Source organism: uncultured Thiodictyon sp., from assembly GCA_903837595.1.
In the GTDB taxonomy this organism is placed as follows: Bacteria; Pseudomonadota; Gammaproteobacteria; order Chromatiales; family Chromatiaceae; genus Thiodictyon.
In genome coordinates, this window is the sequence record CAILVI010000556.1 from 56,973 (window position 1) to 102,822 (window position 45,850).

Annotated in this window: 35 protein-coding genes and 1 pseudogene (1 of these 36 running past the window's edge); 10 read left to right on the forward strand and 26 right to left on the reverse strand. The window is 65.7% G+C overall.

The genetic code is table 11. The features are described from left to right. On the reverse strand, positions 1 to 891 hold the 5' portion of the coding sequence (locus tag QZY44_RS33835; RefSeq protein WP_295458227.1) for a diguanylate cyclase. The gene continues 588 nt to the left of window position 1, outside the view; the window shows 891 of its 1,479 coding nt (coding positions 1–891); the start codon lies at positions 889 to 891; the stop codon falls past the left edge of the window. Further along, a complete protein-coding gene (locus QZY44_RS33840; protein ID WP_295458229.1) occupies positions 872 to 1,588 on the reverse strand; it encodes a cobalamin-dependent protein in 717 nt (238 codons plus the stop codon). The genes QZY44_RS33835 and QZY44_RS33840 overlap by 20 nt, the downstream gene beginning before the upstream one ends. A 353-nt stretch (positions 1,589 to 1,941) precedes the next feature. On the opposite strand from QZY44_RS33840, the gene QZY44_RS33845 reads away from it, so the two are divergent. Further along, positions 1,942 to 6,453: a CHASE domain-containing protein gene (locus QZY44_RS33845; protein WP_295458232.1), complete on the forward strand. Its 4,512-nt coding sequence runs from the start codon at positions 1,942 to 1,944 to the stop codon at positions 6,451 to 6,453. 123 nt (positions 6,454 to 6,576) lie between these two features. Here QZY44_RS33845 and QZY44_RS33850 read toward each other — a convergent pair whose 3' ends face one another. The 5 genes from QZY44_RS33850 to QZY44_RS33870 all read right to left on the reverse strand — a co-directional run bounded on the left by QZY44_RS33850 (position 6,577) and on the right by QZY44_RS33870 (position 13,209). Beyond that, entirely contained in the window at positions 6,577 to 8,172 is a 1,596-nt protein-coding gene (locus tag QZY44_RS33850; RefSeq protein WP_295458234.1) for a metallophosphoesterase, read from the reverse strand. A gap of 37 nt (positions 8,173 to 8,209) precedes the next feature. Beyond that, the gene (locus QZY44_RS33855; RefSeq protein ID WP_295458237.1) at positions 8,210 to 9,442 is read right to left on the reverse strand and encodes an ATP-binding protein; all 1,233 of its coding nucleotides are present in this window, start codon (positions 9,440 to 9,442) and stop codon (positions 8,210 to 8,212) included. 9 nt (positions 9,443 to 9,451) lie between these two features. Further along, positions 9,452 to 12,214, reverse strand: a complete 2,763-nt coding sequence (locus QZY44_RS33860) for a TrlF family AAA-like ATPase (protein WP_295458239.1) — start codon at positions 12,212 to 12,214, stop codon at positions 9,452 to 9,454. A gap of 309 nt (positions 12,215 to 12,523) precedes the next feature. Then, positions 12,524 to 12,790 (reverse strand): hypothetical protein, encoded by a 267-nt coding sequence (locus QZY44_RS33865; protein WP_295458241.1) that lies wholly within the window; start codon positions 12,788 to 12,790, stop codon positions 12,524 to 12,526. Then, the gene (locus QZY44_RS33870; protein ID WP_295458244.1) at positions 12,787 to 13,209 is read right to left on the reverse strand and encodes a putative toxin-antitoxin system toxin component, PIN family; all 423 of its coding nucleotides are present in this window, start codon (positions 13,207 to 13,209) and stop codon (positions 12,787 to 12,789) included. The genes QZY44_RS33865 and QZY44_RS33870 overlap by 4 nt, the downstream gene beginning before the upstream one ends. 215 nt (positions 13,210 to 13,424) lie before the next feature. On the opposite strand from QZY44_RS33870, the gene QZY44_RS33875 reads away from it, so the two are divergent. The 4 genes from QZY44_RS33875 (at position 13,425) to QZY44_RS33890 (ending at position 18,378) form a co-directional block, all read left to right on the forward strand. After that, the gene (locus tag QZY44_RS33875; RefSeq protein ID WP_295458247.1) at positions 13,425 to 13,649 is read left to right on the forward strand and encodes a DUF433 domain-containing protein; all 225 of its coding nucleotides are present in this window, start codon (positions 13,425 to 13,427) and stop codon (positions 13,647 to 13,649) included. Then, positions 13,646 to 13,999, forward strand: a complete 354-nt coding sequence (locus QZY44_RS33880; RefSeq protein WP_295458251.1) for a DUF5615 family PIN-like protein — start codon at positions 13,646 to 13,648, stop codon at positions 13,997 to 13,999. Before QZY44_RS33875 ends, QZY44_RS33880 begins: the two co-directional genes overlap by 4 nt. Positions 14,000 to 14,139: 140 nt before the next feature. Continuing rightward, a complete protein-coding gene (smc, locus tag QZY44_RS33885) occupies positions 14,140 to 17,640 on the forward strand; it encodes a chromosome segregation protein SMC (protein WP_295458322.1) in 3,501 nt (1,166 codons plus the stop codon). A gap of 192 nt (positions 17,641 to 17,832) precedes the next feature. Next, the gene (locus tag QZY44_RS33890) at positions 17,833 to 18,378 is read left to right on the forward strand and encodes an AAA family ATPase (RefSeq protein WP_365305852.1); all 546 of its coding nucleotides are present in this window, start codon (positions 17,833 to 17,835) and stop codon (positions 18,376 to 18,378) included. 34 nt (positions 18,379 to 18,412) lie between these two features. Here QZY44_RS33890 and QZY44_RS33895 read toward each other — a convergent pair. Beyond that, positions 18,413 to 18,595, reverse strand: a pseudogene (locus QZY44_RS33895) (nitrous oxide-stimulated promoter family protein); the annotation flags it as partial. A 322-nt stretch (positions 18,596 to 18,917) separates the two neighbouring features. On the opposite strand from QZY44_RS33895, the gene QZY44_RS33900 reads away from it, so the two are divergent. The 3 genes from QZY44_RS33900 to QZY44_RS33910 all read left to right on the forward strand — a co-directional run bounded on the left by QZY44_RS33900 (position 18,918) and on the right by QZY44_RS33910 (position 22,381). Next, positions 18,918 to 19,634 (forward strand): cell division protein ZipA C-terminal FtsZ-binding domain-containing protein, encoded by a 717-nt coding sequence (locus QZY44_RS33900; RefSeq protein ID WP_295458254.1) that lies wholly within the window; start codon positions 18,918 to 18,920, stop codon positions 19,632 to 19,634. Continuing rightward, positions 19,631 to 21,916 carry an NAD-dependent DNA ligase LigA gene (gene ligA, locus QZY44_RS33905; protein WP_295458256.1) on the forward strand — a complete coding sequence of 762 codons (2,286 nt, stop codon included), beginning with the start codon at positions 19,631 to 19,633 and terminating at the stop codon, positions 21,914 to 21,916. Before QZY44_RS33900 ends, ligA begins: the two co-directional genes overlap by 4 nt. Before the next feature lie 126 nt (positions 21,917 to 22,042). Next, positions 22,043 to 22,381 carry a P-II family nitrogen regulator gene (locus QZY44_RS33910; RefSeq protein ID WP_295391802.1) on the forward strand — a complete coding sequence of 113 codons (339 nt, stop codon included), beginning with the start codon at positions 22,043 to 22,045 and terminating at the stop codon, positions 22,379 to 22,381. 4 nt (positions 22,382 to 22,385) lie between these two features. Here the strand turns inward: QZY44_RS33910 and QZY44_RS33915 are convergent, their stop codons facing one another. The 3 genes from QZY44_RS33915 to QZY44_RS33925 are packed head-to-tail and all read right to left on the reverse strand — an operon-like array spanning position 22,386 to position 24,423. Continuing rightward, complete coding sequence (locus tag QZY44_RS33915; RefSeq protein ID WP_295458260.1) at positions 22,386 to 22,967, reverse strand: hypothetical protein; 582 nt, start codon at positions 22,965 to 22,967, stop codon at positions 22,386 to 22,388. An 11-nt stretch (positions 22,968 to 22,978) separates the two neighbouring features. Further along, positions 22,979 to 23,779 carry a hypothetical protein gene (locus QZY44_RS33920; RefSeq protein ID WP_295458263.1) on the reverse strand — a complete coding sequence of 267 codons (801 nt, stop codon included), beginning with the start codon at positions 23,777 to 23,779 and terminating at the stop codon, positions 22,979 to 22,981. 29 nt (positions 23,780 to 23,808) lie between these two features. After that, positions 23,809 to 24,423 carry a hypothetical protein gene (locus QZY44_RS33925; protein ID WP_295458265.1) on the reverse strand — a complete coding sequence of 205 codons (615 nt, stop codon included), beginning with the start codon at positions 24,421 to 24,423 and terminating at the stop codon, positions 23,809 to 23,811. 514 nt (positions 24,424 to 24,937) lie between these two features. Here QZY44_RS33925 and QZY44_RS33930 point away from each other — a divergent pair. Next, on the forward strand, positions 24,938 to 25,744 hold the full coding sequence (locus QZY44_RS33930; protein ID WP_295458268.1) for a TIR domain-containing protein: 807 nt from the start codon (positions 24,938 to 24,940) through the stop codon (positions 25,742 to 25,744). A gap of 6 nt (positions 25,745 to 25,750) precedes the next feature. Here the strand turns inward: QZY44_RS33930 and QZY44_RS33935 are convergent, their stop codons facing one another. The 12 genes from QZY44_RS33935 to QZY44_RS33990 form a co-directional block, all read right to left on the reverse strand. After that, positions 25,751 to 27,433, reverse strand: a complete 1,683-nt coding sequence (locus QZY44_RS33935; RefSeq protein WP_295458271.1) for an SUMF1/EgtB/PvdO family nonheme iron enzyme — start codon at positions 27,431 to 27,433, stop codon at positions 25,751 to 25,753. Between the two features lie 20 nt (positions 27,434 to 27,453). After that, on the reverse strand, positions 27,454 to 28,671 hold the full coding sequence (locus tag QZY44_RS33940) for an FtsX-like permease family protein (RefSeq protein ID WP_295458274.1): 1,218 nt from the start codon (positions 28,669 to 28,671) through the stop codon (positions 27,454 to 27,456). A gap of 186 nt (positions 28,672 to 28,857) precedes the next feature. Then, positions 28,858 to 29,586 carry an ATP-binding cassette domain-containing protein gene (locus QZY44_RS33945; RefSeq protein ID WP_295458279.1) on the reverse strand — a complete coding sequence of 243 codons (729 nt, stop codon included), beginning with the start codon at positions 29,584 to 29,586 and terminating at the stop codon, positions 28,858 to 28,860. Next, positions 29,586 to 31,664, reverse strand: a complete 2,079-nt coding sequence (locus tag QZY44_RS33950) for a vWA domain-containing protein (RefSeq protein WP_295458283.1) — start codon at positions 31,662 to 31,664, stop codon at positions 29,586 to 29,588. The genes QZY44_RS33945 and QZY44_RS33950 overlap by 1 nt, the downstream gene beginning before the upstream one ends. Then, entirely contained in the window at positions 31,661 to 33,010 is a 1,350-nt protein-coding gene (locus QZY44_RS33955) for a tetratricopeptide repeat protein (RefSeq protein ID WP_295458285.1), read from the reverse strand. The genes QZY44_RS33950 and QZY44_RS33955 overlap by 4 nt, the downstream gene beginning before the upstream one ends. 44 nt (positions 33,011 to 33,054) lie before the next feature. Beyond that, a complete protein-coding gene (locus QZY44_RS33960) occupies positions 33,055 to 33,237 on the reverse strand; it encodes a hypothetical protein (RefSeq protein ID WP_295458287.1) in 183 nt (60 codons plus the stop codon). Continuing rightward, entirely contained in the window at positions 33,234 to 34,010 is a 777-nt protein-coding gene (locus tag QZY44_RS33965) for a hypothetical protein (RefSeq protein WP_295458291.1), read from the reverse strand. The genes QZY44_RS33960 and QZY44_RS33965 overlap by 4 nt, the downstream gene beginning before the upstream one ends. A gap of 88 nt (positions 34,011 to 34,098) precedes the next feature. Further along, positions 34,099 to 34,488 carry a DUF4280 domain-containing protein gene (locus tag QZY44_RS33970; protein ID WP_295458293.1) on the reverse strand — a complete coding sequence of 130 codons (390 nt, stop codon included), beginning with the start codon at positions 34,486 to 34,488 and terminating at the stop codon, positions 34,099 to 34,101. Between the two features lie 9 nt (positions 34,489 to 34,497). Continuing rightward, the gene (locus QZY44_RS33975) at positions 34,498 to 35,043 is read right to left on the reverse strand and encodes a DUF4123 domain-containing protein (RefSeq protein WP_295458296.1); all 546 of its coding nucleotides are present in this window, start codon (positions 35,041 to 35,043) and stop codon (positions 34,498 to 34,500) included. Positions 35,044 to 35,119: 76 nt separating this feature from the next. Beyond that, positions 35,120 to 37,177 (reverse strand): type VI secretion system tip protein VgrG, encoded by a 2,058-nt coding sequence (tssI, locus tag QZY44_RS33980; protein ID WP_295458299.1) that lies wholly within the window; start codon positions 37,175 to 37,177, stop codon positions 35,120 to 35,122. Between the two features lie 373 nt (positions 37,178 to 37,550). Then, positions 37,551 to 37,958, reverse strand: a complete 408-nt coding sequence (locus QZY44_RS33985; protein ID WP_295458302.1) for a hypothetical protein — start codon at positions 37,956 to 37,958, stop codon at positions 37,551 to 37,553. Between the two features lies 1 nt (position 37,959). Then, positions 37,960 to 39,363 (reverse strand): DUF6861 domain-containing protein, encoded by a 1,404-nt coding sequence (locus QZY44_RS33990; protein WP_295458305.1) that lies wholly within the window; start codon positions 39,361 to 39,363, stop codon positions 37,960 to 37,962. Between the two features lie 296 nt (positions 39,364 to 39,659). On the opposite strand from QZY44_RS33990, the gene QZY44_RS33995 reads away from it, so the two are divergent. Further along, positions 39,660 to 39,893, forward strand: coding sequence for a hypothetical protein (locus tag QZY44_RS33995; protein WP_295458308.1), 234 nt, complete (start codon positions 39,660 to 39,662; stop codon positions 39,891 to 39,893). Between the two features lie 310 nt (positions 39,894 to 40,203). Here the strand turns inward: QZY44_RS33995 and tssH are convergent, their stop codons facing one another. From tssH to tssF, 3 genes are all read right to left on the reverse strand, one after another. Then, positions 40,204 to 42,972 carry a type VI secretion system ATPase TssH gene (gene tssH, locus QZY44_RS34000; RefSeq protein WP_295458311.1) on the reverse strand — a complete coding sequence of 923 codons (2,769 nt, stop codon included), beginning with the start codon at positions 42,970 to 42,972 and terminating at the stop codon, positions 40,204 to 40,206. Between the two features lie 83 nt (positions 42,973 to 43,055). Beyond that, on the reverse strand, positions 43,056 to 44,171 hold the full coding sequence (tssG, locus tag QZY44_RS34005) for a type VI secretion system baseplate subunit TssG (protein WP_295458314.1): 1,116 nt from the start codon (positions 44,169 to 44,171) through the stop codon (positions 43,056 to 43,058). Next, a partial coding sequence (tssF, locus tag QZY44_RS34010; RefSeq protein WP_295458317.1) for a type VI secretion system baseplate subunit TssF occupies positions 44,135 to 45,850 on the reverse strand: 1,716 nt, incomplete at its 5' end. The genes tssF and tssG, both read right to left, overlap by 37 nt.

Consider the following 45,850-nt stretch of genomic DNA (forward strand, 5'->3'; position numbering starts at 1 on the left):
ATCCGCGCCGATATCGTTATAGACGGCGATATAAAGCCCCGCGTCGGCACTGTCGCGCAGGCTGGAGATGGACAGGCGTTGCACATAGATCTCGCCGTTCTTGCGCCGGTTCCAGATGTTCCCGTGCCAGCGCCCGTCGGTGGCCAACCGGCGGCGCAGGTCGGCGTAGATTTCCGGCGGGTGGTGGCCGGAGGTCAGCAGCTTGGGGGTGCGGCCCAGGACCTCTGCGGGGTCGTAGCCGGTGACCTGGCTGAAGGCGGGATTGACCGCGCGGATGTGGGCGGTGAGATCGGTCACCATCACCGGGTCGGCGATATGTTCGACGATGCGCCGAAAGCGCTGCTCGCTATCGCGCAGGGTCTTGACCTGCGTTTCCAGTTCAATCAGCGTCTGCGCCAGGCGGGCATTCTTGTGGATCAGGCCCCGCTGCAGGTTGTTGATTTCCTGATTGGCGCTCGACATCTCGCGCTCGAGCCGGTCGAGTTCGACCACGTCATATTCACCGACGATCAGGACCTCGGCGCCCTTGCGGTAGGCTTGGCCGCGCAGGGTGCGGCTCATCCGATACCCATCGCCTACCGTCAGCCAGCCACTGAAGACCTGCCCCTGCGTGTGGGGTACGAGCAGGTCGGCGAAGCTGGGGTTGACCAGATAATCGCGTCGCGGGCGCTGCGGTGTATCGCCACCCAGCACCGCGCGCATGCCGCGGTTGAGGTAGATGGGCTCACCCTCGAGGGTGAAGCGGCCGACCGCGAGCGCGGTACTCGCCTCGTGCGCCTCACGCAGTTCGGCGCGCCAGGTATCCCCGGGGGGCTCGGTGGACCCATCGGGTGAGGCGTCGGCGGTGGATGAGTGGACCATCGCGTTGGGTTCAGGCGCGGATCTGGCCATGCGCCGCCGACCCTTCGGGCGGGGGATCGGTCACGGGCAGACGCTTGACGAGGCGTTCGAGCGCGTCGAGATCGGCCGCGTAATGGACCTTGCGATCGTCGCTCAGGGTCGGGCCGATCTGGCGCAATCCCTGGCCGCCGATCAGTATCGGTAGCTCGGGGTGGGCACCGCGCAGCCGCGCGAGCGCGGTGAGCAGTGCGCCCAGATGGAAGTAGACGCTCAGCGATAGACCGACCGCGTCCGGCCGCAGGTCCAGCACCGTGCGCAGCAGTTCGGTGGTCGGGGTATCCGCGCCCAGATAGATCGCCTCCCAGCCATGCATCTCGAAGACATCGCAGACCATCTTGGCGCCGACCTGGTGCAGTTCACCTTCCACTGACCCGACAATGATCCGCCGCCCGCTGCGCTGCGGCGTGATGACCCGCGGATAGAGCCGATTGAGCAGGCCCTCGACGATGGCCGTGGCCAGCCGCTCGCGGCCGACCGAGATCCGGTTGTACTGCCACTCCTCGCCCACTTGGTAAAGTGCGCGCTGGAACAGTTGCTGGTAGAGCGCCAGAATCGGTACCTGCGCGCCCAGGCACTGGTCGGTCAGGGCCTCGCAACGGCGCCGGTCCCCGGCCAGCAGGGCGGCGAGAAATTCGGGATAGAGGTCCGCCAGCGTCTGGTCGGGTGCGCGCGGCGTTTCGGTGGCCATTGAGAGACACCAGGCAAGCGTAAAGTTCGGTGGTGGCTGGATCGCCGATCACGACCGGGTGGCGAGCGTTGCCATCGGCCGTCCGGCAGTCTATCGTTAGCCATCGGTCACTGTAAATTTATCGTGAAGGGCTGTGCCGGGCCGGGCGCAGACCTGGCAGCGGCGCGACCTGCATACCCCGCGGTGTAGCGGACTCCGCATAATCGTCAGTATAAGGCCCAGGCCCGGGTGACGATAGCGCGATGCAGCCGGGACGGGTCGCGGTGGGTGCGACTGCTGAACCCGGTTCTTCGGCGTCGCCAAGACGATACAGACTGATTGATGGCGCACATCATGAGGCCGCGGAGCAAACCATGTCTCTAACCCCCGCCGAGTCCCGTCGCCAGACCTGGCCGGCCTGGCCGGCCGGGGCGGTCCTCGCGTTCGCCCTGGTGTTGACCCTGGCGGCGACCCTCTTCACCCGGGCCGAGGTGCAGTCCCAGGAGCGCCGCGACCTGGCCGCGATCGGTGCCGAGATCGCGACCAAGATCGATGCGCGCCTACACGCCCACGCCCAGGTCCTGCGCAGCGGGGCGGCCTATTTTGCGGTCGCCGGTGAGGTCAGCCGGGCGCAGTGGCAGGCGTATGTTGAGCGCAGCCGGGTCCATCTCAACTTGCCGGGGATCCAGGGTATCGGCTTTGCGCTCCTGATCGTGCCCGACCAACTGTCCCAACACGAGGCGGATGTCCGCGCCCAGGGCTTCCCCGACTACCGGGTGTGGCCCGCGGGTCGCCGCGACCCCTATTCAGCGATCGTCTACCTGGAACCCTTCACCGGGCGCAATCTGCGCGCCTTCGGCTATGACATGCTGTCCGAGCCCGTGCGCCGCGCCGCCATGGAGCGCGCGCGCGACGAGGACCTGGCGGTGCTCTCCGGCAAGGTTCAGCTGGTGCAGGAGACCGACCAGGACGTCCAGGCCGGGACCCTGATGTATGTCCCGGTCTACCGCCTGGGGCAGCCGACCGGCACAGTGGCGGAGCGCCGCGCCGCCCTGCTCGGCTGGGTCTACAGCCCCTATCGGATGACCGACTTGATGTTCGGGATCCTGGCGGATTGGGAGCAGGATGAGGCCCAGCGTGTGCGCCTGGCGGTCTATGAGGGCGATCGGCCCTCCCGCGACACCCTGCTGTTCGACAGTCAGCCGGGGGCCGTCGCGCCGGCGGCCGACATGCTACCGCTGCCGATCGACTTCAATGGGTCGCGCTGGACCCTGAGTCTCGCGCGCTCCGGCCCGCCGGCGGGCGCGGACCCGCGGGTGTGGCTCGTCGGGGGCGGTGGGAGCCTCATCGGCGTACTGCTCGCGGCCCTGGTCCTGGCGCTGTTGAACACGCGCCACCAGTCCGCCCGGTTGGCGGCGGAGTTGGCGGCGCGGCGGCGGGCGGAGGAGGCGTTGCGCGGGGCCGAGCGCCAATACCGCGAGATCTTCGAGTCCTCGCCGGTGGGGCTCTTTCAGACCACCCCGCAGGGGCGCTGCATCGGTGCCAATCCGGTCTGTGTGCGGATGTTCGGTTTCGACAGCCTCGAGGAGTTCTTGGCCGGCGGTGCGGACATCGGCCCCCGGTTCTATGCCGATGCGCGGGACCGGGCGCAGCTGGTCCGTCTGGTGGCCGATCAGGGCCAGGTGCAGGGTTACGAGACCCGGTTGCGCCGCCGCGATGGGCAGGTCTTCTGGGCCATCATCGACCTCTCGGTGGTGCCTGCCGCGGCCGGTGGCGAGCTCCACTATCAGGGGGCGGTGAGCGACATCGACGAGCGCAAACAGGCGCAGTTGTCACTCGCGATCGCCCTGACCAAGTACCAGACGCTGTTTGAGAACCTGCCGCTCGGCCTCACGGTGACCGATGCCGCCGGTGAGATCCTGGAGGCGAACCCGCTCGCCGAGACCCTGCTCGGTCTCCCCAGCGCGCAGCAGCGCCAACGCCAGATCGACAGCCCCGCCTGGCGCATCGTGCGCCTCGACGGTACGCCCATGCCGAGCGTTGAATACCCCAGCGTGCGGGCGCTCCAGACCGGTCAGGGGGTGCATCGTGCGGAGATGGGGGTGGTCCGCCCGGACGGCGGTGTGACCTGGATCGATGTCACCGCCGCCCTCCTGCCGTTGCCGGGCTATGGCGTGGTCGTCGCCTATGGCGACATCAGCGAGCGCCTGGCGGCCCAGGCGGCGCTGCGCGAGAGCGAGCGCGACTACCGCGGTCTGGTCGACAACCTGGACGCCGGGGTGGTCGTGCATGGACCGGACACCGCTATCCGCCTGGCCAATGCCATGGCCGCGCGCCTGCTGGGCCTGAGCCTGGAGCAGCTCTATGGCAAGGCGGCGATCGATCCCGCCTGGTGTTTTATCCGCGAGGACGGTACGCCGATGCCGCTGGCTGAGTATCCGGTCAATCGCGCCCTGGCGGCCGGGGCCGCGGTGCAGAATCTGAACCTGGGCATCCTGCGGCCCGATCGCCAGGCCCCGATCTGGGTCCAGTACGAGGCCCACCCGTTGCGCGACGACCGGGGTGCGATCCAGCAGGTCGTCGTGACCTTCTTCGATATTACCGCCCGCGTCCAGGCGGAGACCCAGTTGCAGGCGCGCGAATCGCTGCTGCGGGCGGTCGTCGACAACGTGCCGTTCGAGTTCTGGGCGCGCGACCGCGATGGGCGTTGCTTCATGGAGAACGCCCGCCTGGTCGCGCACTGGGGCAGCATCCTGGGCCGCCGCCCGGAAGATACCGGGGTGAGCCCGGCGGAGTTGGCGATCTGGCAGGCCAATAATGCCCGCGCCTTGGCCGGGGAGGTGGTGGACGAGGAGGTGACCTATGCCGTCAACGATGAGCCGCACACCTTCCAGAACATCATCGCCCCGATCCGTAGCGGCGATAGTATCCGGGGCATCCTAGGGATCAACATCGACATCACCGAGCGCAAGCGGGCGGTGGATACCCTGATGAAGAGTCAGGCGTTGCTCAATGAGATGGGGCGGATCGCCGGTATCGGTGGTTGGGAATTGGACCTGGCCACCGGTCGCCAGACCTGGACGGAGACGGTGTATCGCATTCACGAAGTGCCGATGACCTTCAGTCCCACCCTCGATAACGCCATTGAATTCTATGCCCCGGCGTCCCGCCCTCTGATTGAAAGCGCCGTGCAGGCGGCGATCACGGCCGGGCAGCCCTTTGACCTGGAGGTCGAGTTCATGACCGCCCAGGGCCATCATCGCTGGGTCCACAGCATTGGCCGCCCCATTGCGGAGTGCGGCAAGGTCGTGGCGCTCTCCGGTGTGTTCCAGGACATCAGCACCCGCAAGGAGGCGGAGCTGGAGTTGGACCGCTACCGCCATCACCTGGAGTCGGTAGTGGACTCGCGCACCCAGGAACTGCGCGAGGCGCGCGACGCGGCCGAGGCGGCCAATCGGGCCAAGAGCGCCTTCCTCGCCAATATGAGCCACGAGATCCGCACGCCCATGAACGCGATCATCGGGCTCAACCACCTGCTGCGCCGCGAGCTCCCCAACCTGAAGGCGCAGGATCGGCTGGCCAAGGTGGGTGAGGCCGCGCGGCACCTGCTCGCTATACTCAACAATGTGCTCGACCTGTCCAAGATCGAGGCCGGCCGGGTGTCGTTGGAGGCGATCGACTTCGCCCTGAACCAGGTCCTGGACGGCACCCAGAGCCTGTTCGCCGAGCGGGCGGCGGCGCAGGGCCTGGAACTCACCGTCACGGTGGACCCGGCGGTGCCGTCGCGCCTGCACGGCGATCCGCTGCGTCTGGGGCAGATGGTGGCCAACTATGTGGCCAATGCGATCAAATTTTCTCCGCGCGGTGAGATCCGGGTGCGGGCAGCCGTGGCGGCGGCGGATGCGACCGCGGTGCTGCTGCGCGTTGAGGTGACGGACCAGGGCATAGGGCTTACGGTGGATCAGCAGGAGCGGCTGTTCCAACCCTTCGTCCAGGCGGACGACTCGACCACCCGCGAGTACGGCGGCACCGGTCTGGGTCTGGTCATCGTGGCGCGTCTGGCGGTCCTCATGGGTGGTTCGGCGGGGGTGGTCAGCACCCCCGGGGAGGGCAGCACCTTCTGGTTCACCGCGCGTCTGGGTCGCGTGCCCGGTGCGACTGAGGCGGCCGGGTCGGCGAGTGAGACGGGTGAGTGCGCCGAACAGGCCTTGGCACCTTATCGCGGCAGCCGTCTGCTGTTGGTCGAGGACGAGCCGGTCAATCAGGCGGTCACCTGCGACCTGCTGGGCGACCTGGGCCTGCTGGTCGACGTGGTCGACAACGGGCGCGATGCCGTGGCGCGGGTGCGCGACGGCGATTATGCCCTGGTGCTGATGGACGTGCAGATGCCGATCATGGATGGCCTGGCGGCCACGCGTGCGATCCGTGCGTTGCCCGGCAAGGCGTCTTTGCCGATCCTGGCGATGACCGCGAGCGCCTTTGCGGACGACCGCCAGCGGTGCCTGGAGGCCGGGATGAGTGACCACATCGGCAAGCCGGTGGAGCCCGAACGGCTGTATGAGTCACTGGTGCGCTGGCTGCCGCCGCCCGCCCCCGTCCTGTCGGGCACGTCGCCCGCGCCCGCGCCCGCGCCCGACCCGGCGCCGACCCCGACGTCGGCCGCCCCGGATTGGGACCACGTGTGGCCGGTCCTGGGCGAGTTGGAGGCGCTGCTGGCGCAGGACGACACCCGGGCCGCGGCCATCTGGTTCGAGCATGCGCCCCTGCTTGCCGGCGCGCTGGGTCCGCTCGCGTCCCAACTGGGCCGCGAGATCGAGCGCTTCGATTACGACGAGGCGCTCACGACCTTGCGGGGGTATCTGGCGGCCCATGAGGGTCAGGGCTGAGGCGCCAAACCCGGCGCCGCAGCTGCGGCTGCGGTACGCGCGTGTATGACCCTCGCCTACCGCTCAACCCGGCTAGCGCAGTTCTCACGCCAAGGCGCCAAGCTCGCCAAGGTTTTCAGCACCCTATCTGCCTTGGACCATTCGCCCGGCGGGTGATCTGGTGACTTTGCCTACCCGATTGTATTTCTTGGCGGGCTTGGTGCCTGGGCGTGAGCAACTGCCGGATTTAGGCTTACCGCAGGGAGCGCTGGGAAAGTCCTTGGTACACCTGCGGAACGAGCCGATGTCAATACTCTGCAATGCGCAGACATAGGTCGGCCAGTTCTGTTCACTGAGATCCCCGGAAATCGCGCTGCCGTCATGGTAGGTGATGAATTTCCGGCGGATAGCTTCGTCGTTGAAGATTCTATCAGCCAATTTATCAAGATTCGCAGCTGTCATCGATCCGAGACCATAGCTGGACTCGAAATCATATTCTTGGATCCAGGCCGGCGCGGATTTGTCATGCCCTTCTTGGTAGATGAACGTTATGACGTCGACCGGGGCGCCGGAGTCCCGATTATAGCGGTAGACCTGATAGCTGGGATTATTATTGACGATCGGGCTGAGGGCCGGGGCGATGCGCTGAAAAGCGAATGGTTTATCATCGTCGCCGCGCAGGACGCGAAATTCGTCCCGGTGGGTATGTCCGCTAAACAGCGCTGTTATCTGCTGTGGGTAGCGTTTGAGGATCTTCAGGACGCCGTTCTCGCCGGTGCTGGTGAGGTAACTCTTCGGCAGGCGCGATGTGGCGGTTTGGTAGGTATCGATTCCAAATGGGACATGCATGATCAAGGTGACGCCGGCACCCTCCCGTTGCATGCGATAGAGGGTCGCTTCGAGCCAGATCATCAGGGCCTGGGAGGGGTCGGTGAATGCCAGGCCGCACCTGTTTGCATAGCGGGTTGAGAGATAGAGATTGTCGAGTACGACGAAATAGTGATGGCGCGCACGGGGATGGGGGAGGGTGTAGGCGCCAAGCTCGGGGTACGAGGAAAATCCTTGTCCCTGCGGGTCTTCGGCCAGTCTTGATATGAGCCCGGCGGTGTCATAGAGAAACTTCCCGGCCGGCTCGATCTGATAATTTCCGCAGTACGTGTCGTGGTTGCCCAAGGTGGCGATGACCGGAATATCTGGCAAACGTTGCTTGATCGAGTGTGCCATGTAGGTCATGGTCTTAATGACGAAAGCCTGGTAAGCGGAATCCGAATGTTCCGGGGCGTAGTTAAAGAAATCCCGCTTGAACGTGTGACTGAAAAAATCTCCTCCAATAATCAAATAATCGAGCGACGGGCGATGATTGGCAATGGCGTTGAGTGCCGACGTGAGGAGCGCAGCGTTGGTTTCGGTGCCGGCGCCACTCGGGCTGTTATTAGTTGATTGCGCGAAAATCTCGTCCCACTGCGAGGCGTCGGCCGCGACCAGCTGCGTGACCAGTGACGGATCGTGAAGCGGATTGAAATGGATGTCCGAGAGCATGCCGAACCATCCCTCGTCTTGCCGCGCCGTCGGGATAGGCAAGGTGGCCGGCGCAGTATTTCTTGTAACCTGCTCCGCGGCCGGAGTCGTGGTCACCTGCACGGTGGCCCCGTCCTGCGCGTGGACGGGTACGCCCAACAGCCCGCCCAGGAATACGACAAGCATCCAAACAGCGGGTGCGCTTGAGTTGCGATGGATCATAATTGACTAGCCGCACCTATCTGGCGGTCCGTGAGGGTCAGGGCTGATGCGCCCGCGAGTCGGCCGGCGCTGGCTCGGCCGCGGTGGCTGCGATACGCCAGAGCGTGACCCTCACCCACCGCTCATCCTTGTCCTGCTCCAGCCAGGGGAGGGTCCCGTTGAAGGCGCGCATCGCCCGGATGATGCGCGGGTAGCCGCTGCCGCGCTGTTCCATCAGGCGCAGGTCCCACAGAAAGTTGGCCATGGCCTCATTACGCGAGCGCGGGGTCCCGCCGGCCAGGACCGATTCCGGTCGCTTGTGATTGGGCAGGGCGCCCGGGCTGGTCACCACAATCCGGTCGTCGAAGACCTCGACCAGGACCTTGGAGCCCAGGATGCTGTAATCGCGGTGTGCGACCGCATTGACCACACACTCCCGAAACGCCGGCAGCGGCACCGGCCAGGTGTCCGTGCGCTCCATACCGGCATACCGCTCGCCGCGCCCGAGCGCCCGCAGCCAGCCCTCGGCGCGCTGCACCTGCTCGTCGAGCCGGCCGCGCGCCTCCCCGGCCAGCAGCACGTCGGCGCCGCGATCGGTCCCTGCATAGGCGACCAGATCCACCCACAGATTGCGGGTGGGCGGATAGCCCTGGGGGTCCTTGCCGAAACACAGCAGTCCAAACAGCGTTGCCCGCAGCACGCCGTCGAAGTCCCGATCCAGGACTTCGCGGTTGAACAGGTCGGTGGCGAGCGGCAGCGCCGGCTCGGCGTCCAGGTCCACACCCTTGCGTTGCATATAGTCGCGAAAGGCAGTTGGTTCGATATCGTCTGCGCCGGTACCGGGTACGACCCGCTCCTCGGTAAAGATCAGGCCGAACGTGTTGTACAACTCTTGCAGTTCTGAAGGCGTGGGCTCGCGATTGCTGCGCAGCCTCCGAACGAGCACTTGGCCGCGATAGCGAAGGGGCTCTGAACCGCGCATTCGGGCAACTTCGATCCAGTGGACCCAGCCCTTCGGGTCGCGATGACGGCCGGCCCTTGCCTGTACCGGTGCGCTGAGTGCATCGTGAATATGGTCGGTGAGTCGTTCCTGGACCTCATCGGCATCCATCGGGACCCCGTCGATAGAGCCGTCATCGGCGACGCCGAGTACTAACAAGCCTCCTTCGGTATTGGCTATCGCACAAACCGCCTTTAGCCAGTCCTTCTCGCCCCAAGACCGAAAGCGGCCCAACTCGGTGCGTTCGTCCTCGCCGGCCTGAATACGCTGTAAGACTTCGATCCACTCCATGCCGCCCTCCTAAAAGCCGTATTTTGCCCTGCGCAGTCGAAAGGCATCGTCCCCGCCGTCCAGTGTGCGGATGATCGCGTTGCGGACTTCATGCTCTTCGATTGCGCCGCATGCGTATACTCGGCCGTGTTGTGCGTCTGCTTCCAGTGCAATGACCTGATCCGCATCGCCGTTGACCACCAGATTGGCGTTGTGAGTTGCGAAGACGACTTGGCGCTTGCCTTTTAAACGGTGCAGTGCAGGGATGATGGTCTCGTTAAGGAAGCGATTATCCAGCTCGTCTTCTGGCTGGTCCACGAATAAGGGCGTCGGATCGTCGCTCTCCAGCAAAAGTGCAAGTAGTACGGCGACTCGTCGGCCGCCGGAAAGTGCTTCCAAATCCTTGCTCTCGCCACCTTCGATCCAGCGAATCCGGTAACGATCAGGGTTCCGCAATGCCCAGATCTCGAGTTGACGCTGCCACGGTGCGATCTGCTCGAGGAAGGATCGTGCCACGGCTTCCGACATTCCCTGCGCCTGGGCTGTAATCAGCGCGTCTGGGGTGCGATTTTCGGTCAGCGCTGTCGCGATCGGTCGCAGCTGAGTTGGGGTTGTTGTTCTCTTTCCATTGCTGTTCCACCACTGGGTAACACCTTTAGTGCGAAAGCCCTGCACCCAAGATTCCAGAGAGTCGTCGCGGCCCTCAATGTCGACTACCACCGCAACGCGTTCTGGGAACCTTGCATGGATCTCGTCGCATAGCGTAGTGATAGCCATACGATGAGTTTCCACCAGTCGATCCCGCTCGCCAAGATCTGAAGTAAAGGTGGCAAAGGCTGAGTCGCGCTCGGCCATCTTGTTATCCAATGCGGCTTTGAAGCTATCGTAATGCTGGGCGTTCTTGGCAAACGCCTCAAATTCATTGAGGTCAGCGGCGCTACCCCCAGCGGCCACTAGAGCTGCTTGGACCTTTGCCGTGACCTGCGCCGATCGGTCGGTACCCGCAGTCTCCAAGGCGCGCGCTATCCCCTGTAATGCCTCCAAAGTCTGCACTATGGATGCTGCTTGCGTCTGAGCCGTTTGCAGAAACTCAGCCGCGCCGCAATCTTCAAAAGGGTCCGTCAGTCGCGATCTTAATTCCGGACTATTGAGTGCCGGGAGCGTCAACGTCGCGATCTCATCGGCAAGCTCGCGCGCACGCGTTACTCGCAGGGTCACATCGCTCGAAAAGGTTTTGGCCCGCGCCGCATCTTGTTGCACAGGTGCGAGTTCAGCGGTGCCGGCCTGCGCGAAGCGTTCCATGGCTGCGCGTGCGCCCGCGGTGCGCTGAAACAGTTGCTCCGCCTCGGCGACCTGCGCCTGAAGCCCAGTGAGGCGTTGCACTGCTGCCCACAGTCGCGCGTCCAGTTCGCGCAGGGTATCGCGCTGACTTAACAGCTCGGCTGAGCGGCCCGGAGCCAAATGGAACAAGAGGTGTTCGATTCCATCGCTGTCCTCGGCGAGTGATTTCAACTCGCCCTGGGAGAAAAAGCGAACCGCGAAACGCTCGCCCACCGGACGCGAAACATCGCCCGCGGGGCTTTGGACCAGAATGGTCGTACCGCCCGAAAGGAAGCGCCCGTTAGCGCGTTCCAGGGCTTGGCGGCCAACGCTTGTCGTCGAATCCGGCATCGCCCGATCCCCGCCAAGAAATAGGCGCAGTCCGTCCAGCAAGGTGGACTTTCCGGTCATGCTTCCACCGATGATACAGGTCAGATCCGGGCTGAAGCGAAAGGTTTGGCCGCGGTGGAAGGAGGTTCCGCCTTGAACTTGTACCTCCCGAATCCACGGACGGGCTCCCATACCTTGGGGGAGCGGTATGGGTAGATCTGCCGCCCATACCAGATTCCCCGCATCGCCTCTCGCATAGGGGACCCGTATCCGGGAGTTCTTAGCCAGAAAAGCCTGACGCAACGCTTCCAGCGACGGTGCTGCGAGTTTCACCAGTGCATAACGGAACCCAAGCTCGCGCTCACGCGCAGGTATGGCTAATGGCAGGCGTATTGCGTCGCTGGCATGGTGGAAGGCAACTTTCCCTTTGTAGGCATGTCGAAGCTTGCCACTCTCCGAGAGGTCTTCGTCGAGTGTCTTGTCATGGCGCAGCTCGGCAGCTTGGATGCGTCCACCCGCCAAATTCGCGATGTAATGGTCTGGTCGTGACAGCAGCCCGTTGTCTTGCAACGGATGCGGGGCAATAACGAGATACTTGCCTTTTCCGACTACTTTGGCGTCGTCAATCGCCTGGAATGCCTCGCCTGGGCTCTTATGAGTCCAATTGAGCTTGTGGCCCGTGTAGGCTGGTCGGCCACCCATGATCGCAATGAAGGCGTTGAGATAGCGTTCTTTGCCAATCGTCGGGTCGAAGAGGAATAGCAAGTGGATGCCTTTGTTGCCATCCGCGAAGTTCGGTTCGAAGCCGGGGTAAACGGCATAGATCAGGTCGCGATAAGGCTGTCCCGTGGATGGTTGTGCCTCGTTCAACCAGGTTTCAAGGATAGCCCACGCTGCGGAAACGCCATGAGCGATAGTGGCTGAATGCGGGGTTAATCCGAGTACCTCAATCCCTTGTGCGACCGCCGCGTCCAGAAACGCCTCGGCATAGGCACGCAGCACTGCGGAGCTGTCGCGCCCTCCTGTGATCCCGGGCGGCAGATCCACGTAGGGGTCATCCAGGGTGTGAAGATGCAGGTCGGCCCGGAACCAGCGTGTTCCGGGGACCTCGGTGTGCCATCGGGGAGGGGGGGCGAGCGGCATGGATGAACATCTTGGCCGCGAGGGCCGTTGTTAGAACGAGGGGTAGATCTAGCTATTGGTTACAGAGTCAGTTCGTTCGCAAAGATTGTCAAGGCCTCTCGATGTGTATGGATGCCGGTCCGTGACTCTAGCCCGGTAGGTTGGGGTGATAAAGGAACCACAACGTGGTCGCGCGGGCATCGCAATGTTGGGGTTCGTTCCTCACCCCAACCTACGGAACTGTCGTTGAGCTCGGTGCGATCGTCGCTGGTTCGACCAAGGCGGCGAAAGATGTAGTTCGCGGGACGCTTAACGCTTACGGAGCGCTCGCTACCGGTTGGGCAGCCCCTCCGGCACCTCGTCCCCGGCGTGCGGCGGCTCACTCCCGGACTTGCCCAGGATGCGATCGAACTCGGCCAAGTCTGCCCGCTGCGCCCGCTCCCGGAAGTACGCCTCGGTGCGCAGCGCTGCGGCCTTCTCCGCTACGGCCACGTTGATGAACTGATTGATGGTAGTGCCCTCCTCGGTCGCGATCCGCTTGACCTCGTCGAGCAGCGACTTCTGCAGCCGCAGGGCATAGTTGCTGGTGATTGTCATAGGAATAGTCTCCGCAGGATGTCGCCCGGCCGCTGCACGCCGATCCCGAAGCGGGTCGCGGCCGGCAGGTAGTCCGCAAGGTTGAAGGTGGCGATCCGGTCGGCACCACCGTTGACCGCCGCTTCCAGGACCATCTCGTCGTTTGGGTCCCGCAGTTGCGGTCGCCATAGAAAGTGGGGTCTCACCGGGACGACCAGGGTCGCGAGACCGTCGAGGACGCGGCCGACCTCATGGATCGTCAGCCCGGTCGCGGCCAGCTGCTCCGGGCGCGAGAGTACGGCGTCGTATTCGACCAGCATCCCGAAGGTGGCGACGGCCTGAATCTGCCCGGTGCGCAACAGCCCGAGCAGCCGTCGCGCCGCCCCGCTGGGGCTGCGCAGTGCAGCGACGATCACGTCGGTGTCTATGGCAAGTATCATATCGCAGATGATATACGAGTCTGTCGATTACGCAAGTAGCCCTGCCCATCCGAAGTTTCCAGTGATAGGAGGGCCGCGCCGTACCCGGACACGGCGCGCCCGACCTGCGGCACAACCCGTGGCGCCCGTCCGAAACGTCCTGGCCGCCGCGGTTACCCCGAATCCCAAGTGATCGGCTAAGCTTGCCTGAGCCCAGACAGCCCCGGAGACCATCAATGCTCGAACGTATCACCATGGACCCTGCAATTTGCCACGGCAAGCCCTGCATCCGCGGGCTGCGCTACCCGGTCGAGACGGTCCTGGAGTGGCTGGCCGGGGGGATGACGACCGACGAGATCCTGACCGACTACGAGGACCTGACCCGCGAGGACATCCTGGCCGCCCTGGCGTTTGCGGCCCGGATGGCTCACACCAAACAATTGATCCAACTGGCCGCATGAGATTTATCGTCGACGCGCAGTTGCCCCGGCGGCTGGCGCGCTGGCTGGCGGCGCGCGGCCATGACGCGCGACACACGCTGGACTTGGCCAGGGGGAACCGGACGCCGGATCTGGCAATCATCGAACTGGCCTGCCGGGAAGACCGGATCGTGATTACCAAGGACGCTGATTTCGTGAATTCACATCTGCTTCACGGGCGTCCGCCAAGGCTGTTGCTGATCGCGACGGGGAACCTGGGTAACGTCGACCTGGAGCGCTTGCTGGAACGTAACATTCTGGCCTTGGAGACCGCGCTGACAGTTCATCACTTCGTCGAGCTCGATCTTGAGACTCTCGTGGTACACGAATAGTCGGAAGCGCACCTAGAGCAAGCGGGCGGAGTTCCCATTGGGACGTGGGAACCAGAGAAGCTCGACGTTATCCGCCCTGGGAGACAAAGCGGGGGGCGAAACGCTTGGCCCCATCCCCCCGCATCCGTTACCCTGCCCGGATGCGCCTTGAAAAAATCAAACTCGCCGGTTTCAAGTCCTTCGTGGACCCCACCACGGCCCATTTTCCCAGTAATCTGGTCGGGGTGGTGGGCCCGAACGGCTGCGGCAAATCCAACGTCATCGACGCGGTGCGCTGGGTCATGGGTGAGTCCTCGGCCAAGATGCTGCGCGGCGAGTCGATGGCGGACGTGATCTTCAACGGCAGCACGGGGCGCAAGCCGGTGGGCATGGCGAGCATCGAGATGGTCTTCGACAACGCCGACGGGCGCGCCGGGGGCGAGTTCGCCGCCTTCAGCCAGATCGCGGTCAAGCGTCAGGTCACGCGCGACGGCCAGTCGGTCTATTTTCTGAACGGCAGCCGCTGCCGCCGCAAGGATATTCAGGACCTGTTCCTGGGCACCGGCCTGGGGCCCCGCTCCTACGCCATCATCGAGCAGGGGATGATCTCGCGCATCATCGAGGCGCGCCCGGAGGACCTGCGGGTCTTTCTGGAGGAGGCGGCGGGCATCTCCAAATACAAGGAGCGCCGCCGCGAGACCGAGACCCGGATCCGCAACACCAGGGAAAACCTGGACCGGCTGACGGATCTCCGCGACGAGGTGGCCAAGCAACTCCAACACCTGGAGCGCCAGGCCGACACCGCCGCCCGCTATACCGAGTTTCGCGCCGAGGAGCGGCGTCTGGATCAGGAACTCAAGGCCATGCGCTGGCGTGCACTGGACCAGGAACTGGACGCCCAGGACCGGCGCCTCGGCACCCTGGAGACCGACCAGGCGGGCGGGCTCGCCCGCCAGCGCCGCATCGAGGCCGACATCGAGGACCGCCGCGCTGCCTACAGCGATGCGTCCGAGCACTTCAACCAGGTCCAGGGCCGTTTCTACGCGGTGGGCTCCGAGATCGCCCGCGCCGAGCAGGCCATCCAGTTCGCCAACGAGTCCCGTGGGCGGCGGGAGGCCGAACTGGTCCGGCTCGATCAGGAGCTTGACGACGCCAACTACCACCTGGAGCGGGACCTCAAGCGCCTGGCCGAGCTCGATGCCGACCTGGCGCGTGATGAGCCGCTGCGCGCCGCCGCCCAGGCGGGCCTGGATGGGGCCGCCGCGGCGGTCGCTCTGGCCGAGGACCAGCAGTCGCACTGGGAGGGTGAATGGGACCGCTTCAACCAGGAGGCCACCGGCCCCGGCCAGCAGGCGCAGGTGGAGCGCGCCGGGATCAACGCACTGGAGCAGCGCCTGGGGCGTGACCGGGAGCGGTTGCGGCGCCTGGAGGAGGAGGCCGGTCGGTTGGACCTGGCCGGCGCGCAGGTGCGGGTGGAGGAGCTGGCCGAGCGGGAGGAGGGGCTTGCCGAGCAGTGCGCCGAGGTCGAGACCCGCCAGGCGGTCGTGGCCGCCGACCTGGTCGCCCGCGAGGCGGCGGCGCGTGCACTCACCGCGGACCTGGACCGGGTGCGCACCGCGCTGCAACAGGGCAAGGGCCGGCGCGCCTCGCTCCAGGCACTCCAGCAGGACGCACTGACCGATCGCGACAAGAAGTTGACCGCCTGGCTCGTCTCCAACGGTCTGGCCCAGACGCCGCGGCTGGCCGACCGGCTCCAGGTCGGCGCCGGCTGGGAGTCGGCGGTGGAGACGGTGCTTGGGGCGGCGCTCAAGGCCGTGCCGGTGTCGGACCTGCGGCCGCTCGCGGCGACCGGGCTGGTCCCGGGCTTGGTCCTGATCGATACTGCCGTCCCCGCCGCGTCGCCTGGCGACCGCCCGGCAACGCGGCTCGCCGCCCACTGTGAGGCCCCCTGGCCGCTGGACGGACTGCTTGGTCCGGTTGAGACCGCGGCGGATCTCGCCGAGGCACTGGGGCGCCGCGCCGGCCTGGCCGCGGGCGAATGGCTGATCACCCGCGACGGCATCCAGATCGGCAGCAACTGGCTGCGTACCCCGGCCGCCGAGGCGACCGACGGGGTGCTGGCCCGTGCCGAGTCGCTCAAGGCACTGGAGCTGGAGCTCGCGGCACTGACGGAACAGGAGCAGGCACTCACCGCCCAGGACCAGGCGCTGCGCGCCGCGCGCGCCGAGGCGGAACAGGTGCGCGCGCAGACCGCCCAGGCCCTGACCGCACTCAACCGGGAACTGGCGGGCGTGCGCGCCGAGCTGACCGGGAGCCGCGCCCGCCTTGGCCATCTGAACGAGCGCCAGGAGGCCCTGGCCGCGGAGCGCGCCGACCTGGCGAGCCAGTGCGAGGACGCCATCGCCGACATGGAGGAGGCGCGCGAGCGCCTGCACGAACTGCTGGAGGAGGTCGAGCAACTGGCCGAGCGCCGGGAGCAACTCACCCGCGAGCGCGAGACCCTGCGCACCGCCCTGACCCAGGCGCGCGAGGCCGAGCGCAACGCCCGTGACCGCGCCCAGGGCCTGCGGGTGGGGGTGGAGTCCAACCGCGCCGCCCGCGAGGCGACGCTGCACAGCCAGGCACGCGCCCAGGACCAGCAAGTGCTGCTGCGGGAGCGGCGCGACGAGCTGGAGGCGGCCATCGAGGAGTCGGTCGAGCCGCTGGCCGAGCAGCGTGAGCGCCTGGACGAACAACTCGTGCGGCGGGTGGAGGTGGAGGCGGAACTGACCGCCGCCCGCGAGCGCCTGGAGTCGCTGGACCAGGAGGTGCGCTCACTGGAGCAGGAGCGCCACCGCGTGGAGCAGGCCGGCCAGACCAGCCAGCGCGAGCTGGATGTGCTGCGCCTGGAGCGCCAGGAGCGGCTGGTGCGCCGCCGCACCCTGGAAGAGCAACTCAAGGAGGTCGAGACCACCCCGGAGGCGGTACTGCGCGACCTGGACCCGGCCGCGGACGAGGCCACCTGGCAGGAACGCCTGACCAAGCTCGCCGCGCGCATCCAGCGCCTGGGTGCCATCAACTTGGCCGCCATCGACGAGTACAAGGAGCAATCCGAGCGCAAGCGCTATCTGGACGAACAGCACGCCGACATCGCCCGTGCACTCGATACCCTGGAGGGCGCCATCCGCAAGATCGACCGCGAGACCCGTACCCGCTTCAAAGACACCTACGACCAGGTCAACAGCGGCTTCCAACTGCTCTTCCCGCGGCTCTTCGGCGGCGGTCACGCCTATCTGGAGTTGACCGACGATGACCTGCTGGAGACCGGGGTCACCGTCATGGCGCGCCCACCGGGTAAGCGCAATTCCAGCATCCATCTGCTCTCCGGTGGCGAGAAGGCACTCACCGCGGTGGCCCTGGTGTTCGCCATCTTCCAATTGAACCCGGCGCCTTTCTGCATGTTGGATGAGGTCGATGCGCCGCTGGACGATGCCAATGTCGGGCGCTTCTGCGAGCTGGTCCGGTCCTTATCCAATCAGGTCCAATTCATCTTCATCAGTCACAACAAGGTGACGATGGAGATCGCCGACCACCTGCTCGGTGTCACCATGCATGAGCCCGGCGTCTCGCGCCTGGTGTCGGTGGATGTGGAGGAGGCGGCCAAGTTGGCGGGGGTGGCCTAAGAATAGATGCTCGTGCCTGTGTCAGGCGCTCCGCGCCGCGAGGCCGAAGCGCCCGACTGCGACCGTGCGGTTCGGTTCGCGCCGCGCAGCGGCTAATGCATGGGTGACACCGCCGCAGCGGTGTCACCAGCGTGACTGACGGGCGCCCCGCCTAGAATAGAGACTATTGCTTTCGCGTCGGATAATGATCCCATGAACCGCAAGAAGCTCCCGATCGGCATCCAGACCTTCCAGAAGATCCGCGAGGCCGACTATTACTACGTCGACGAGACGGCGTTCGCCTGGAAGTTGAGCGAGGAGGGCATCCATTATTTCCTCTCCCGCCCCCGGTGTTTCGGCAAGTCACTGTTTCTCTATACCCTGGGCGAGCTTTTTGCCGGCAACGAGCCGCTGTTCCGGGGCCTCGATGTCCATGATCGCTGGGACTGGTCGCGGCGCGCCCCGGTCATCGGGTTGAGTCTCGGCGGCGGGGTGCTGCGGGATCGGGGTGAATTGGACCGGCGGGTGCGCTCGCTGTTGCGGGACAACGCCAAGGCCTTGGGGCTCGCGTGCTCCGATCCGCAGGACCCGGCCGGGTGCTTTGCCGAACTGATCGCCAACGCCCACGCTGCGACCGGCGAGCGGGTCGTGGTGCGGGTGGACGAATACGACAAGCCCATCCGCGAAACCATCACCGACTGGGTGGAGTTCAGGCGCGAGCGGCGTAGCCTGGTCGCTTTCGACGTTGAAACCCTGTGACGGTGCGGTGCCGGGTCGGTGCGATGGCTTCGGCTTAGTTCGGTGTGCCCCGACCTGAGCGCGGCCGCAGCCGGGGCGCGGCGCGTAGCTTGTCCAACAGGTGCAGCAGCGCCAGCCAGGGGTGCCGGCAGGGCATCCGCGGTCCGGCGTAACGCATGACCTCGCGTACCTGCTCGCGCATCGACTGGCTGTAGCAATGGACCGTGCAGCGGTTGCAGACGGGCTTTTGCTAGTGAGTGGCATCTGCGCGTCAGTATATGGCGCCACCGGGCGTTCGCGACTTGATCCGGATCAACGTCGCCGGCGCCAGGCGCACTATCGTCGCGGGCAACACCAGTGGCGGATGGGTTGGAGCGGCACTCTTGCATTGCTGGTCCGTCCGGCGCGGTCCCGGGGGCTGGCGGCCGGGCCGGGGCGATGGTCGAACCATGGCGTTGATGTGGAAGCGCCCCAGCCCCAGGCGTCTGCCCATCCCCATGCACGCGACACCCGGGTTATACTCCAGCCTTTCCGCCTTTCAACCATCTTGCCGAGCACGAATGGACGCCAATACCGTCAGACTCATCCTGTTCGTCCTGGGGGCCATCCTGATCCTCGCCCTGTACCTCTGGGAGCGCCGACGCGGTGCCGATGAGGACGCGCTGGACGAGGGCTACGATGAGGACGACCGACCCTACGCCACCGGCCCTGACCGCCGCGAGCCCGCTGGGCAGCGGTATGACGACGAGGAGGACGACGAGGACGACCCTACCCCGGCCCGTGGCCACGCCCAGCGTGAGTCGGTGCGGGCGGGGCGCGACGAGGTCCTGGAGGGCGGCGTGCCGGCCCCGCTCCTGATCCAACTCAGTGTAGCCAAACGCTATGGCGAGTTCCCCGGCCTGGACCTCTTGGATGTCGCCGAGTCCTGCGGCCTGCGCCCCGGTGACATGGACATCTTTCACTGCCTGGACCAGTTCGATGACGGCACCCGGATCTATTTCAGTATGGCTAACATGGTGAAGCCGGGCACCTTTCCGTTTGACGACATGGAGCACTTCAGCACCCCCGGGATGATGCTGTTCGCCCAGCTCGACGGCAAACCGGAGGACCTCACCGTCCTGGAGGAGATGATCGCCACCGCCCGCAAGCTCGCTACAACCTTGGGCGGCGATGTTTTCGACGAGGACCGCCGCCCGCTCACCGTGCGTAAGGAGGAGGAGATGAATAAGGCGGTGCTGGCCAATGAGAAGCGCTTCGCGAGGGCCGTGCGGCGGTGACCCCGGGCGAGCCCGAGCCCGGGTCCGGGGCGCCCGCGTCGGAGCTTGAGGCCGCTCGGCAACGCGCCGACGCACTGCGCACCCTGATCCGGCACCACAACCACCGTTACTACGTCCTCGACGATCCGCAGGTCCCGGACGCTGAATACGACCGGTTGGTCAGGGAACTGCAGGACCTGGAGTCTCGCTACCCGGACCTGGTGACCCCGGATTCACCCACCCAGCGGGTCGGGGCGGCGCCGCGTCCGGAGTTCACCCAGGTCCGTCACCGTGTGGCGATGATCTCGCTCGATAACGCCATGGACGACGGCGCGTTGGCTGAGTTCCACCGCCGCGTCGCGAGCGCTCTGCCCGGCAGCGATGAATGGGTCTTCACCGCCGAGCCAAAGCTCGATGGTCTGGCGGTCAGCATCCGCTATGAGGGGGGTCTGCTGGTCCAGGCCGCGACGCGCGGTGACGGGACCACCGGCGAGGACATCACCGCGAATGTACGCACCATCCAGAATGTCCCCCTGCGCCTGCTGGGTAGCGACTGGCCGGCGGTGCTGGAGGTTCGCGGCGAGGTCTATCTGCCGCACGCGGGCTTTGAGCGGTTGAACGCCCAAGCCGCGGCGCGTGGGGACAAGACGTTTGCCAACCCGCGCAACGCCGCCGCCGGCAGCCTGCGCCAACTCGATCCTCGCATCACCGCCGCCCGTCCGCTGCGCTTCTGCTGCTATGGCTGGGGCGAGATCGCCGCGGACCCGGGGGAGAGCCAGTTCGCGATGCTCCAGCGCATCGCCGGCTGGGGGGTGCCCGTGTCACGCGAGTTGTGTCAGGTGACCGGGCTTCCCGGCACCCGGGACTATTTCGACGACCTGGGGCGCCGCCGGGACGCGCTCGGGTACGACATCGACGGGGTGGTTTTCAAGCTGGATCGACTCCCGGACCAAGTCGCCCTGGGGGCCACCGCCCACCACCCGCGCTGGGCGATCGCGCGCAAGTTCCCGGCGCAGGAGGCGCTGACGGTGGTGGAGGCGGTCGAGTTCCAGGTCGGCCGCACCGGGGCCGTGACCCCGGTGGCACGCCTTGCGCCGGTCTCGGTGGGCGGGGTGACGGTGGCCAACGCGACCCTGCACAACCTGGATGAGGTGGAGCGCAAGGACGTGCGCATCGGCGACACGGTCTATGTTCGCCGGGCCGGAGACGTGATTCCCGAGATCGTGCGCGTGCTGCCCGAACTGCGGCCTGCCGACGCCCGGGCGGTGGTCTTGCCGGCTGCGTGTCCCGTGTGCGGTTCCGATGTCATCCGGCCGGAGGGCGAGGCGGTGGCCCGCTGCAGCGGCGGGCTCTACTGCCCGGCCCAACGCAAGGAGGCGATCCGTCACTTCGCCTCCCGCAAGGCGATGGACATCGAGGGCCTGGGCGAGAAGCTCATCGACCAACTGGTCGAGCGGGAGCTGGTGCGGGAGCCCGCGGACCTCTATCGGCTGACCCAGGGACAGTTTGCCGGGTTGGAGCGGATGGGTGAGAAGTCCGCGGCGAATCTCATCGCGGCGCTGGAGCAGAGTAAAGAGACCAGCTTTGCCCGTTTCATCTTCGCGCTCGGCATCCGCGAGGTCGGTGTGGCGACGGCCGCGGCCTTGGCCGCGCGCTTTGATTCACTGGAGGCGCTGATGGCGGCGCGGGAACAGGACTTTCTGCGTACCAGCGGTCTGCGCGGGGTCGGGCCCAAGGCGGCGGCGGCGGTCCAGTCCTGGCTGCTGGAGCATCCGGATGCGCAAGCAGCGGGCGACCTAGGCGAGTGGCTGATGGCCCAGCGTATCCCCGGGCTCAACCGCGCGGCGGCGGTGGCCCTGGGGCGGGGCTGCGAGACCCTGGAGCGGCTGCGCGCTGCCGCGCCCGAGGACCTCTATGGGAACAGTGCCGCCCTGGTGGAAGGGGTCGGGCCGGTCGTCGCCGCGCATCTGGTTGGCTTCTTCGCCCAGGCCCACAACCGGGAGGCGATCGAGCGCCTGATCGCCGCCGGCATCCGCTGGCCGTTGCGCTCCGCACCATCCGCGGCCCAGGCACAGCCACTGGCCGGTAAGACCTTCGTCATCACCGGCACCCTGGGGCGAGCGCGCGACGCGGTCAAGGCCGAGTTGGAGTCCCTGGGGGCCAAGGTGACGGGCAGCGTTTCAAAGAATACCGACTATCTGCTGGCAGGAGTTGAGGCGGGGTCGAAGCTCGCGAAGGCGCAGGAGCTCAAGGTGGCGGTGATTACCGAGCAGCAGCTGGCGCAGCTGATCGGTCGGAGCTAGCCGCGGCGGCGTTCGGCCGGTGATCGCGCGCGGCACGCGCCGCGGCCGCTGTCGCGCTGTTTTTCTGCGGGGCGTCAACTTATACTCACTGGTCATGAAAATCCTGACCAGCAGCGGAGTCTCCCAATGAAGAAGATCGAAGCGATCATCAAACCCTTTAAGCTCGACGATGTCCGGGAGGCGCTGTCTGCCGCCGGCATCACGGGTATGACCGCCATTGAGGTCAAGGGGTTCGGGCGGCAGAAGGGCCACACCGAACTCTACCGCGGGGCCGAGTACGTGGTGGACTTCCTACCCAAGGTCAAGGTGGAACTGGTCGTGGCGGACGAGAACCTCGACGCCTGCATCAATGCCATCACCGCGGCGGCCCGCACCGGCAAGATCGGCGACGGCAAGATCTTCGTCTCCGAGGTCACCCGGGTGGTGCGCATCCGCACGGGCGAGGAGAACGAGGCGGCGGTCTGAGGCGTCAGAATCCCTTACCGCTCACCGCCCCGACCAGACTGTCGATCTGGTTGAGATCCCGGTTGATCGCCGCGGAGCGCGCCTTGAGGTCGCCGACCGCTTGCTTGTCTGGCTGCACGTTGCGCAATTCCCCCTTGGTGCGCGTCACGTGCGCCTGGGCCTGATCCAGGCGTTGCCGTTCAGCCCGACCGGCCGCTGACTGCCCGCCGCTGGTGCGCAGGGCGGCGCGCTGCTGGGCGATGCGTCGCTCCACGTCGGCCAGGCGGGCGTTCGCCTGGTTCATATTGGTGCGCACCGCCGCCCGCTCCTGTTGCACGCTCTGGGCCTCGGCCTGGAGCTGTTGCTGGGCATCGCGTTCCCCCTGATAGGTCCCCTCACGCTGCGTGACGCGCTGCTGATAGCCACCCCCGGTCAGGCCCACGATGCCGCTGATGAATCCGCCCTGATGGGGGTCATCGCTGGTGGCGCAGCTGGCGAGCCAGAGTGCCAGTCCCAGTGCAGCCGTCGCGCGGGGCAACCGGCGCCACTGACGGGTCAGGCGCGGCGACTGCGCCGGTTGCGTACTCAGTGAATGGGTATTGATCATGCTGGGATACCTCAAGCGACGGAGACGCTCTGTGCCAGACCGTCAAGGGTTTTGATGTTCTTGTTGTAGGTGTCGAGTTCTCGCTGCATGCGCGCGGTGTCGGTGCCCGGATGGCTCTGCCGGTACTGGCGCTCGGCCTCTTGGAACATGGTCTGTTTTTCCCGGGCGCCCGAGCTTGCGCGCACGACCACCGCCTGGTTGTCGGCGATGTGGCGGCGCGTCGTGGATAGTTCGGCCGCCGTCGCCTTGCCCAGGCGCACTTGCTTCTGGACCGCGGCAAGCCGCCGCTTGTCCTCGGCAATGACCTGGCGCACGCTGGCGATGAGCGACTGGGTCTCTTCATTGGACTTGCGCACATCGGCGATCATGGCGTCGAGTTGATCCTCCTTGCTCGCATACTGCTGTTGCTTATGGGCCACATAGGTCCCCGCTATCCCGCCGGCTGCCGCCCCCGCCGCGGCGCCGATCGCGGCATCCTTCAGCACGTTTTCTGCCCGCTCGCCGCGGATGATGCCATACAGGCCGCCGGCCACGCTGCCGGTACCGGCACCAACCAACACCCCTTCCCAGACCGTCTTCTGGAAGGCGTTACTCTGCTCGCGCATGCGCCGTTCGGCCGGGGTCAGTGAGGCGTCCGACGCGGCTTGGGCACTCGTCTGACTGCTGCTGCCGGCGTCCGGGATCCACCCTGGCAGCGTGCCCGCCATGCCCTGAATGTTCCCGGGGGTCACGCAGCCCGTGCTCGTGAGCGCGCCCATCAAGGCGATCACCGCTGCGCCCGCTGCCGAGCGCACAACGATTGGTCGATGCATTTCTACCTCGTGGGTGTGTTGCCACCACCTCAAGCGTCTGAAACGTTCTGCGCAAGACTATCCAGCGTCGCGATACTCCGGTTGAGGGAGTCGAGTTCCTGCTGCATGTGCCCGGTGTTGGCGCTCGGATTACCCTCGCGGTACTGGCGCTCGGCGCTCTGGAATATGGTCTGTTTCTCCCGGGCGCCCTTGCTGGCCTTGGCGATGACCGCCCGGTTATCGGCACTGTGGCGGCGTGCACTCGCGAGTTGGGCCTGGGTTGCCTGGCCCTTGCGCACCTCCTGCTGGATTGCCGCGAGCCGCCGCTTGTCCTCGTCAATGACCTCGCGCGCGCTCGCGATGAGCGCCTCGGTATCCTGATTGGACTTGCGCACATCCGCGATCATCGCGTCGAGCAAATCCTCCTTGTTCGAAAATTCCTTCTGTTTCGTGGCCATGTAGGACCCCGCGGCGGTGCCTGCGCCGGCTCCTGCGGCGGCGCCGGCCAGCGCTACCATCTCGGTACCGGTCAAGAGGGCCAACAAGCCACCCCCTATAGTGCCGATCACCGTCCCCTCCACGGTGGTTTTCTGCGTGGCCTGACTCTGCTCACGCAGCCGTCGCTCGACCGGGCTCAGTGATTCGGACGAGGCGCTCTGCGCCACTGCCTGGCTGTTGCCGTCGCTCTTTGAGGGGCTCGCCGGCGTTACCGCAGTGCCCTTGGTACCCCCTGCGGGGGTCGTACAGCCCGCTGTAGATAAGGCTACAATCAGGGCTATCACTGCTTGACTGCCGGCCGATCGCGCGATGCCTGTTTTCATCATAATGTGTACCCTATTATGTTCCAACAATTTGCTGAGGTCCGTTTCCGACTGCTCCCGCGCCCGGGGGGGCGCTGATTCATTCAGAAGTCGCTCAGTTTATCTATAAATCAATGCGTTGTAATTCTATTGTGACGCAAATTCGGGACGGGTCGGTCGTTCTCTGGGGCGGGCCAGGGTTAAGCGAACACGAGAAGTTTTCGAGCCCCCAATGCGGCCACCCCGAACCATCTTGCCGCCGCCGAGAAATCTTCGTACAGTCTAGTGTATCCGAGAGCGCAACGCTTGGGTAGACAGCGCGCAGCGGGCGCCGACGTGGGCGCCATTTGACAAAAACAGCAGGTGGCGAATCGATGTCATGACGCGAGCCTTTATCAGCTACTCCACTAAGGACTTAGCGTTTGTGGTGTCATGCCTCAAGCCGATCTTGGATGGCCGGGGTGTGGTTACCTGGTGTTCCGGCACCGATGTGCGCGTGGCTGCCGATTGGGAAAGGCAGATTCGCACGGCCTTGGTCCAAACCGACTGGTTCATTGTCGTCCTGTCCCCGGACGCCCAGCAGTCAGAATGGGTCCAATCCGAAACGCACTGGGCGCTTGAGCATCTGCGCGGTCGCGTGATTCCCGTGATGGCGCGGGGCTGTGACCCGTGCCAACTGCATTTGCGACTCGGTACCATCCAATACATCGATTTTCGGACGAATCCCGTGCGGGCGGGTGCCCAGCTGCTCGCCCTGATCGATGGCAACACAGCGGGCCAGCAATCCAGTGCCCACCTGTTCCCAGCACCTGCCGGTTTGGATGCCCCCACGGTCATCCGCAAGACCCGCCAAGCGGACATCAAGCTGTTCCTCGAGTTGCCGTCTCTATCAGGGGTGGAGCGATCGCATCGGATCGATCGGTCGGCGATCATCGGGCGCGCGGATGATGCGGACGTACAGATCGCCGACGATTGCGTCTCCCGCAAGCACGCAAGAATCACCGTGCTGCCGGCCGATCAGGGCGTCTGCGTGACCCTGAGCGATCTGGATAGCGCGAACGGGACCTTCGTCAACGACCGCCGCATCACCACCGAGCAGCGCCTCGAGGTCGGCGATCTCATCACGATGGGCAATGCCCGGTTCCGCCTGCTTGCCATTGACGAGCCCGGCGCGGCGCGCGGTTGACCACCCTTATTGACCAGGCTCCACCTTTAGCAGATCGGCCTGCCACTGGGCCTTGTCGGCGGCGCCGCTGCCGCGATAGGCCGCCAAGTGGCGGGCGAACAGGTCCGCGTAAACAATCAGATAGGTATTATTCTTGGCATTCAATTCGGCTTCGACGACCTTGAGTTCCGCCCCGATCTCCTGCTCGCTATAGTCGCGCCCGACGTTGACGACGATGTCGCCGTAATACGAGAGGCTGCTGGCCAGGCCCTGTTCGATCTCGGCCAGCATGCCGTTCCATTTGTCCATCTTCTCGGTGAGTGCGGTACGCGCCTCGGTGACCAGCTTGGCGCCGTCGCGCGACCCTTGGGCCTGCTGGCTGAAGGCGTCGAAGTTGCTCTGGGCCAGGCGCATCAGACCCCGCAGCACCTCGGCACGCTTGCCGTCGGTGACCACCCGTTTGCCCATGAAGGCGCCCATCCGCAACAGTGCGCGCAGCGTGCGCTCGCGCGCCTCATTCAAGCCGGCATGCGCCTGCTCCACGTTGCGCTGGATCAGTTCGAGCCGGGTCCGCAGGGTCTCGTCCTGCGTCTTCTGCGCGAGCGCCTGCAGCTCGGCCAGGGCCTTGTCCGAGGCCGCCCGCAGGTCGCCGGTGCCCGTGAGGCTGGGCAATCCGGACCAGGATTCCTTGATGGCTTCCAGACGCCCTGCCGAGACGATCACCGGGGCCGTCACGACCAAACGAAAGCCAAGACTGTCGAGGGCCTTGGCGCGTCCGGTGGTGCCGTTAAAGTAGTTGTATTCCTGGCGTACGGCGCTACCCATTTGGCTGCGTGGTGTCAGATAGTCCCCGCCGCGACTCACGAATCCCCCCGACTGGCCGTGGGATCGGCCGCGCCGATCCAGGTGGAAGGGGCTCAGGGTCATCTCGGCGGCATTGCCGAGTACGTCATAGAGCCCCAATGGATTGGGCTTGAGCAGCCCGGTGGGGTGAAGTTGGCCCGACGCCGAGCCGCTGCTCTCGTGCCAGGCATAGCGGGCCAGATCCCCTTCCGTCATAGGAAATAACGGCGCCAGGAAGTCCGTGTCGTCCACTGCCAAGCCGCCGCGGGCGGCGAACTCCCACTCCTCCTCGGTCGGCAGGCGCAGGAAGCCTGGCTCTTGTTCCTCTCGCGGCAAGGTTGCGGGGGCTTGAGTGAGGAGCCACTCCGTATAGCGGCGGGAGAAGTCCACCGCGTCGAACCAACTCAGGCCAGTGACCGGCATGCGCCCGCGCATGGACGGTGTCGGGCAGGTGCTCTTGGTGACGGCGTCATATTGGTCGCGCGTGGTTTCGTACTTGGCGATGTAATAGCGGCGAGAGGCGGCGCCTTGGTCGCTGAAGGCCCCGGCCAGGTGGCTCAGGCGCCGGCCTTCCTTGTAGCCGCGTGTATCGTCGCTCTGTCCGAGTTCCACCGGGCGATCATCCAGAAAGCCCCCGCTCGGGATCTTCACGGGGCGAAACACCATCGCCCCCCCACATGCCAATGGCAGAATCAGGTCCCCGGCCTCCGGGGCTGGGTTGTAAAACTTATCACTCCAAGTAATGAGCGGCGTCGGCGCCACCGCGGGTGCGCGCGAGTCCGCCAGGACCGGGATCAGGCCGAACCACACAGTGGCGATGAGGCCAAGGAGGATTGTTGTCCATAATTTGCGTTTATTTGCGTTCATTTCCGTACCAGAACTTCTCCTCAGAGATCGCGTAAGCCTTCCGCCGGTTCGATGCGCGCCACGCGCCACCCGGCCCAGGCGGCCGCCGCGGCGGCACCGAGCAGGGTCGCGGTGAGTGCGAGCAGGAGATGGGATGGCAGGAGCCGACAGATCGACTCGCCGGCACGCAGGCTGTCGGCAAACCACGAATTGAGCGCCATGGCCACCGGCAGATAGATCAGGAGCGCCGTCGCCGCCCCCAGCAGGGCCACCAGCATCGCCTGGGCGACCGGAAACAGGATGAGGCTGCGGGTCGGGAAGCCGATCAACCGGACCACCGCCAGCTCGCGGCGTTTGCGTTCCACATTGGCCAGCAGATTGGCGGCCAGGGAGGCAAGAAAGCCCAGACTACCGATGAGTGCGATCAGCCAGAAGACCCGGGTCAGGTTGCGGTCCAGGCCCTGCATGGCCGCGATTTCTACCGCTTGGGTGCGCACCTCTACCCCGTCCGCGGTCAGGTCTGCGGCGAGCCCCGCCACCGCGTAGATGCTCGTCGCGTAGAGCCGAAAGCGGGCGAAACTGCGCGCTCCGGTGCGGGGCGGTGCCCCTTCCCAGCCGAGTGCGGGCACCGCCGACCCGTCCCGGTAGTCCTCGGTGGCCACCAGTAAGGGCAGCGGGACCAGGGCCGCCTCCTCTGCCAGCGCCCCCGCGGGTAGGACGCCGGTGACCACCACCTCCCACACGGTACTCTCGTCGCGTCCGCCGCGGCGGCGATCGATGCGCGCCATCAGACGGTTACCGGGCACCGCGCCGAGCTTGCGGGCGGCGCCCGCGGTCAGCACCAACTCGGCGAGCCCCGTCGGCGCCGCCATGTCGGTGGCCAGCAGGGGATCCCCCGCCCCGGTCGGGATCATGGAGAGCACCGGCAGGTCCCGCCCGGTGGCCGGGTTCTGCACCCGGCTGAGGGTCGCGGCGATGCGCCTGGTGTTGGGGACGAGGAACGCCACATCGGGGCGCGCCCCGATCCGGTCGAACCAGGCCTGGTCATACTCCCGGCTGCCCACGGGGAGGACCTCCCGGTTGCTGGGTGACTGGATCAGGCGCTGGGCCAGCGTATCGACCAGCCCGAACTTGAGTCCGAACAGGATCAGCAGTGGGGCCAGCACCGCCATCAGTGCGAGCACGAAGCACAGCGAGATCCGCCGTTCGTGGGTGAAGTCCCGGTAGGCCAGGCGCAGGATTTCAGGGGTGGGGCGCATTGATTAACCTGCAACGGATAATCCTGGAAAAAAGAATGCTCACGCCAAAGCGCCAAGCATGCCAAGGTTTGTCAGCGCGATCGTCGTGCTGGCGATTCATTTGGCAGGTGATTGGGACAGCATAGGTACCCCTTGGTTTGTTCTTGGCATTTTGGCGCCTTGGCGTGAGATCTGCGGTGGCCGGTATCAGCCCCAAAACAGCGACCGGGTGATATTTCCGTCGCGCTCAATGCGGTGGTCGAGTATGCGCACCCCGGGGGTCGGTTCGGGCTGCCAGTCATGGCTCGCGATGATCGCGCAGGTCCCGGACTGGCGCACCAGTTCCAGGAAGAGGTCCAGGATGCGCTTGGCATTCAGTGGGTCCACCGAGGCGGTGGGTTCGTCCGCGAGTACCACCACCGGGCGGTGGGCCAGCGCGCGGGCGATGGCGACGCGCTGGCGCTCACCCACCGAGAGCTGACCCGGGCGCTTGTCGAGTTGGGCGCTGATGTCGAGCCGTTCTGCCAACTGCTCGACCAGGCCGCGCGCGTCGTACCCCAACAGGCGGCATGACAGGGCGATATTCTCCCGGGCAGTCAGAAATGACAAGAGCCCGCCGGTCTGGAGTACATAGCCAATGTGGCGCCCACGCAGTTGGCCCAGTCCGTCCAGGTCAGAGTGTGCCCACAACCGCCACAGGTCGGTCGCGTCGCGCTGTTCCGGGCGGAAGCTGAAGCCCTTGGCCTGATCCGGGCGCAGGGCCAGGGCCAGCATGTCCAGCAGCGTGCTCTTGCCGCACCCGCTGGGGCCGCGTAACACCACTACTTCGCCCGGGGCGATGCGCAGTTCGGGCACCAGCAGTTCAAAGGTGGTGCCGCCTCCCGCACGCCGCTTGACGAGTTCCTGGCACCGATAGACCGGCGGTGCGGCGGCCATCAGGGCAGACTGTCCAGGGGGACGGTGGTGACCGCTTCCCCCGGCGAAGACTGTGGGCTTAGTCTGATCCAGCGGTCGGTCTCATCATGGATCTTCCGATAGACCTTGATCTTTTCCTCAATCACGTCGAGTACCTCCTGCTGCTCCGCGTAGGAGCGGGAAAGCCATCGTTCTTGCGTCAGGTTCATGATCTGGCTGGTATAGGGCAGGCCGTCCAACCAGGCCCCCACCTGTCCCACATCCGCCAGGCGTTTCACCTGCAACTCGTTGACCTTGTCCGGGTCGCGTGCCATCGCCGCGGCCGCGCCCCGCAGCTGGTCGAAGAAATTCTCGGCACTGATTTGGGTGCGCTCACCGGCAGCAAAAATCGCTTGCAGGGTCTCCTGCAAGTTGCTTAACTGGTTCTTGCTGATCATGACCCGCACCTCCAGCGTCTTCTGGGAGGGGTCGCGCAGGTCGCGGTCGGTGACCCAGGCCTCGATCAGCCGGGGGGCTCGGCTGCCGGTCTCGCGTCCCAGATAGGCCAGTTGCATGGCGCGCCCGACCAGGGCCGCCTTGAGTGCTACCGGGTCGGACGGTGCAGCCGCCGGCACCTCGAGCGGGCGGTCGGTGGGGGGCTTTTCCTCCAACTGGGACAGCAGGGCATCGACCAGTGCATCCACCTGGGCGCCGAAGGTCTCAACGGAGCCACCCTTTACCGGGAAATAGAGGTCTTCCGCGTCCCCCCAGCGGCTGAGCTCCCGATATTGCCGGGACGCCTTCTCATGGTCGCGCACGCCCGCCGGGGTCAACAGGTGCAGCACGGCGATGGCGATCTTGCTCCCGCCGCCGGACTGGTCCTTTTCCTGGGCGATCAGGCGCAGGCGCTCGGCGGACAGCCCGGTGCGCCCCATGGGGTTCTTGGCGTCGAGGGCGCCGGCATCGGTAATCAAAACGACGAAGCGGGCGTCGAAACCGGTCCAGTCGATCTTCTCCAAGGCGTCCTGGACCCCGGCAAATGCGTCTTCGTCGAAGCCCTTGCTGGACACCTTGGCCTCCTCGACACCGGCCATCTTGCCCTGGAAGGTCGCCGGGTCGCTGCCGTCCTGAAGGGTCGCTACGACCCGGCTGACATACTCGAGTCCCGGGGCGGCCTCGACGTTGCTGCGAAACGCCACCAGACCAAAGCTCAGGCGCTTACCCAGGGGCGAGCCGCGGAGCTTGTCGTAGATGCGGCGGATCGCGGTGCGGGTGCGGTCGATGTAGGGCCCCATACTCTTGGTGGTGTCGATGACGAAAACCACGCCAGCGCGGTAGCCGTTAGGGAGGTTCGCCACCGCGATCGGTTTCGGCGGCTGGGCTGGCTCTTTTTTTGGGTTCGCCGGCGCCGCCGGCTTGGGCGTCGGCCCCTGCGCAACCTTGGCCGCGCTGGGTGTCAGTAACTCCTGCTCCCCCGCCTGGAGGGTGACGGTGGCCACCTTCAGCAGCATCGTCTCGTGGCCGCTGGGCAGATAGATCGGCTCGAAGCCGAGGATCGGCAACAGGTAGAACTGCCGATTGGGATCGATATAGGTGTCCGGTTCCTTGGCGATGACCGGGAAGTCCGCGGGGTAGCGCCCGGACTTGATCACGGCGCGCAGGCGGTCCACGGTCGGTCCCGGGTCGGGGGACTCCAGCAGGCTGGCGAGCCGGTCGTGGTCGCGAAAGAAGAGCGCCGGGAAGCGGTTGGAGGTACTGGTGAAGGCGAGCGTGAGCGTCTGGCGCCAGTCGATGACTGCGCCTGCCTCGACCCACCCCTGGGACTCGTTGGGGGTGGCCCCCACCTCCACCCAGTCCTTGCCCTGAGCGTTTTGGCGCGCGTAGACATAGAGCACCGAGAGCGGCGGAAGTTCCGGTTCCGCAGCCGCGGCCCCGCCCGGGGCCGTGAGTAGCCGCGCGGCCGGTCGGGTCAGCACCCGCTGGTAGAGTCCCGGCTTATCGGCCAGGAACAGGGGCTCGCGCGCGGCCGCCGCTGGCGCGGTGGCGGCGGCCAAGGCCAGCGTAAACAGCAAGGCAGGCGCCAGCAGCGACGGCAAGACCCTGGCCAGCAAAGCCTTCATGGGTGCTCCGGTTGTTGGGCCAGTACCAGCCAGCCCGCGACCGGCAGGCCGGCCTCGCGGCGCAGGACCACTTGCTCCAACCGTTCCACGGTCAGACCCAACCGCGCCAACACTGTCGCCAGATAGTCCCGGGAGTGGGCGTAGCGACCATGATGCTGCAAGCGGTAGGGCTGCGTCTCGCCGTCTTCAAGCGCTTCCACCGTGAAGCACAGGCAACCGTTTGGACGCAGCGCCCGGGCGGCTGCCGCCATGGCTTCATCCAGGACGCCGAAATAGACCAGGGTGTCCGCCGAGACGATGATGTCATAGCGCCCTGGGTGCTGCTGCATATAGGCGCAGAGTTCCGCCTGTTGCAAGTCGTCGTAGAGTTCGCGCCCACGCGCCTTGCCCAGCATGCCTTCGGAAAGATCCACCCCGGTCAGGGTTTGGGCGAAGGGCTTGAGCAGCGCCGCGCACAACCCGGTCCCGCAGCCGGCGTCCAAGACTGCCCGGTCGGCCGCAGGCGCGCCCACGCAGGTCGCGACTGCCTGAGCCACGAGCGCGGGTGCGCGGTATTCCAGTGCCGCCAGCCGGGAATCGAAACTCTTGGAAAAATGGTCGAAGATACATTGTACATAGGCGTCGGCGGCGCGCGCCGGAATCGCGTCGCCGGTGCAGGCCGCCAGATGATGCAGGGCCTTGGGGTTATCGGGTTCCTCGGCCAGCCACTCCCGATAGATCTGTGCGGCCTTTTCGGGATGGCCCAACCGACAATGGGCGTTACCCAACATCTCGCGTGTGAAGGCGTTGCTGGGCTCGCGGACCAATGCCTCACAGGCCTGTGCGACGGCCTCCTCGATCCGTCCCTGGCGGAAATACAGGCCGGCTAGGGTATTGCGGGCTTCGGTGAAATCCGGGGCGAGCTCGATGGCGCGCAGCAGGGAGCGCTCCGCTTCCGGGTAGCGGCGCAGCGCCTTGCAGAGTACGGCATAGTTATGGAGTGCATCCGGGCGGTCGGGGTCCAGCGCCAGGGCCTCCCGGTATTCCCGCTCCGCGTCCTCGAAGCGCTCGTTATCAAGCAGCAGATTGCCAAAATTGTTCCGGAACGGGGCATGCTTTGGCACTAGTTCGACCGAGCGTGCCATCAGGCGCAGCGCGTCCTCGTTGCGGCGCTGATCGTGCGCCAGCACGCCCATAAAGTGCAGCGCGTCCGGGTGGTCGGGCACCAAGGCGAGCACCCGGCTATAGACCTCGGAAGCATCCTGGTGGTGGCCGGCACGGTGCAAAGACGTTGCGAGTTGCAGGGCCTCATCGATCGTCAGGGGCGCAGTCAGGTCGATATCGTTCAAGTCTTGGGATGAGTCCATGGTGGACAATCAGCTCCGTTCAAGTAATAGGAAGCGAATCGCGCCTAGGTGCCCGCCGCTGCGGTGCCCGGGTTGCCCTCTGCCGCCTCGGTCCCGGCGGCTGCGGGCTTGATCGGTGCGTGATCGGCATCCGACGGCGGCGACGACTCTGCTTCCACGATCGCATTGCAGGGCATGGCGTCCCCTGGATGGGCGCAGGGAGGGGTCGGTTCGGCGCCTATCGTCATGTCGGCGGCTCCTGCGCGAGGTGGGCCAGTACCTGTTCCAGCCAGGTCAAGGCCCGCTTTTCGAGCCGCTCGGCCTTGGCCTCGGGATCGGTCAGCGTCTGGTCTCTGAGGGTGTGGGCGATCCAGGGATAGAGCGGGTCGGCCCCGCAGCCATGGCCAAAGCTAAAGAATAGCAAGACGACCAACGCCATGCCGCGGGGCGTCGTAAACCGCAGGTTGCGCGCGCCTTCGCCGGCCTTGCGAATCAGCGCGGTGAGCGCCTCGGCTCCGATATAGGCCGCCTTTTCCGGATAGATCAGGGCGATTTCCTCCAGCATGAAAGGCACCAGTTCATGCGGTGCGAAGCGTAGCGTCTGACCCGCCAACGCCTGGATGTTTCGCAGTGCCTTCAAGGTATTGGCATCGGCCGGACCGGCGACCTGGCGCCGATAATCCAGTGTGCGTTCGTAGAGGTCTTGCGCGCGCTGCATCTGGGGGGCTGAGTCGCGGTCACTCAGGATCTCGGCGGCCCAGGGATATTGTGGATCGGTGTCAAAACGACAACCGAACAACAGCATCAACTCCAGATACAAACGCACCGGGCCGCGGGCATCGAAGCCATAGCCGGCCGCCTGCTTGATCCCGAATTCAATGGCGATTCGTAGCCGCTCCGGCCCCACCACTTGGGCTAACGGGGTTGAGAACCCGGTGAGATGCGTGACCATGGCGTCGGCAAACGTTTGCGCGGCTGCCGCGCGCAAGACCTCCATCTGTTCCTGACGAATAACCAGCATCATTGACTCCGCGTGGTGCGCGTCCATGGCCGGCCGGAGCGCCGTGGTACGCTCGGTTGTCGCGCGCGCCCTTCGCCCTGGTTGCCCGTCATGGGATTTGCTCCAGCACCTGCCCCGGGTAGATGATGGAGATGACCCCTGCCCAATTGCACATCAGCTTGGAGGTATCGTCCAGGGCCGGCATGTTGGCGAGCATGACCGTCGGCGCGCCGGGCGCCCAAGGCGCGGCGATCACGGGAATACAGGGCATGGGTGTCAGCACCCCCATGGCGGCCGACGTGGCTGAGGCCACCGTCGGATTGGCCATGCTGGTGCACATCCCGAAGGGCATGATGTTCACCATCGGTACATTGTCCATGATGTTCGCCGCGGGCATGTTGCCGGTCATCATCTGATTCTTTGGCAGCACCACCAGAGAACTGGGTGCCAGGCCGAAGCTACATTGCATCATGGCACCGGAACAGACGTGCATCGGCATGGGTGTCTCCTAGGTCGCGGCGCCGGGTTGCGCGAGGCTCAACGGTTGCTGGCCGAGCCCGGTGTCGGCGACCGTGAAACGGATGATGGTATCGGCGTCCGCGCTTTCTGCATAGAAGGCCGTGACCGGGCCGAACAAGGTGTGCAACTCGTCTGCCTGGCAGGTCGGCAGATAGATGCGCAGCACCCGGGGGTCGTAGTAACGGAAAAAGAGTGGCTGGCCGTTGGGGTCCCAGACTGACAGGAACTGGCGCAAATGCATGCGCAAGGTGCGGAAATCCGCATCCGTGGTGGCCAGTATTCCCCAATGCCGACCCAATCCCTGCATCAGGAACAATTCCAGGAATGCGCAGCCGGCCGGCAATTGCACCAGATAGGGAGCGGCAATGACCAACTCCGGTTCAAGTTCTCCCGGCAGTAAGCAGCAATGTGTCAACCGGTGCTCTGACAACAGCGCCAACAGATTGGGCAGTGCGGCGCCGTCGAGCAAGGCATAGATCTCCTGCTCGCCTGCCAGGCGGTGCTGCAAGGCCTGCACTTGGGTCTGGTCGATCACGTTCTGGCTCCGTTTGGCTCAATTGCAGGTTGCCTTCAAGTTGCGGACTGCACCGCGTTGGTGCGTCGCCCGATGCTCATTTCTTGCAGAATGGTGTCCCGTTTGCGAGCGCGCTCTGTAATGCCGCGGCCGGTACATAGGGGGTGCCCTTGACCTTCGCAAGTTTGGCCGCCGTCTGCTTGGGTGCCGCCCCGGCCTTCGGTGCGGTCGAGACTGCGCCGGCGTCCGCCTTGGCAGCTTCCTTGGGTGCCTGCGGTGCATCCGGGGAGCAGCCGGACCCGGAGCCGGCGGAGCCGCCGCTATTGACCAGCACGGGGGTTCCGGAGATCGTGACCCCGGCCGGACCCACCACGATGAAGCCGCCACCGGCCTTGAGCGTGACGCTCATGCCAGCCTCAATGACCACGTTCATCCCGCCCTTGATGTGCACTTCCTGGCCGGCGTCCAAGCCGTATTTCATCCCGACTTTCTGTTGGAGGTTCATCTCGGCCTTCAGCGAGACGGTGCCCGTGACCTTTTCGTTCTGGTCGCCCTTGACGGTCAGGTGCTTGTCGCCGTTGACCTGTTCGAGTTGATTCGCCTTGACGATCAGGTGGCGGTCGTTGCCGACCCACTCCATCGAATCCTTCTTGACCCGCAGGTCCTGATCTTTTTCGGCGTGGATGAAGAGCTGTTCCGAACCCTTCTTGTCCTCGAGGCGAATCTCGTTGAAGCCGCCGCCCCCTTTGCTGGAACTGCTCTTGAGGGCAGTCATCGTGGCCATGCCGGGCAAACCATAGGGCGGCATACATTCGCCGTTGTAAACGCGCCCGGTGACGATCGGCTGATCGGGGTCCCCTTCCAGGAAGTCCACGATCACCTCTTGGCCGATCCGCGGAATCATCATGCCGCCCCAGCCCTTGCCGGCCCAGACCTGGGCGACCCGGACCCAACACGAACTCTTCTCATCGGCTGTGGCGTAGCGGTCCCAGTGGAATTGCACCTTGACCCGGCCGTACTTATCGGTCCAGATCTCCTCGCCCGACTTGCCGACGACCACGGCGGTCTGGGGACCCTGGACGACGGGCTTGGGCGTCACGCGCTGGGGTCGGTAGGGCTGCGCGGCGTCAATGGCACTGAGGGTGCTGCGAAAGACGGGGACCGCGGCGGCGTGGGCGGAGCGGAAGGCGTCCGATTGCAGGACATAGTCTGCGGCGACGATCAGATATTCGCGGTTCTGGTCGCGGCGTGGATGTTCGGCGAGGGTGAACAGACCGCCACAGGCGAGGCCGCGGGCATCGCTCTTGGCCTGGGCGATGGCGTACCCCACCTGGGTTTCCTCCAGGCGGATGCGGGCATAGCCATTGCCCGCCGATGGTTCGGTGTAATCGCCCTGGTAGTCGAAGACTTCCAGACCGGCGAGTGCGTGTGGTTTGGGGGCGCTGCTGCGGGCGAGTAGGTTCTTGCGCGGGGCGGTGAAGTCGAAGGCGCTGTGGGCAAAGGCCCCGGAGCGCACCGAATTGACCAGGGTCCAATCGTCGATGTGCTCGTGATCGCGCAGCCCGGTCTGTTCCGGGGGGTAAAAGGGCACTGTCGCGTAGCCGGCGGCGGGGGCATGCGCGCTGCGGCTGTCGGCCAGCACCAACTGGTGTCTGCCGTCGCTGTGCTCGTGGAAGTAGTAAATGCCCTCGTGCTCGAGCAACCGACTGACGAAGTGGAGATCACTCTCGCGGTACTGGACGCAGTAGGTCCAGGGTTGATAGCTGCCGGAGAGACGCTCCTCGAAGTCGGTGAAGCCGTGGTTGCGAAAGACCGACTTTACGATGTCAGGAACCGTCTGGTCCTGGAAGATCCGGCAGTCCGCGCGCCGCGACAGGAACCACAGCCAGGGCACCAGGGTGGCGCGATAGCGGGCGATGGTGCCATCGAATCCGCAATGGGCGAAGCGGTTGATGATGCCGTTAAAGTAGCGATCCTGCAGCCCGCTCGCGGGTAGCAACAGGGACACCGTCGCCGGTGTGCCCAGCAGATCGTTGGCGCTGATATCGATCCGCTCGCTGATCAGCTCGAGTTCATACTCGAAGGGCGCGCTTAGTCGCTCCGCGGCCGTCATATCCCGCAGGAACAGCACGTCCGGGCCGAGCGCGGTGTTCACCCTCAGTGTTCGCGTGGCTTGGCTGGCGAGACTGGGCATCTTGGGTGGCCTGGCTGGTAAATGGGGCGAGTATAGCCGGTGCGGCGGTCAAAGGCATCTGTCGGTGTCGCGCCGCCAGCGCTCGCGTGTGCCGGAATTCCTACTGGGAGGGGCGTCCTGCTGACGGTCTCGAAAAGTGGGCATTAACTGAGGCAGCCCCTCGAAAAGATCGCTAAAAACAATATTCTGAAATTTCGGAGCCAGAGCCTCGCCGCGCCGGGTTCGTCGCGGCAGCAGCACAAGGCCTGGAGCTGGCCGTCGATCAGGGCGTTACGGAAACCTTCCGGAACAACCGAGGCCGGTGCAGACCGCGTTGGTTGGCGGCGACGCCTTGCTAACCCTTGAATTGCTCGTATCCCAACTGGTGGATTTTACGCGCGACAATCACCACGGCTTTGATGGCCTTCTGGAACTCACGGCGATCGACTTCGGTCATCCAGCGGTTGTCGAAGTCGAGGTCCTTGGAGATTCCGGCATAGCCGGCGGCATCGTACACGATTGCCCTGAAATCGCCCCGATCATAGGCTTCCCGGGCGGTGATCAGGTCGGCGTGATAGCGCTCCAGATTGGGCAACGCATAGTCTCGCCAAGGAATAGGCGTTCGCCATTCTTCCCAGGATTCCCAATCTTCCGGCGGGTTCCGGAAGAAGTGATCCAGGGCCTCACGGATACAGCGAATGAGCGCGGCGCTGGTCCGCTCATACTCGTTTACCAAGTCCCGATCGATCGATTCATGAACCATCTTACCACCCCGTTGGTATTGGCTTACTGGGAATGACTGTGCCCTCTTCCATCCATATCTGCTCGGCGCCGCCCGGCAGATAATAACCGCCCGATCCCTTCAATTCCTGCCCGGCTGTTTCGCCCCGCCAAACCTTGAGTCCCGGCCCTTCGGGTACTGTGTACTCGACATAACTGCCATTGCTATTCCAGTCCTGCTTGACGGCGTAGTCGCTTCGCCATTGCGTCCTGCTGGACGGCAGCGATTCGGCCCAATATCTACCGGCCGCGTTCGACTTATGATCAATGATGCGATAGATCTTGGTGCCGGGCTTGAGCGTAACAGGCTCCGCGGTGTTGAAGTTGCCGGCATGGTCTTCAGGTAACTCTGGCCAGCCTTCTTTGGTGAGGGCCTGTTTAAGACTTGGTTTAGGACAGCCGTTAACGGGAAGTCCCTGGGCGTCCAGAAGGGGAGAGCGATTTATAGCGGCGAACGGAACTCCCTGGGCGTCCACAATGAACGTGTCCGGTGCATCGGGTGAGCGTTTTCTAGCACCCAACGGAACCCCCTGGGCGTCCAGAATGCTCTTGTCCCGCGCGCCGGGTGCCGCTGTCGATGGCTTACCGGACGCCGGGGCGGCGGCAGCCTCGCCCGCCGGCTTCTTTGTCGGCGAGGCCAATTGCGAGGGTGTCGCCGCGCTCGAGGTCTTGGAGCCGCCGCCGCTCTTGGTCGCGGTCTGGCCTGTCAGCTTGGGGTTACGACTCAGATCGTCCCAGTTCTTCTCAACCCAAGCGGCAAATTCCTCGGAAAGCTTGCTCTTGCGCAACAGCGCGGTCACCTCCGCCACGGAGCCCTGGGCGGTTGCCTGGGCCCCATGATCGAGCACTGAGCGGCCCGCGGCCGCCGCACCGCGGGTCGCGGTCACTGCCCCCTTCTTCATGACATAGGCGAGGATGCCCTGCAAGATCAGGCGAAACAGGATACCCACACACTTGGCCAATTCGGCGGCGGCCTGGTCGACGTCGCGACGCCGGTAGAATGGCTCATGTTCCGCCGCCCGCCAGGCGCGGACAATTCCGGTCCGCAGCGTCCCGCCCAGCTCGCCAAGCCCGCGTCCGATGGATTCAGCCAGGAAGGCCAGGCCCAGCCAGGAAAGGACGGCGGTTCCCGCCTCCAGGCCCAGTTCCCCGCCCACGACCGCACCCGGAGCGGCCCCTACCCCGCCGAAAAAGACGCCGACGGAGGCCCCGGCGGCGGCACCCAAGATCGTCGTCACGCCAAGCACCGCGAGCATTTGTAGCAGTCCCGGAAGCAGTCCGCGGATGAGCAGCTCCAACTGATAGCCGGTTTCTTGATAAACGGCGGTGGGGGCCAGTTTCAGCGCGCCGCCATAGGCGTCCAGGACACCGGCTGCCCGGGCGGCCAAGCTGGCATCTTTGTGGACTTGGTCGGGGCGGACATATCGACCGGCAGGAGAGTCGGGGTGGGGCAACCCGCCCCACACGTTGATCGGGGCTAACCGGGGGCCGGGCAGGCGCGACCCGCCCAGGCCACTGCCGCCGCTGGGTGCCCGAGGATGGCAGCGAAACCCGCTCCACCCCTTGTAGGGATCATATGCATCGCTGGCCAAGCTGAAGTCCTGGTGTCGGCGGTTACCGGTCAGAAAGGCAATTCATCTACCAATTCATCTACCAGTGGGCGGGTATACGGTCGATTTTAGCCGTGACACCAGCGACGCGCAAGCGCGACAAGTTCCGGTCCCCGAGCGGCGCAACAGCCCGGCTCGCAGCGCCCTTGCTCGCCATCATGGCCGAGCCGCGGGTCGGTCTGCGCCCCGGCCGGATCGCGGCCCGGGTGCTGAAACGACGACCGCGCAACTTCCCGCTGCTCATGCAGCCCCGGGCACTGGCGCGGCAGGACGTCCGACTCCACGCGCATCCCAAGAAGGCGCAGTGAAAGGGCACGAAAATGCATCGAGTCACTACGCAAACAGAATGAGTTACATGGAGCATCCGCTTAAATCAGTGCCATTCGGGCCAGATCCCTTTTCGACTTCCCGTTACTTGTCCGCCGGCGATCCTGGGCATCAGAAGCTATCGCCGTGCGCCCGCCGACGGCCAATTGAACTTCAGTCTAGACCATAGCTGCGGTTTTTCAAGGTAACCCGCAAAATTCTCTTGCGCCGTCCTCTTCCCCGGCACAGAGGGCCTGGCACAGGGGTGACACCGCCGCAGCGGTGTCACCAGCGCGGGGCAGGAGAGGGCACTCAGGCGTCGAAGCTGTAGGTGAACCCCGCCTCAGCGACCCCGATGGCAATCCGCCCGATGGTCTTGCCCTCCATGGTGCGGTTCAAGATCTCCCGGCTGATGGCGGGCAAGACCGTGTTAGTCAGTATGGCATCGACCACTCGAGCCCCGCTCTCGACCTCCGCACAGCGCTTGGCGATCAGTTCCACCACCGCCTCGTCATAGCTGAGCACGGCGCGGTGATTGTCGGCAATACGCCGCACGATACGGTCGAGCTGGAGCCGGATGATGGTCCCCAGTATCTCGTCGCTCAACGGGTAATAGGGGATGGTGACGATGCGCCCCAGGAGTGCCGGCGGGAAGGTCTTGAGCAGTGGGGCGCGCAGGGCCTGGGCGAGTCCCTCCATATCCGGCAGCAACTCCGGGTCCTTGCACATGCTCATGACCAGATCGGTGCCGGCATTGGTGGTGAGCAGGATGACCGTGTTGTGGAAGTCGATATAGCGGCCCTCGGCGTCCTCCATCCAGCCCTTGTCGAAGACCTGGAAGAAGATCTCATGCACATCGGGGTGGGCCTTTTCCACCTCGTCGAGCAGCACCACGCTATAGGGCTTGCGGCGCACGGCCTCGGTGAGGATGCCGCCCTCGCCATAGCCGATATAGCCGGGGGGCGCGCCTTTGAGGGTGGAGACGGTATGGGCCTCCTGGAACTCGCTCATGTTGATGGTGATGATGTTCTGCTCGCCGCCGTAGAGGGCTTCGGCGAGTGCCAGCCCGGTCTCGGTCTTGCCCACGCCGGATGGTCCGGCGAGCATGAAGACACCGATCGGCTTGTTGGGGTTGTCGAGCCGGGCGCGCGAGGTCTGGATGCGCGCGGCGATGGCCTCTAGGGCATGGCGCTGGCCGACGACCCGCTTGTTGAGAGTCTCGGCGAGATTCAGCACCGCCTTCACCTCGTCCTTGACCATGCGGCCGACCGGGATGCCGGTCCAGTCCGCGACCACCGAGGCGATGGCCTGGGCGTCGACGCTCGGCAGGATCAGGGGGCTTTCGCCTTGCAGGGTGGCAAGCTCGGTCTGGAGTGCACGCAGCTTCTCCAGGGTGGCGGCGCGCTCGGCGTCGGTCAGGGCAGGTGCGGCGGGCTCCCCCCCTCCCCGACCCTCCCCCACCAGGGGGGCGGGGGCGATTTGGTCGGCGGCCTGCTCCAGCGCGCTCCCGGTCCCTTCCACCGGTGCGGCGTTGCCGCGCAGTTGTGCTCGCAGGTCCAGGATCTGCGCCACGACCCCCTTTTCCGCGTCCCAGCGGGCGGTGAGTCCCACCAGCCGCTCCCGTTCGGCGGCGATCTGCTCGCTGGCCGCGCGCTCGCGCTCGGCGGTGTCGACGCCCACCGCGGACTCGCGGCCGATGATGCCGAGCTCAGTCGTCAGTGCCTCGATCCGGCGCCGGCAGTCCTCCACCTCGGCCGGCTCGGACGACTGGCTGATGGCGACCCGCGCGCAGGCGGTATCGAGCAGGCTCACCGCCTTGTCCGGGAGCTGGCGGGCGGGGATGTAGCGGTGGGAGAGGCGCACCGCCGCCTCCAGGCCCTCGTCCAAGAGTTGGACCTTGTGGTGGTTCTCCAGCGTCGAGGCGATGCCCCGCAGCATGAGGATCGCCTTCTCCTCGCTCGGCTCATCCACCTGCACGACCTGGAAGCGGCGGGTCAGTGCCGGGTCCTTCTCGATATATTTCTTGTATTCGGCCCAGGTGGTGGCGGCGACCGTGCGCAGGGTCCCGCGGGCGAGCGCGGGCTTGAGCAGGTTGGCGGCGTCGCCGGTGCCGGCGCTGCCGCCGGCGCCGATCAGGGTATGGGCCTCGTCGATGAAGAGGATGATGGGCTTGGGTGACGCCTGGACCTCCTCGATCACCTGGCGCAGCCGGTTCTCGAACTCGCCCTTCATGCTGGCACCGGCCTGGAGCAGGCCGACGTCGAGCGTGCGCAGCGACACCTCTTTGAGCGGCGGGGGCACGTCCCCGGCGGCGATGCGCAGGGCAAAGCCTTCGACCACGGCGGTCTTGCCGACGCCGGCCTCGCCGGTGAGGATGGGATTGTTCTGGCGGCGGCGCATGAGGATGTCAATCAACTGGCGGATCTCATCGTCGCGCCCGACGATGGGGTCGAGTTCCCCCTTTCGGGCGCGCTCGGTCAGGTCCACTGAGAACTGCTTGAGCGCCTCCTGCTTGCCCATCTGGGCCGGGGCCATGGCGTCGCTCGCCTCCCCCGGGGCCGCGCCGCCGCCCAGGTGGAAGCCATCGGTCGCCGTCATGCGCTCCTCCGGGGAGCCGGAGACGATCGCGGCGAAGCCGTCGGTGAGATCGTCGATCTTAATCTTGTCGAATTGGCGGGAGATGCCGAGCAACCCGGTGCGCAGGCCCTTGGTCTTCACGATACCCACCAGCAGGTGTCCGGTGCGCACCTGGGACTCGCCGAAGAGCAGCGTGCTGTAGGTCCAGGCGCGTTCCACCACCTCCTCGACGTCGGAGGAGAGGTCAGAGATGGAGCGCGAGCCGCGCGGTAGTCGGTCCAGGGCCTCGGTGAAGTCGCGCGCCAGCCCCGCCGGGTCGAGTTGGAAGCGGCGGATGATGCGGTGCAGGTCCGAGTCCTGGAGCTGGAGTATCTGATTGAACCAATGCACCAGTTCCACATAGGGATTGCCGCGCATCTTGCAGAAGACGGTGGCGCTCTCGATGGCCTTATAGGCGAGCGGATTGAGCTTGCCGAAGAGGGCGGTGCGGCTGATCTCGGTCATGGGCGGGCTCCTGGGCACTGGTGTTGGACGTTAGTCCGGGTATCGGTCGGTATAGCAGAATCGCTGTCTGTAAGGCCTTGAGGCTACGGCACTGTGCCGACCTGGTCAGCGCCGCGCCTGGCCTCGGGCCGCTCGCGGTTCGGGTCGAGCTTCAGATCATCCCCATCCCGCCCCAACGCTCCGCTCGCGAGCCAGGTGGTCCAGCCCAGTCGCTGGCCCGCACCCAAGCGCAACCGCGGGACCTCGGCGGCGGCCAGCACCGGGCTCAGGTCCCACTCGAGCGCGTCGCCCGTATAGTTGCGGACCGTCGATTTCACCCGTGCCAGGGTCGCGTTACCGGGCAGCAGGCTCAGGTAATCGGTGAGTCGGACCGGGCCGATGCGCACGCGGAATTTAGACTGGTGATTCCAGACCCGGGCGCCCAGCGTCGTCGTCATGCCTAGGGCTCCGGTTTCTGGAGTCTCCCCCAGACGTAGTCGGCAGTCCGGGGGCAGCACCAGCCAGCGTCCGACGAACTCCTCAATGCGCACCGGCAAGGCCAGCAGGTGCCGCAGGATGGAGCCGAGCCCCTCCGGATGGCGGGTCTGGCAGGAAAGATGGCCGGCATAATGGCGTTTGGCCAGATCCGGCATGGCATCGCGGGCCTGGAAGGCCGACATGGCGTTGCCGCTGAGACTCGCGAGATAGGTGCCGAACCGGTCCTGGTCCGGGCGGTCGAAACTGACCGCCGGTTGCGCCTGGGCCCAGGCCCGGTAGAGCAGGGAGAGCATCCGGTGATGGAAGATGTCCAGAAAACGCGCGAAGGTCGTGTCCCCGTCGTCGCGCTCGCGTTCCCGCGCGTATTCAGTCAGATGCAGGGGCAGGGCGCCGTTCGGTCCAAGCAGGCCGAGGAAATAGACCTGCAGGCGTGGCGCGCGCCCGGCCACTGACTGCTGCAGGGTGGCCAACTCCGCCGGGGCGAAGCGCATCGACGGCCGCTGGCCGAGGCGTACCGGGTCGTCGGCGGGTCGGACCGTCGCGCCGATGCGCGGAAGTCCCGGTTGCAGGCAGTCGAGCCGGCGCAGCGTCTGCAAGAACCCGAAGTCCCAGGGGGCCGCGGTGAGTTCGGCGAATAAGGCGGCGCGCGCGCGCTCCCGGTCGGCGACCGATGTGGCGGGCGCCGTCACAGGGCCGGGCGGCAGCCGATGGTCGCTGGCCATCGCATGATCTCCCCGCGGCCGGTTCTTAACACGGTCTCAGTGAAGGCGTTGATGGTGCAGTAGCGGGCAAAAAACCGCGCCAACACGGCACCCAGCAGGAAGGCGCCGGTGCCCTCGAAGGCCGTCTCGTCGCACTGCAACGTGATCTCCAGTCCCCGGCCATAGGTGACGGGGCGCACCCCAGGCATCCGCCGCACGATGGGGCGCGACGACACCTGCCGGACGCCTTCGATTTGTTTGCGCACGTCGGCGTCGGTCAGATCCCCGTAGAGCCCTAGCAGTTCCCTCAGCGCCTCCGCACCTTGGCCGCCGTCGCTGTCGGCAATCGACAGATAGTTGAGTGAGAGGTGGCTGATCAGGCGCCAGGCGGTGTCCCCATGGGCGTGGGAGGGGCGTGGCGGGGTCGGTCCGCTGCGTACGCGTACGCCGCGCACCGGCGCCCCGGATTCCAGCGTGAAGTCGGTCTGGCCGGTCCCGACCGGCATGTGCAGCGGCAGGTCGCGATTGGTGCACAATCCGCTCACCCCCAGCTGTCGCAACTCGGCGGCCCAGGGGGCCGCAGCCGTGTCGGCCAGATTGACGAAGACCTCGCTGCCCACATAGCTGGAGCGTGCCCCTTGGCGCTGCTGGCGCGATGACAGGCGCCGCGGCAGGCGATGGACGCTGTAATAGGCGGGTTTGTCGCCCCCCGGGTCCAGGTTGGCGGGGGCGTAGAAGGGGCGGAACTCGCGTGCCTCCGTGGTGTTGGTCCCGAAGCCTGTCACGCTGTCGACCCGGTAGACCTCGAAGTCCAGCGGGCGGGTGCGGTCCGGGATCAGGTGATATTCGGGGCCGGTCGCATTCAGGTGGATGCGGTCGAAGCGCTTGGGAAAGAGGTTGATTGCCGGGCAACAGTGCAGGCCGAAGTTGGCCGCGTCGAGCACCCGCTCCAGGGCCGGTGCCGGCTGGCCCAGGAGCAGGATCAGGTCGACCTCGGTGGCGGCAATGCGCTGTAAGACCGTTCCCAGGCCGTCGATGGCGAGGAAGAGGTACCGATGCGGAAAGGCGAAATACTCGTGGAGGTTGCGATAGCCCTGGAAGGATGCGGGGGCATAGGGCAGCAGCGCCTCATCTTGCTCGAAGCCCAGTGGCCGCAGTGCGGCGGCCGGCAGCGTTTCGATCCAGGGCACGGGCCGCGCGGTGGGCTGAACCAGAACGGCGACCGTGTCGCCCAAGAGCCGCGCATAGATCTCAAAGGGCAATTGGTCTGCGCCCTGCAGGAATAGCACCAGTTGGAATCGCTCCGGGTGGCCCGGGGCGAGTTGGGCGAAGGTCAGATTGGCCGTGGTGCGCAGGCGCAGCCGAATCCCTGCCTTACTGCGCTTGAGTGCCGGTAGGTCCGACCGGGCAACCGGCCCCGTATGACTGAAATACTCGGCCGCAGTCAGTTCCATCGGCCAGAGCCGCACCGGATGGGCGGTGCGGTACTCGCACGCGGTTTGTGCGTCTTTGGCCAGGGCGCCGCGCAATACCGTGTCGCGGGGGATGTCGAAGCCCTCGGCGAGCGCACCCTGGTCCAGGTCCGGCTGCAGCTCCACCACCGCCATTGAGGGGGTGGGCGCCAGGTAGTGCGGATAGACCATCTCCAGGAAGTGCTGGGTGAAGGCGGGAAATTCGGCGTCGATCTTGAGCTGGACCCG

Coding starts and splice junctions, on each gene's coding strand:
- QZY44_RS33840 (WP_295458229.1), bottom strand. CDS start 1,588: ATGGCCACCGAAACGCCGCGCGCACCCGACCAGACGCTGGCGGACCTC.
- QZY44_RS33920 (WP_295458263.1), bottom strand. CDS start 23,779: ATGCATCGACCAATCGTTGTGCGCTCGGCAGCGGGCGCAGCGGTGATC.
- QZY44_RS33950 (WP_295458283.1), bottom strand. CDS start 31,664: ATGAAGGCTTTGCTGGCCAGGGTCTTGCCGTCGCTGCTGGCGCCTGCC.
- QZY44_RS33945 (WP_295458279.1), bottom strand. CDS start 29,586: ATGGCCGCCGCACCGCCGGTCTATCGGTGCCAGGAACTCGTCAAGCGG.
- QZY44_RS33955 (WP_295458285.1), bottom strand. CDS start 33,010: ATGGACTCATCCCAAGACTTGAACGATATCGACCTGACTGCGCCCCTG.
- QZY44_RS33965 (WP_295458291.1), bottom strand. CDS start 34,010: ATGCTGGTTATTCGTCAGGAACAGATGGAGGTCTTGCGCGCGGCAGCC.
- QZY44_RS33940 (WP_295458274.1), bottom strand. CDS start 28,671: ATGCGCCCCACCCCTGAAATCCTGCGCCTGGCCTACCGGGACTTCACC.
- QZY44_RS33860 (WP_295458239.1), bottom strand. CDS start 12,214: ATGCCGCTCGCCCCCCCTCCCCGATGGCACACCGAGGTCCCCGGAACA.
- QZY44_RS33850 (WP_295458234.1), bottom strand. CDS start 8,172: ATGATCCATCGCAACTCAAGCGCACCCGCTGTTTGGATGCTTGTCGTA.
- QZY44_RS33870 (WP_295458244.1), bottom strand. CDS start 13,209: ATGATACTTGCCATAGACACCGACGTGATCGTCGCTGCACTGCGCAGC.
- QZY44_RS33970 (WP_295458293.1), bottom strand. CDS start 34,488: ATGCCGATGCACGTCTGTTCCGGTGCCATGATGCAATGTAGCTTCGGC.
- QZY44_RS33985 (WP_295458302.1), bottom strand. CDS start 37,958: ATGGTTCATGAATCGATCGATCGGGACTTGGTAAACGAGTATGAGCGG.
- QZY44_RS33960 (WP_295458287.1), bottom strand. CDS start 33,237: ATGACGATAGGCGCCGAACCGACCCCTCCCTGCGCCCATCCAGGGGAC.
- QZY44_RS33855 (WP_295458237.1), bottom strand. CDS start 9,442: ATGGAGTGGATCGAAGTCTTACAGCGTATTCAGGCCGGCGAGGACGAA.
- QZY44_RS33930 (WP_295458268.1), top strand. CDS start 24,938: ATGACGCGAGCCTTTATCAGCTACTCCACTAAGGACTTAGCGTTTGTG.
- QZY44_RS33880 (WP_295458251.1), top strand. CDS start 13,646: ATGAGATTTATCGTCGACGCGCAGTTGCCCCGGCGGCTGGCGCGCTGG.
- QZY44_RS33900 (WP_295458254.1), top strand. CDS start 18,918: ATGGACGCCAATACCGTCAGACTCATCCTGTTCGTCCTGGGGGCCATC.
- tssG (WP_295458314.1), bottom strand. CDS start 44,171: ATGGCCAGCGACCATCGGCTGCCGCCCGGCCCTGTGACGGCGCCCGCC.
- QZY44_RS33935 (WP_295458271.1), bottom strand. CDS start 27,433: ATGAACGCAAATAAACGCAAATTATGGACAACAATCCTCCTTGGCCTC.
- QZY44_RS33910 (WP_295391802.1), top strand. CDS start 22,043: ATGAAGAAGATCGAAGCGATCATCAAACCCTTTAAGCTCGACGATGTC.
- tssH (WP_295458311.1), bottom strand. CDS start 42,972: ATGACCGAGATCAGCCGCACCGCCCTCTTCGGCAAGCTCAATCCGCTC.
- QZY44_RS33865 (WP_295458241.1), bottom strand. CDS start 12,790: ATGACAATCACCAGCAACTATGCCCTGCGGCTGCAGAAGTCGCTGCTC.
- QZY44_RS33890 (WP_365305852.1), top strand. CDS start 17,833: ATGAACCGCAAGAAGCTCCCGATCGGCATCCAGACCTTCCAGAAGATC.
- QZY44_RS33845 (WP_295458232.1), top strand. CDS start 1,942: ATGTCTCTAACCCCCGCCGAGTCCCGTCGCCAGACCTGGCCGGCCTGG.
- QZY44_RS33875 (WP_295458247.1), top strand. CDS start 13,425: ATGCTCGAACGTATCACCATGGACCCTGCAATTTGCCACGGCAAGCCC.
- smc (WP_295458322.1), top strand. CDS start 14,140: ATGCGCCTTGAAAAAATCAAACTCGCCGGTTTCAAGTCCTTCGTGGAC.
- QZY44_RS33915 (WP_295458260.1), bottom strand. CDS start 22,967: ATGATCAATACCCATTCACTGAGTACGCAACCGGCGCAGTCGCCGCGC.